Origin of the sequence: Pseudarthrobacter sp. SL88 (genome assembly GCF_026672455.1) — a bacterium.
GTDB lineage: Bacteria > Actinomycetota > Actinomycetes > Actinomycetales > Micrococcaceae > Arthrobacter.
Window position 1 is genome coordinate 2,564,898 of the sequence record NZ_JAPPRD010000001.1, and the last position, 57,671, is coordinate 2,622,568.

At 67.3% G+C, this 57,671-nt stretch carries 33 protein-coding genes and 1 pseudogene (2 of these 34 cut by a window edge); 13 read left to right on the plus strand and 21 right to left on the minus strand.

The window, feature by feature from the left end:
* From ligA to OVA06_RS11805, 18 genes and pseudogenes are all read right to left on the minus strand, one after another.
* Positions 1 to 1,630, minus strand: the 5' portion of a protein-coding gene (ligA, locus tag OVA06_RS11725; RefSeq protein ID WP_268158431.1) for an NAD-dependent DNA ligase LigA. The gene continues 683 nt to the left of window position 1, outside the view; only the first 1,630 of its 2,313 coding nucleotides appear in the window; the start codon lies at positions 1,628 to 1,630; the stop codon falls past the left edge of the window.
* A 38-nt stretch (positions 1,631 to 1,668) separates the two neighbouring features.
* The gene (locus OVA06_RS11730) at positions 1,669 to 2,304 is read right to left on the minus strand and encodes a hypothetical protein (RefSeq protein WP_268158433.1); all 636 of its coding nucleotides are present in this window, start codon (positions 2,302 to 2,304) and stop codon (positions 1,669 to 1,671) included.
* A 118-nt stretch (positions 2,305 to 2,422) separates the two neighbouring features.
* Positions 2,423 to 6,868, minus strand: coding sequence for an FtsK/SpoIIIE domain-containing protein (locus OVA06_RS11735; protein WP_268158435.1), 4,446 nt, complete (start codon positions 6,866 to 6,868; stop codon positions 2,423 to 2,425).
* Positions 6,865 to 7,569: a hypothetical protein gene (locus OVA06_RS11740; protein ID WP_015936552.1), complete on the minus strand. Its 705-nt coding sequence runs from the start codon at positions 7,567 to 7,569 to the stop codon at positions 6,865 to 6,867. The genes OVA06_RS11735 and OVA06_RS11740 overlap by 4 nt, the downstream gene beginning before the upstream one ends.
* 86 nt (positions 7,570 to 7,655) lie before the next feature.
* Positions 7,656 to 9,470, minus strand: a complete 1,815-nt coding sequence (locus OVA06_RS11745) for a serine/threonine-protein kinase (RefSeq protein WP_268158437.1) — start codon at positions 9,468 to 9,470, stop codon at positions 7,656 to 7,658.
* Positions 9,467 to 11,452, minus strand: a complete 1,986-nt coding sequence (locus tag OVA06_RS11750; RefSeq protein WP_268158439.1) for an FHA domain-containing protein — start codon at positions 11,450 to 11,452, stop codon at positions 9,467 to 9,469. The genes OVA06_RS11745 and OVA06_RS11750 overlap by 4 nt, the downstream gene beginning before the upstream one ends.
* Positions 11,449 to 12,420, minus strand: a complete 972-nt coding sequence (locus tag OVA06_RS11755; RefSeq protein ID WP_268158441.1) for a PP2C family protein-serine/threonine phosphatase — start codon at positions 12,418 to 12,420, stop codon at positions 11,449 to 11,451. The genes OVA06_RS11750 and OVA06_RS11755 overlap by 4 nt, the downstream gene beginning before the upstream one ends.
* The gene (locus OVA06_RS11760; RefSeq protein ID WP_268158443.1) at positions 12,417 to 13,730 is read right to left on the minus strand and encodes an RDD family protein; all 1,314 of its coding nucleotides are present in this window, start codon (positions 13,728 to 13,730) and stop codon (positions 12,417 to 12,419) included. The genes OVA06_RS11755 and OVA06_RS11760 overlap by 4 nt, the downstream gene beginning before the upstream one ends.
* 288 nt (positions 13,731 to 14,018) lie before the next feature.
* Positions 14,019 to 14,099, minus strand: a pseudogene (locus tag OVA06_RS19700) (zinc-ribbon domain-containing protein); the annotation flags it as partial.
* Complete coding sequence (locus tag OVA06_RS11765) at positions 14,096 to 16,675, minus strand: transglutaminase-like domain-containing protein (RefSeq protein ID WP_268158445.1); 2,580 nt, start codon at positions 16,673 to 16,675, stop codon at positions 14,096 to 14,098. The pseudogene OVA06_RS19700 and the gene OVA06_RS11765, both read right to left, overlap by 4 nt.
* Entirely contained in the window at positions 16,672 to 18,003 is a 1,332-nt protein-coding gene (locus OVA06_RS11770) for a DUF58 domain-containing protein (protein WP_268158447.1), read from the minus strand. The genes OVA06_RS11765 and OVA06_RS11770 overlap by 4 nt, the downstream gene beginning before the upstream one ends.
* Before the next feature lie 50 nt (positions 18,004 to 18,053).
* The gene (locus OVA06_RS11775; protein ID WP_268158449.1) at positions 18,054 to 19,025 is read right to left on the minus strand and encodes an AAA family ATPase; all 972 of its coding nucleotides are present in this window, start codon (positions 19,023 to 19,025) and stop codon (positions 18,054 to 18,056) included.
* Between the two features lie 96 nt (positions 19,026 to 19,121).
* Positions 19,122 to 25,244: an Ig-like domain-containing protein gene (locus tag OVA06_RS11780; RefSeq protein WP_268158451.1), complete on the minus strand. Its 6,123-nt coding sequence runs from the start codon at positions 25,242 to 25,244 to the stop codon at positions 19,122 to 19,124.
* Positions 25,245 to 25,407: 163 nt separating this feature from the next.
* Positions 25,408 to 31,578, minus strand: a complete 6,171-nt coding sequence (locus OVA06_RS11785; RefSeq protein ID WP_268158453.1) for an Ig-like domain-containing protein — start codon at positions 31,576 to 31,578, stop codon at positions 25,408 to 25,410.
* A gap of 130 nt (positions 31,579 to 31,708) precedes the next feature.
* Positions 31,709 to 32,833 carry an adenylate/guanylate cyclase domain-containing protein gene (locus tag OVA06_RS11790; protein WP_015936542.1) on the minus strand — a complete coding sequence of 375 codons (1,125 nt, stop codon included), beginning with the start codon at positions 32,831 to 32,833 and terminating at the stop codon, positions 31,709 to 31,711.
* The gene (locus tag OVA06_RS11795) at positions 32,823 to 33,419 is read right to left on the minus strand and encodes a PH domain-containing protein (RefSeq protein WP_268158456.1); all 597 of its coding nucleotides are present in this window, start codon (positions 33,417 to 33,419) and stop codon (positions 32,823 to 32,825) included. Before OVA06_RS11795 ends, OVA06_RS11790 begins: the two co-directional genes overlap by 11 nt.
* The gene (locus OVA06_RS11800) at positions 33,412 to 34,320 is read right to left on the minus strand and encodes a biotin--[acetyl-CoA-carboxylase] ligase (RefSeq protein ID WP_268158458.1); all 909 of its coding nucleotides are present in this window, start codon (positions 34,318 to 34,320) and stop codon (positions 33,412 to 33,414) included. Before OVA06_RS11800 ends, OVA06_RS11795 begins: the two co-directional genes overlap by 8 nt.
* Before the next feature lie 56 nt (positions 34,321 to 34,376).
* Positions 34,377 to 35,264 carry an SDR family oxidoreductase gene (locus tag OVA06_RS11805; RefSeq protein ID WP_268158461.1) on the minus strand — a complete coding sequence of 296 codons (888 nt, stop codon included), beginning with the start codon at positions 35,262 to 35,264 and terminating at the stop codon, positions 34,377 to 34,379.
* 224 nt (positions 35,265 to 35,488) lie between these two features.
* Between OVA06_RS11805 and OVA06_RS11810 the strand changes: the two genes are divergently transcribed.
* The 4 genes from OVA06_RS11810 to OVA06_RS11825 all read left to right on the plus strand — a co-directional run bounded on the left by OVA06_RS11810 (position 35,489) and on the right by OVA06_RS11825 (position 40,685).
* Positions 35,489 to 37,072, plus strand: coding sequence for an acyl-CoA carboxylase subunit beta (locus tag OVA06_RS11810; protein WP_268158463.1), 1,584 nt, complete (start codon positions 35,489 to 35,491; stop codon positions 37,070 to 37,072).
* Positions 37,069 to 37,305 carry an acyl-CoA carboxylase subunit epsilon gene (locus tag OVA06_RS11815; protein WP_268158465.1) on the plus strand — a complete coding sequence of 79 codons (237 nt, stop codon included), beginning with the start codon at positions 37,069 to 37,071 and terminating at the stop codon, positions 37,303 to 37,305. Before OVA06_RS11810 ends, OVA06_RS11815 begins: the two co-directional genes overlap by 4 nt.
* Positions 37,306 to 37,375: 70 nt before the next feature.
* On the plus strand, positions 37,376 to 39,061 hold the full coding sequence (locus tag OVA06_RS11820; RefSeq protein ID WP_268158467.1) for a DUF885 domain-containing protein: 1,686 nt from the start codon (positions 37,376 to 37,378) through the stop codon (positions 39,059 to 39,061).
* Between the two features lie 175 nt (positions 39,062 to 39,236).
* Entirely contained in the window at positions 39,237 to 40,685 is a 1,449-nt protein-coding gene (locus OVA06_RS11825; protein WP_268158469.1) for a dicarboxylate/amino acid:cation symporter, read from the plus strand.
* A 135-nt stretch (positions 40,686 to 40,820) separates the two neighbouring features.
* Here OVA06_RS11825 and OVA06_RS11830 read toward each other — a convergent pair whose 3' ends face one another.
* A complete protein-coding gene (locus OVA06_RS11830; protein WP_268158471.1) occupies positions 40,821 to 41,390 on the minus strand; it encodes a hypothetical protein in 570 nt (189 codons plus the stop codon).
* 162 nt (positions 41,391 to 41,552) lie between these two features.
* Here OVA06_RS11830 and OVA06_RS11835 point away from each other — a divergent pair, with 162 nt between their 5' ends.
* From OVA06_RS11835 to OVA06_RS11860, 6 genes are all read left to right on the plus strand, one after another.
* Positions 41,553 to 42,272 carry a TetR/AcrR family transcriptional regulator gene (locus OVA06_RS11835; protein WP_268158472.1) on the plus strand — a complete coding sequence of 240 codons (720 nt, stop codon included), beginning with the start codon at positions 41,553 to 41,555 and terminating at the stop codon, positions 42,270 to 42,272.
* 17 nt (positions 42,273 to 42,289) lie between these two features.
* Positions 42,290 to 44,812, plus strand: a complete 2,523-nt coding sequence (locus OVA06_RS11840) for an MMPL family transporter (protein ID WP_268158474.1) — start codon at positions 42,290 to 42,292, stop codon at positions 44,810 to 44,812.
* Between the two features lie 9 nt (positions 44,813 to 44,821).
* Positions 44,822 to 45,472, plus strand: coding sequence for a Maf family protein (locus OVA06_RS11845; RefSeq protein WP_268158476.1), 651 nt, complete (start codon positions 44,822 to 44,824; stop codon positions 45,470 to 45,472).
* 141 nt (positions 45,473 to 45,613) lie between these two features.
* Positions 45,614 to 47,410 carry an acetyl/propionyl/methylcrotonyl-CoA carboxylase subunit alpha gene (locus OVA06_RS11850; RefSeq protein ID WP_268160770.1) on the plus strand — a complete coding sequence of 599 codons (1,797 nt, stop codon included), beginning with the start codon at positions 45,614 to 45,616 and terminating at the stop codon, positions 47,408 to 47,410.
* 16 nt (positions 47,411 to 47,426) lie between these two features.
* Entirely contained in the window at positions 47,427 to 47,867 is a 441-nt protein-coding gene (locus OVA06_RS11855) for a YybH family protein (protein WP_268158478.1), read from the plus strand.
* A gap of 148 nt (positions 47,868 to 48,015) precedes the next feature.
* Positions 48,016 to 48,747 carry a glutamine amidotransferase gene (locus OVA06_RS11860; RefSeq protein WP_268158480.1) on the plus strand — a complete coding sequence of 244 codons (732 nt, stop codon included), beginning with the start codon at positions 48,016 to 48,018 and terminating at the stop codon, positions 48,745 to 48,747.
* A gap of 201 nt (positions 48,748 to 48,948) precedes the next feature.
* On the opposite strand, the gene OVA06_RS11865 is transcribed toward OVA06_RS11860, so the two are convergent.
* Positions 48,949 to 50,313, minus strand: a complete 1,365-nt coding sequence (locus OVA06_RS11865) for an HNH endonuclease (protein WP_442793543.1) — start codon at positions 50,311 to 50,313, stop codon at positions 48,949 to 48,951.
* A 530-nt stretch (positions 50,314 to 50,843) separates the two neighbouring features.
* The gene (locus OVA06_RS11870) at positions 50,844 to 52,256 is read right to left on the minus strand and encodes an MFS transporter (protein ID WP_056081763.1); all 1,413 of its coding nucleotides are present in this window, start codon (positions 52,254 to 52,256) and stop codon (positions 50,844 to 50,846) included.
* Positions 52,257 to 52,532: 276 nt separating this feature from the next.
* Between OVA06_RS11870 and OVA06_RS11875 the strand changes: the two genes are divergently transcribed.
* The 3 genes in view from OVA06_RS11875 to OVA06_RS11885 are tightly spaced (at most 2 nt apart) and all read left to right on the plus strand, a layout consistent with a single transcriptional unit that may run on beyond the window.
* Positions 52,533 to 54,008, plus strand: a complete 1,476-nt coding sequence (locus OVA06_RS11875) for an MFS transporter (RefSeq protein ID WP_268158484.1) — start codon at positions 52,533 to 52,535, stop codon at positions 54,006 to 54,008.
* A gap of 2 nt (positions 54,009 to 54,010) precedes the next feature.
* Positions 54,011 to 56,227 carry a molybdopterin oxidoreductase family protein gene (locus tag OVA06_RS11880; RefSeq protein ID WP_268158486.1) on the plus strand — a complete coding sequence of 739 codons (2,217 nt, stop codon included), beginning with the start codon at positions 54,011 to 54,013 and terminating at the stop codon, positions 56,225 to 56,227.
* Positions 56,224 to 57,671, plus strand: partial view of an FAD-dependent oxidoreductase gene (locus OVA06_RS11885; RefSeq protein ID WP_268158488.1) — the 5' portion only. 112 nt of this gene lie beyond the right edge of the window; 1,448 of the gene's 1,560 nt are visible here — the first part of the coding sequence; it begins with the start codon at positions 56,224 to 56,226; its stop codon lies beyond the right edge, outside the window. The genes OVA06_RS11880 and OVA06_RS11885 overlap by 4 nt, the downstream gene beginning before the upstream one ends.

Below are 57,671 nucleotides of genomic sequence, written 5' to 3' on the forward strand. Positions count from 1 at the left end.
AGTAGGGCACCAGCTCGTACTCGCCGGTGGGAATCCCCTTGGACCGCTTCTCGCGCCGGATCTTCACGTCGGCGAGGTCTTCCCGAGTGAGGTCAAACAGTGCGGCCTCCGATGTCAGCGGCGGCACGTCCGGCTCGGCGGGCTGCGTCAGCGCAATCGCGGCTTCCCAGCCCAGCGCCTCAATGTCGAACCCGCCCCGTCCGGCGAGGTGGAAGACCCGCTCGCGGAGCTGGGACGGGCAGGACTTCCCGTTGGGGCAGCGGATGTCCACGTCCCCTTCCTTGGCCGGTGCCAGCGGCGTGCCGCAGGCCGGGCACTCGGTGGGCATCACGAAGTCGCGTACGGGCGGATCCTGCTGGTCGCGCAGGGCCAGGACCGGCCCCACGATTTCGGGGATGACGTCGCCTGCCTTGCGGAGGACCACGATGTCGCCGATCTTCACGCCCTTGGCCTTGACCACGTCCTGGTTGTGCAGGGTGGCCATTTCCACCGTGGAGCCGGCCACCTTGACCGGTTCCATCATGCCGAAGGGGGTCACCCTGCCGGTGCGGCCCACGTTGACCTGGATGTCGAGGAGCTTGGTGTGCACTTCCTCCGGCGGGTATTTGTAGGCCACCGCCCAGCGCGGCACCCGGGTGGTGTAGCCCAGGGCACGCTGGGTGGCGAAGTCGTCCACCTTGATGACTATGCCGTCGATTTCGTGGAGGAGTTTGTGGCGCTGCTCACCGTACTTGCTGATGAACCCCAGCACGTCGGCGCGGGCCTCCAGTACTTCGAAGTAGGGGCTGACAGGCAGGCCCCATTCCTTGAGCAGGGCGTAGGTCCCGGACTGGCTGCGGGCCTCAAGTCCTTCACGGGCGCCGATGCCGTGGACGAACATCTTCAGCGGCCGCTTGGCGGTTTCCGCCGGGTCCTTCTGCCGGAGCGAGCCTGCCGCGGCGTTACGTGGGTTGGCCAGCGGGGCCTTGCCCGCTTCGATCAGTGCCTCGTTGAATTCTGCAAACGCCTTGGAGGGGATGAACACCTCGCCGCGGACTTCCACTTCGGCCGGATAGCCTTCCCCGCGCAGCTGCTGCGGGATTTCCTTGATGGTGAGGACGTTGTGGGTGATGTCCTCACCCGTGGTGCCGTCGCCGCGGGTGGCAGCGCGGACCAGTTTCCCGTCGCGGTAGAGCAGGTTGACTGCGAGCCCGTCGATCTTGAGTTCGGTCAGCCAGGCGGCCCTGGCGGTGCCGTCCCCCAGCTTGGCGATGCTGGCTTCGGCCCGGTTGAGCCAGGCCTCAAGCTCCTCGATCGAGAAGACGTCCTCGAGGCTGTACATCCGCTGCAGGTGTTCGACGGCGGCAAAGGCCGCGGAGGCTTCCCCGCCCACTTCCTGGGTGGGCGAGTCGTTGGCCACCAGCTCCGGATGCAGCGCCTCGATCTCTTCCAGGCGGCGGAACAGGGTGTCGAACTCGGCGTCGGACACCAGGGGTGCGTCGTCCTGGTAGTACGCGAACCGGTACTTCCTGATGAGGTCCGACAGCTTCTCGTATTCCTCCCGGATGGCATCGGACGGGGTGCTTTCACGTCCGTTCTGCGCGGCGGTCCCGGTGGCGGTCTGTTCTGCGGTGCCTTCTCCTGTGCTCACAGACCTATCTTGCCCTACCGGTACGACAGCCAGCCGTGTCAGTGCATGCGCGGGCGGTTCCTGATCCACCAGGCGAACGCACCGCCGCCGGTGCCCACCAGCAGGACGCCCGCGGCCACCGCGGGAAGGTCGGGGCCGCCGCGGCCGGACATCTCCGCACGGGACACGGCAGCGGCCTGGGTTGCCCTGGCGGAGGTGGTCACCGGCGTGTCCCAGCCGGAGTCCGACGACGGCGCCGCGGTTGTGGGGGCGGCGCCGCCCGGGCTGGGGGCTGCCACGGACGGGTCTGGCGATGTTTCCGGGTTCGTGCCGTGGGTTGCCGGGCCAACTGTTGCGGTGGGGCTGCTGGTTGCCGGCGGCACAGCGGGACCTGTGGACGTGGGGGCAGCCGACGTCGGCAGGACCGGCTGCGGCGCGGGAGAGGACGGTGTTGGTGGGCCCGGCCGGTCGGCCGGCTTCGTCCTGGTGGGCCTGACGGGCTCGGTGGCAGGGCTGGTTGGTTCCAGGCTGCATTCGTCCCCGCAGCCGGGTGCGGTGGTGGCAGTCGCCGATCCTGTGGGTTCAGGCGGGTCGGCCACGGGGGCGCCTCCGGCGGGGAGGCTTATCGAGGCGGCCAGGACAGCTGCGGACGCCGTGGCGAGGACAGCGCGGTGCGCCGGAGAAGAGGGGGGCATTGTTACCTTTCAGGGCCCGCAGTCCCCCGCTGCGGCTATCTGGTGCCTTTCCAGTCTTCTATAACGCGCCGAAGGGCCGCAAATCCATCGATTGTGCGGCCCTCCCGTGGTATGGGCTTCAGTCCCGGTTTTCCGGCGGCAGAGCCACCTGGATTTTCCGGGCCTTTCCGCGGCCCACAATGTACCCGCGGCCGGGGATGAATTCGGGGCTGACCCGCCCCAGCGACGTGTTCAGCAGGCTGTCGCCCTCAATGTCACCGGGGTTGAGCAGCAGGCCCCGGCGGCCGGACTTGAACGGCTGGGCGAGCTGCCAGGCCGAGGACCAGGTGGACGACTCGGACTCGCCGACCACCCACTGATCAGCCTTGATGGAGGCCGTGACCAGCTGCGCCATGCCGGATTCGGCCATGGTGTCGGTGAACTCCGTCAGGCCCTCGATGAAGATGGCCAGCCGTCCCGGGTTGCCGGAGGAATGCTCCACGAGGTCCTCCACCATTTCGGCGAGGTCGTCCGGACCCACCACCGAGCGGTTCCACAGCGGCAGTGAAGCAACCGCGGAACGGCGGGCGCCGATGTAGATCAGTTCCACCTGCGGGTTGGAGCGGCGGAGGGCGTAGGCAAGGGTGACCAACGCCACCGTCCGGCCGGCGCCCGGAGGGCCGCCCACCAGCAGCGGTCCGCGGGCCATGATCTCGGCGGGCTGGAGTGTTTCGTCATCGACGCCGATGACCGGCAGTTCCGGGCTGCCGGCGGGAAGGACGTCCAGGTCCACCTGGTCCGGGAGCTGCTCAATGCCGGGGGCAGTGTCCAGCCCCTGGCGGAGCATCGCTTCGCTGAGCTTGTGGACTTCGCGCGCCTGCAGCGCCAGGTTTGAGTTCCCGCCCAGCACGGCAAGCTGGACTTCCAGCCCGTCCAGCAGCCCGCGCCCCGGCGGAGACGTGGCGCCGAGGACGTCCCGGGGAACGTCCATCGAGATGTAATCGTCCTCGGAGGACATGCGCAGCACCAGGCGCCGCTGGATGGAGGCAAGCAGCGATGCCGGGACGGCGTTGGGACGGTCGCCGGAGACCACCAGGTGGATTCCGAGGGTGCGGCCGTCGGTGGCCAGCTGGAGGAAGATGTCCCACAGCCCGGACAGGCGGCTGTGTTCGTAGGCTTCGCGGAACGCGGACATGCCGTCCACCAGGACGAAGATCCGCTTTTCGTCCGGCCGGTTGGCCAGCCTGCGGTACTCGACAATGGTGGACGCCCGGACCTCGGCGAAGCGGGCGGAACGCTGTTCGGCGATGTCCCGCAGCAGGCGCAAAAGCCGCCCCACGCGTTCGACGTCGTCGCCGTTGATGACTTCACCCACGTGCGGCAGCTCTTCGAGCATCCGCAGGCCTGACGAGCCGCAGTCGATGCCGTACACGTGCACAGGGCCGCCGCGGGGCGTCACCGCCGCGGCGATGGCAATACCGCGCAGCGCGGCGGACTTGCCCGAGCCGCCCGTGCCGTAGATGGCCATGTTGCCGTCCCGGTCCGGTTCGTAGAACACGGTGGGCTGGTCCTGCCGGACGGGGTCGTCGGCCACACCAAGGAGCAGTTGCTCGTCCGCACGGGGGTTGGGCAGCTTGGAGAAATCGTAGGTCTTGGCAAGCTCGTCCAGCCACGGCTTGCGGGGCGGGTCGATGGCAAGGACGTCCGCCGCCCGCACAATGTTGGCTGTCATCCGGGCAATGTCGTTGGGCCCTGCGGGTTCGGCCGCTGCAGGCTTTTCCGGCGCGGGCGCCTCCCAGCTTGAGCCCGAGCCGAAGGCCATCTCCACAATGTCGATCTGCGGCCGCTGCGGTTTCTCCGTGGTCCAGCCGCCGGCGTAACCGGTCTGGAAACCCTGGATCCTGCCCGGGCCGGTCTTCGCGGCTCCGCGGCCCGGAATCCCCGGATCGAAATACGCCGCGTCCGGGACGCCCAGGATATCCGTGGCGTCATCCTCGTCTGCCATGCGCAGCGCCACGCGCAGGTTGGTATTGGCGCGCAGGCTGTCCTTGATGACGCCGGCCGGGCGCTGGGTGGCCAGGATGAGGTGCAGGCCCAGCGACCGTCCGCGGGCAGCCACATCCACCACGCCGTCCACGAACTCGGGAACTTCGTTGGCGAGCGCCGCGAATTCGTCCACGATGATGATGAGGTAGGGCGGCGCGTCGGGATCGGCTTCGCGCTGCAGGGCCAGCAGGTCCTTCGCTTTTTTCCGGTTCAGCAGCTGCTCGCGGTAGTGGAGTTCCGCGCGCAGCGATGTCAGTGCCCGCCGCACCAGGTGCGGGGACAGGTCGGTGACCAGGCCGACGGTGTGCGGCAGGTTGATGCAGTCGGCGAACGCAGCACCGCCCTTGTAGTCCACGAACAGGAAGCTGACCCGGTCCGGGCTGTAGGCGGATGCCATGCCCATCACCCAGGACTGCAGGAACTCTGACTTGCCGGCACCGGTGGTACCGCCCACCAGGGCGTGCGGCCCTTCGTTCTTCAGGTCCAGGTACAGCGGTTCGATGCCCTTGGACCCCACCAGCGCCCGGAGCGTGCCGTTGTCCTTGCGGTTGGCCACTGCAGAGGAGTGTACGGAGTTGTTCTCCGACCATCGCTCGGCCACGGCCTGCGGGTTGTCCAGGAAGTCTTTGCCGATCAGCGTGGCGTAGGAAACGGCGCGCGGCAGGTCGGAGTCATCGTTGACGGGCTTGCCCACGTCGACCACCGGCGCGAGCATGCGGGCCAGCTGGCCGGCCAGCTCGGCGTCGACGCTTTCGCAGCTCACCGGGTAGGTGTGCCGGCCCAGGCGGACCTGGCCGGTGGTGGTGCCGTGGTCGCCGTCCACCACCATGAAGTCCCGGCAGGCAGCCGGGAGTGCCTGGATGTCGGTGGCCACCCACATGACGTGTACGCCCGAGTCCGGTCCCCGTTCGGCGAGCCGGGTGAGGCGCCCGCGGTCCACCGGCGCGTCGTCCTCCACGATCAGCAGCACCGTGGGCAGCACGGGTGCTTCGAGTTCGTGCTTGGCGGGGTCCATCTCCTGGCGCAGCTCGGGTGCCTGCCGCTTTACTGCGGCCTCCCGCGCGTCGAGCAGGTCTTCAAGCCGGGCCAGCAGCGATGAGCCGCCGGCGGACCCTGCGGCGAGATGGTCTCCGGACAGTGGGCTGTGGCCGGAGCCGACGTGCGGCAGCCACTGCAGCCAGTCCCAGCGCTCCCGGGACTGTGCCGAGGTGATGGCCGTGAGGACCACTTCGGCGGGCGAGTGGAGGCCTACCAGCTGCAGGACGATTCCGCGGGCCACGTCATCCACCAGGCCGCGGGCGCCGGCGATGCCCAGGGACCCGGAGGTGCGCAGCTGCGAGACGATGGGGACGCCTTCGATCTCCCGGAACTGTTTCAGGCAGTCCTGGATTTCGCGGGCGTACTGCACCTCGGTGTCGTTGTTGGACGGTTCTTCGAGCCGGACCCGGGACGGTGCGGTGCCCAGCCCGAACCGCAGCCCCAGGAAGGTTTTGTGTTCGGGGCGGTGCGTCCACAGCAGCGGGCCGAGCTTATAGATCGCGTCCACGGTGTCGCTGACGGACGGTGCTTCCTGCAGCCGGACGGCACGCTCTACCTTCTGCAGTTCGGTGATGTCCTCCCGGAAGGCGGCCATCGACGCGCGGAAGTGCTTGTGGCCCTCCTTCTGCTGCTTCCTGTTGCGCATCTTCTGGTCCACGTAGTGGCCGATGATGAACAGCGGCATCATCATCATGAAGATCACCGAAAGCGGGTTGCGGGTGACCGCGAAGATGACCCCGCCCATCATCAGGGGCGCAATCAGCATGATGTAGGGGAACGGGTGGTCCTCCGGCCGCTTGGGCCCGGACGGGACCACGCGCTTGGGTTCCTCGAACCGCGGAACCACCCGGGGCGAACGGTTGAAGTCCACAAGGGGCGACGTCGGTGCTGCCGCCCGGTTGTGGCCCAGCGGCACCACCGTGACGGTGGTGTCGCCCAGGGTGACGGTGTCGGACGAGTTGAGCCGGGCCCGGGTCACCGGCAGGCCATCCATGAGCAGGCCGTTGGCGGAGTTGGTGTCAACGATTTCGATGCCCTCGGCCACCGTGATGCGGGCATGCCGCTTGGAGGTCAGGGGGTCGGTGAGCCGGATGTCCACGTCGCGGTCCCGGCCGATGTAGCTGGTGCCGGTGGGCAGCGAAAATTCCTTGCCGACGTCGGGCCCGGACAGCACGCGCAGGGTGGCGGCGGCGGGACCGCGTCCGGCGCCGGCCTCGTGGAACTGGTCGCTGACCTGGGCCAGCGAGACCACCGAGCCTGGCCGCAGGCCGGACTCCAGGAGGTTGTCTTCGCGTGCCAGGACGTTGCCGCTGATGCCGCCGCCAACGAAGGCTTCGTCGATGCGCAGGGACAGGTTGTCCGGTGCGGGGCGTCCCTTTCGGTCCGGGTCCGCAGCCCACAGGACGGTGGCAATGTCCGCCACGGTGGCCAGGCCGTCCACGGTGACTGCCAGGTCCTTGGTTTCCGCCGGGTCCCGGCGGAGTGTCAGCCGGATCCTCATCCTTCGTCCACGCCCCTCATCTTTTCCAGCAGGTACAGGTCATCCGGGGTCACCAGGTGGGAGGTAACGGCGTGCTCCACGAGGCGGGCGCGCCGGTTGGTGGCGAGCTTGCCGCCACCGCCGCGCAGGCCCACCACGCCCACGCGGTCGAGTTTGTCGCAGACGTTGTCGAGTTTGCGGTTGAACCTGGTCAACGCCCAGCCAAGGGTCTTCGCGGCGGCAGCCGACGACGGGATGGCGCTGAAGCCGGTTCCCTCGCGCCGCAGCATGGGCTCCGCCAGTGCCACGATCAGTGCTTTCTGGGAGTCGGTGAACACCACCGGGCCGATGGTGGTGTCGCCGCTGCTGTCACCGTCCCTGGCTTCCTGCCGGAAGGACGGGGTCTTCAGGTGGACGGCGAACTCGTAGGTGGTGGGCCCGGCCGTAAAAATGATGTTGGTGTGGCTGAAGACCAGCGGGATCCGGGCACCCGGCGCCAGCCAGGCCTGCATCCCGCCGGACGCGTCAGCGACCGTGGCGGACAGCATGCCGCCCACGTTGCTGAGCCACCAGATGCCGTCGTAGCGGGCAACCTGCAGGAACTGCCGGTGCAGGTACGGATTGTCGTCCACTTCAAGATCGCCCTCGCGGCCGATGTTGAAGACGTCCTCATCCGAGGGCTCGTACCATTCACCACAGAAATCTATTGCTAGATCCCCCATATTCTGTGCCTCCTCAAGAGCGAAAGTGTTAATGCGGCCGGCGTGCTTGCCGGCACAACGGACTGGCAGGCACGCGTGCCTGCCAGTCATGAGCCGGTGCAGGCGATGGAACCCTGTTCCAGCGGGGAGAACGCGCCGTCGGTGCGGACGATCATTACCTGGACGCAGGTCTGCCCCGAGGGGTTTGCCTTGACCTGGACCGGCGGCTGCGCCACTGACTGGAACTCGCCGCCGCCGCCGATGGTGTAGACGCGCCATTTGTAGCTGTCGCCGTCCTTGGGCTGCGGGTTCTTCCAGGTGAACGCCACGTTGCCGTCACTGCCGGCGGCCCCGGCCAGCCCTTCGACGTCGGGGACGGTTCCGTTATCCAGGGCGTCCGCGGGCGGCTTGGATACCTGCTGGGTTTCCACCGCCTTGGGCGTCCCGCCGCCGGCGTTGGCCGCCACGATGCCCACCACCGCAGCAAGGGCCAGGATGGTGCCGCCGGCGATGGCGAGCCACAGGTTCCGCTTGCCGTGGTCCTGCTCCGGCGCTTCCTCTGGCCCTTCGGCCGGCCGGTCACTTGCCGCGGGCCGGTGGACGGTGGCGTCGGCGGAGCTGGTGTGTGCGCCCTCGGCGCCGTGGACCGTCGCCCCGTAGTTGGGCCGGGTGCCGCCGCTGCCGCGCAGGACGGTGGACTGGGACCATTCGTGCGGGCCGTCGCCGTCCGTTGCCTCCTTGCCGAAGATGCTCCCGGGAACGCGGGCCTGCGTCGCCGCGTTGCGTCCTTCCGCCGTGGCGGGCGGCCAGGTTCCGGCGGCGGGGGCGGTAAAGCGCGACGGCGGCGCGCCGGTTTGGCTGCCCGGCCCCGCCGTGGTGTTTCCGGTGCCGGTGGTCGAGGCGCCTCCTGCCCCGGAGCCCGGAGCCTGGGGCCACGTGCGCGCCGGGAAGGTGGGGGCGCTGCCGGTCCGTTCCGGGTCGATCGACGCGATGCTCCGGACCCGGGTCTCCTCGGTGCCCTCGTCCGGGTGGTTCTCTTCCTGCTGCGGTTCCTCGAGGACCTCGAAGGGGGTGACGGAGAGGTTCAGTTCCGCCTGGATGCGCTGCAGGGCAAGGGCGAACGCGTGCGCGGAGGAATACCGTGACTGGGGCGACTTGGCCATGGCGGTGGCCAGGGCAAGCTCCAGGGATTCGGGCACATCCGCACGGCCCAGGCGCGGCAGCGCGGTGTTGCTGATGCGGTTGATCAGTTCGCGCTGGGAGTTGTCCGCACCAGGCATCACGAACGGCGAGCGGCCGGCCAGGAGTGTGTAGAGCGTGGCACCGAGAGCCCAGACGTCCACCATGATGCCGTCCACGCTTCCGTCGCGGAACTGTTCGGGCGGGGACCACGGGATGGACATGCCGGAGTCGTCGTCGCTGTCACCGGCGAGGGTGCCGGAAATGCCGAAGTCGGTCAGCGCCGGGCGGTTGTAGTCCGTCACCAGGATGTTGGCGGGCTTGATGTCGCGGTGGGCAATGCCTGCCCGGTGGGCCGTTTCGACGGCGGAGGCCACCTGGATGCCGACTGCGAGCACCTCGTCCACGCTGAACCGCTGGCGGCGGTAGCGCACGTCCAGGCTGGGCCGGGAGCAGTACTCCATCGCCAGGTACGAGTGCCCGTCATCCGTCACCTCCGCTTCGAAGATGGTGACGATGTAGGGGTGGGAGGACAGCTGGGCCATCAGGTTGGCCTCGGACTCGAAGCGGCGGCGGGCGCCCTCGGTCTTCAGGTCCGAGAGCAGCACCTTGACGGCCACTTTGCGGCGCGGCCTGTCCTGCTCGTAGAGGTAGACGTCCGAGAACCCGCCGGAACCGAGCAGGCTGATGTAAGTGAACCCCGGGATGCGGGGCGGCGGCGCTACGGGCCGTTTGGAACTCAAGGAATCTCCTCAAAACGCAGCGAGATGTTGTCGCCCAACTCGGCGATGTCACCGTCCAGGAGGATGGCCATCTCGTTCTGGGCCAGGCGCCGCGGGGGCTGCCCCTGCCGCACCAGGACTGTGCCGTTGGTTGCCTTGAGGTCGCACAGCATGACGTGCCAGCCTTCCAGCCGGACCTCCACGTGGGACCTCGAGATGTCGCCGCCGGGGCTGGGCACCTGGACCAGGCGCGGCATGCCGCCGCCCTGGACCCGGGAGACTGATGGCTGCCGGCCGATCACCAGGGACTGGTCAAGGTCCAGCAGTTCTCCGGTGGACAGGCGCATCCGGCCCAGGCGGGGGCGGCCCACCTGCACGGCGTCCTGGGGCAGGGACGCCCCGCACTCTGTGCAGGCCGAGCGGATGGGCGGGTTGGCATGGCCCTGCGGGCACACCCGGGCCAACACCAGCGGACCGCTGGCCGGAGCTGAGCCGTCCGTGTCCGGGCCGCCTGAAGGGGCAGGTGCCGGCTGCGCGGTGGGGAGGCTGCTTTTCATGACTGTCTGGCCGTCATGGTCATCGTCGAAGTCGGTGGCCGACGGCCCTGCCCCGGGTGCCGCCGGGTAGCTGTTCGGTTGTGCTGTTCCCACCTGCGGTGCCGGCGTGGGCGCTCCGAAAGCCGGTGGTTCTGCCGGCGGCGTCCCGTTCGAAACCGGTGCCGCGGTGAATGGCTCCGGGGCAGGTGCTTGCGCGTTCCCCGCTCCCCCGGTCCGCCAGGGCACTGACTCGATGAGCAGGCCGGAGGCTGGCTTGGGTGCCGCGGCTGGAGGAGGACCTGCTGCCTCCTGGCCTGCCGGTGCCTCGACTCCGTTGTGCGGCAGCGGAGGCTCCGGGGCCCGCTGGTCAGCAGCGTCCGCGTCGGCTTCGATGGCAGCCTGCGGGGCCTCGGCTTCGATGGCCGGCACGGACCCGTGGTCCTCTTCGGCCGGTTCCTCGCGGACCGCAGCGTCTTCGATGTTCCGCATGACCGTCCGCTCCCACAGGTGGTCATAGGAACTGGTCAGGTCGATGGCCGCAGGCAGGTCAGCTGCCCCGGGAACTGCCGCTTCGGCATCACGGTCCGCGCCGTCCATGTCCAGCCCGGTGGCTTCGGGTTCCGGGCCGCCGGTTTCACCGGAGGCGTTGTCCGCTGCGCCCTCTTCGACGGAGCCATTCGCGCCAGAATCGATGTCTGCGGGATCCTTTTCGGCAGGATCATTGTCAGCGGCACCGGCTTCGCCCGTACCGGCATGCTGCGCGCCACCGTGATCGGCGAATTCGCCGTCCTCGTCAAGGACGGCGTACACGGTCTCGACGGAAACCTCCGGGAGGACTTCAGCGGTCCCGGACGAATCGACGGCAACAGCTTCCGCCGGAGTGTCCGCAACGGCAGAATCGGCGGCAGTGTCCGCGTCGGTCTCAGGCGCCTGGACCGTTGCAGCACCGTCAGCACCAGCGGCGGGGACGCCTCCACCGTCCAGAAGGGCAGCGGCACTCGGAGCTTCCAACGCGCCCTGCCCGGCATCAGCGCCCAGGCGGATGGCCTGCAGCAGCACCATGCCCTCCCCCAGCCGGAGCTCTGGCTGGCCGGTTTCGCCTGCGCCCGGGATCATCAGGGTGCAGGCGCCCGGAACGGCAAAACTGCGCTCGCTCCAGGTGGTGACGTCGCGGCCGTTCAGCTCCGCAGGTCCGTCCGGTGTTTCGACAGAGAGTTCCAGGCCGCCCCGAAGGAACACCCGCAGCGGTCCGGTGAAGTCCAGGATGGCGAAGGGCGGAATGCGGGACAGGTTTCCGCCGGCGCTGCCGGTGATGGCCTGCAGGACTTCATAGACTTCGGTTTTCCCGGCAATGAGGTTCCACACGGAATCGGCGAGGGCCGGCGGCGTATCTGGTCCGAGGATGACCGCCGTGTGGGAGCGGACGATGCCCAGCCAGGTGCCGGGGATGTAGCTGGTGCCGGTCATCGCGGGACCTCCGTACCGTCGTCGGGATCCTGGCCTGCAGCGTGTTCCTGCCCCGCAGGGTCTTGCTGTGCTGCGTTGCCCTCCTGTTGGGGAAGAGGCTGGGTTGTGGCCTGCACGGCTTGTCCGCGGGGCAGCGTTACCTCGTCTTCAGCGGACGGATCACGCCGCGGAGCGGTGGTGGCTGCGCCGGCGTCGTTCAGGACGTTGCGGGCGTCCACCACTATCACGGTGATGTTGTCCCGGCCGCCGCTGCGCAGCGCGGCCTGGATCAGGGCGTCGACGGCGTCCTGGGGGTGGCCGGCAGTGCTGAGGATGCGGTGGATGTGCTCGTCGGTGAGTTCGGAGGTGAGGCCGTCAGAGCAGACCATCACCCGGTCCCCTTCCTCCACCGGAAGCAGCCAGTAGTCCGCCTCGGTTTCGTCCCCGGTGCCCAGCGCCCTGGTGACCACATGGCGGCGGGGATGCACCGTGGCCTGCTGGGGCGTGATTTCGCCGGCGTCCACGAGTTCCTGGACTTCCGAGTGGTCCACGCTGATCTGTTCGAACCGGCCCTGGCTGAGGCGGTAGGTACGGGAGTCGCCGATGTTCATGACCAGCCAGTACGGCATGCCCATCTGCTCCACCACCACCGCACCGGTCAGCGTGGTTCCCGCCCGGGCACCCGTGGCTTCCCTGATGGAGTTGTCGGCGCGCAGGAGGTACTGCTGCAGGACCGCGGCCGTGACGCTCCGGTCCCCCGTGGACAGCTGCGGAATCGCTGCCAGGGTCCTGACGCAGATGCCGCTGGCAATCTCGCCGGCCTCGTGGCCGCCCATGCCGTCGGCAACGGCGAAGACCGGATCCGACGCGATGAAGGAATCCTCATTCAGCTCGCGGCGGAGTCCCCGGTCCGTTCCGTAGCCGCAGTTGAGGCTCAGGCCCGGGCCCGGCTGCGTGGTGGAGGGAACACTGGCGGGCTGTTGGTTCATGCCTGTCCTAGGTAAAAGGTCCGGTCGCCAAAGTGGACGCTGGAACCGGGGGAAACGAAAGTCGGGACACCTGCTGCAAGAGGCGTACGGAGTCCGTCGGGCGTGGTCACGGCGCTGCCGTTGGTGGAGTTCCGGTCGGTCACCCAGATGCCCGCACCGTCAGTCAGGACGTGCAGGTGGGTCTTCGAGATGGACCGTCCGGGGTCGTCGACGGCGAGGAGCTGGGCATGCTGTTCGCCTGCGGAGCCCACGGGGTTGCGGCCCACCAGGACGCTGCGGTCAAGCTGGAAGTCGCGGCCGTCGTCGAGCCTGATCCGCAGCACGGCGACGGGCGCCGGGCCGGCAGTGCCGGGACGCACCTGGGTGCGTTCGACGTCGTCGTCCACGTGCGTCTGCCCCGGAGGCTGCTGGCCGGCGAACTGCTGTCCCGTGCCCTGCTGCCCGGCCCGCCATGCTGCCGATGGTGCAGGAGCGGCGTCCGGCGCCGGACTGCCCGGCGGTGCAAAGGACGCGGGCGAGGTGTAGGACACGGTCGGTGCGGGGACGGTCCGGCCGGCGGGCTGGATTGCCGGTGCCGGATGGGGCTGGACCGGCGCTGGGGCGACGGCAGGTGCTGCAGCCGGTGTTTGGGGGGCGATGACCTGGGGCGCGCGGGCCCCCGCGACGGGCGAGAGCACCTGCTGGACGGGCGGCAGGTCCAGCGGCGCGAAGCTGTACGGGCCCTGGATGCCGCCCGTGGTGATCGGATCACGGCCCGCCTTGACGTCGAAAACGAGCGTCTTGGCGGCATCGTCATGCCAGCCGCGCAGGCGCCCGCCTTTGTCCCAGGTATTGGAAACCACTACCAAAACGGCCCAAAAGGCCGCCACCAGGAGCAGCGGCCCCAGGATGAAGAAGGCGGCGTCGAACCATTTGAAGACCACCACCAGGACGGCTCCAATGAGTGTCAGCAGGACGCCGGCACCGGTCAGCAGGCCGCGCACGAACACCCCGCCGGCGCCAGGCGCGTAGCCGTCATTGTCGGTGCTGCGGATCCCCATCAGGAGGTTGCCGGGCGTTTTGCCCGTCCGCGCTTCCAGGCCTGTCAGCACGGCTGAGTAAACCAGGGTGATGCCCAGTCCAATGCCGCCGAACAGCACCAGGGACGCGGTGTCGTAAATAATGAAGCCGCCGCTGCGGGTGCGGGTGATCCCTGCGAAGCCAATGGCGAACGTCACCACCAAGACCGCCAGCGGGAACAGCCAGTCCACTACGGCAGCCCCGAGCCGCTTGCCCGCAGTTGCCGGGACAAGCTGAAGGTTTCCTGCCATTCCTGTTCCTCCCCCTGGCGCAGCGGCCGCCCCTGCCGGACCCGTCCTGCTCCCCTGTACCGCTGCCGCGTTCGCGATGCCCGCGGCAGAAAGTGCCTGGGGCATTTGTACTACCGGGATAGTACCGGGAATCGGCGGCCGGTGCGCGGCAACTGGCGCCGCCCGGACGTCTGTCCCCTGGTACGGCGCGGTGCCGGCGCCGGTCTGGGAGGCGGGGTTGGGGCCGGCGCCGGGTACGGGAGACTGCTCCTGGTTGCGGAGGCTCCGTGCCGACCGGTTGGGCAGCGGCGCCCCGCATGAGGTGCAGAAAGCGGCGCCCGTGCGGATGTTTTGCTGGCAGCGCGGGCATCGCTCGGCGTTGGGGGTCACTGCGGTTTGGGTCCTTGCGTTGGGGGTTCTTCAGGGGCAGGTGCGCTGGTGCCGGCTGATGGCGTGCCGGGTCCGTCCGTGGGCGGACCGGCAGGCGGACGACGGCGGCCCGCGGCTTTCCCGAACGGCAGTGCCGGAAGTTTGAACCGGCGTCCGCCGCTGCCGGCGCTGTCCTTCGTGTTCAGGGCGGTGCGTGCGTCGGACAGGAGCGACCGCGGTGAGAACCGGGCCTGCTGGCGGCGCCAGAAACCCACCGTGGCTGTCATTTCCTTCAGCGACCCGTCCACGATGGTCCAGTACTCACGCACCTCATCCTCGCTGGGTTGCCCGGCGCCGAAGATCGAGGCGTCGGCGCGCCGCGCCAAAGTCGTGGTGGCGGACTGGCTTCCCGGGAACGCCTCGGCCAGGACCGCGGCGCTCTCCCGGCGCGTGGCCCGCGTGTCGACGGCGGCACCCATGTCGGTGGCCAGGCTGACCACTTCACTCCATCCCCCGCCCACGCGCTGGGCAGGGTCACCCGCGCTGAAACGCGACTTCCGGCGTCGTGATTTCAACAACGCAACCAGCAGCAGCGGCAACGCGAGGATGGCCAGCGGGATCAGCGCCACACCGAGGGCGCTGAGCAGCGCACCCCAGAACAGCCAGGGGTTGTCCTTCTTCTGGTCAGCGTCCAGCGCATCCGGTGAGGAGTCCGGCGGAAGGTCCGCCGGCTCCTGCGGCGGGGGCGGCGGCTGCAGCACCTGCGGCTTGGGCTTGGACTTGTTCTCCGGGTCCGGCGGGATGGGAACATTGTCCTTGGGCGGGGTGGGATCGAAGCTGACCCAGCCAACGCGTTCAAACGCGACTTCCACCCAGGCGTGGACGTTCTTGCCGGTGATCCTGACCTCGCCGGCACCATTCTCGGGGCTCGTGGGGTCGGGGTAGAAGCCCATGACCACCCTGGACGGGATGCCCAGGTGGCGCAGCATCAGGGACATCGCCACGGCGTACTGTTCGTCGTCACCCAGCATCTGCTTGGCCGTCAGCAGGTTGCGGATGCGTGCCGAGCCGTGGCCGGAGACGCTGGGGAGCTGCCCTTCGCTGACCAGGCCGTTGCTGAACGCGCCGGTCTTCTGGAAGTGCGCCTCGATCTGGCGGACCCGATCGATGGCCGTCGGAGCGTCGGCGGACAGGTCGTTGGCCTGCGAACCGACCACCGGCGGAACTTCCAGCGGGTCGGGAAGCGAAACCTGCGCAAAGTCGTACTGCGTTAACTGCCCGTGCTCCAGTTTCACGGGATCTGACACCTGCACGCTGTAGGAGTCGCCCCGGTTCAGTCCGTTGGTGGTGACGGCGGTGTCTGTGCCGGAGTTGAAGTACAGGCCGGATGCCGCCGGGGAGCCGCCCTGGTCGAAGCTGATGCCGGTGGTCTTCCGGCCGCCGGGGACGAAGTATCCCTGGTAGTCCTCGATGCTGATGTCGATGGCGTAGTCGTTCGTGGGGACCACGCTTGAGGTGTCCGCCAAGGTGTTGATGGACTCGGCGTCGCCCACCTTGCTGAAGTTGCCCGAGCCGTTGGGGTCCATGTTGTAGTTGGTCCCGTTGAAGGCGTCCAGGGCTCCCAGCCTTACCCTGCCGTCACGGGGAAGCCCCTTGACGACGAACAGCGTGTCGTCTTTCTTGTCCTTGACGTAGGTGCGGAAGCTGGCCAGCGGGGTGACGTAGTCCTTGGGATCGAACGGCGGAACCACCACGTTGCGGAGGACCTTGCGTTCGTTTCCGGCAGTCACCAGCGGCGCGGACAGGGCGGTGACGCCCACGCTGACGGCGATCACGCCGGCGGCCATGCCCAGGCGGCGCAGCGATGCTTTCCGGGCCGTGGCGGTATCAGCCTGCGGATTGTTAACGGAGACCCGCCGGGTGGAGGACCTGCGGAGGGCGTCGCGGCGGAAGGTTGCCCAGGCGATGCCCAGCACCGTCAGGCCAATGCCGCGTTCAACCGTGAGGAAGGCGGCATTGGTGCTGAACGCGATGCCCGTGACGAAGAGGAGCAGGACCGGGATCAGCGGCAGGTAGGGGCTCCGCACGCGCCAGGTCAGCACGGCTGCCACGATGGCCATGATCATCGAGCTCAGGAACGGGACGATCAGCACGCCGTTGGCGGAGCCTACCGGCACGCCCACTGTGAGCATGTCCTTCCAGGCGAACACCACCCCCAGCAGGAGAGTGCGGAGCGAGTCCAGGGTGGGCACAAACCCGGCGATGGCGGCGTCCGGAACTGCCAGCAGGGTGCCGAACACAAGGTAGGCGCCCAGGGTGATGGCCGTGGTGACGAGCAGTCCGAGGCGCAGGTGCGCGTTGAGCACGCCGATGCCCAGGCCCAGGATGATGCCGCCGAAGCCGGACAGCAGGTAGTAGGGGTCGCCGCCGAAGCTCAGCCCGAAACCGAGCAGTCCCAGCCCCAGGAGGACGGTGAGGGCACCGGCGTCGAGGGCGAAATGCCAGGCCGGCTGCCCGTTGCCGAACGGGCTGCCTTGGCTGCTGAATGGTTTCCGGGCAGATCCGCTTCTGGGGCGGAGGCCAGGTGCGGAGGTCATGCTGCCGCCTTTCGGAGGACGATGCCGAGGTCGGCGAGGTCGCCAACAGTCAGCACGGTGAGGTCTGCGATGTTTGCCCTGCTGGATGCGGCCCCGGCCTCGATCCGTACGGCGAGGCTGCGGACGCCCGGCGGAACGGAGGCCGCGGAGGAGCGCAACTGGGTGGCTGTCACGTTGCTGCCCACCACGAAGAACACCACGGAGGCGTTGGGGACGGTGTCCGCCAAAGTGCGGGCGAGGTCGACGGCGGTGCGGCGCATCGGGGCGCCGACGATCCGGGTCATGTCATCGAGCATGTTGCGGCCCGTTTCGCAGCGCAGCGGCCCCTTTTGCGTCAGGACGTCCAGCTCGCGCTGCTCGCGGATGGCCTGGCGGCCGATCGAGGCGGCCGCCGAGATGGCCATCTCGAATTCGTCTTCGGAGGCGTATTCCTCGGTGTTGATGGACAGCGCGATGGCAAGGTGTGCCCGGCGGGTTTCCTCGAACTGGCGGACCATCAGCTTGTTGGTCCGCGCCGTGGTCTTCCAGTGGATGTGCCGCCGGTCATCGCCGGGGACGTAGTCGCGGAGGGCGTGGAAGGAGACGTCGGCACTGGACAGTTCGGTGGTGGGCATGCCTTCGAGGTCGCGGATGAACCCTGCGGCGGAACCTGCCAGGGGCACCGTGCGCGGGTGGACGAAGAGGTCCTCGGGCTCGGTCCACATGACCTGGCGGCGCAGCAGGTGCAGCGGGTCTGCCCGGACGGAACGGACAGGTCCCACCACGATCACGGCACGTCGGGCGGTGGGGATGGTGAAGAGGTCTTCGTGGACCTGCTGGGGCTTCATGCGGGGCAAGTGGAAGACGGCGGTGACACCGCCAACGGGCAGTTCGACCGATGCCGGCAGCAGCGGGCGGTTGGATGTGTTGGTGACGGCGATGCTTCCCACCGCGCTGTCCCCCACCGCCACGCGGGTCCGGGCCAGGTCCAGGACAACCCCGTAGGTGGAGCGGCCCAGGATGAAGCCAACGGCGATGAGGAACATAACGAAGGCCGCCACGGCGGCGGCCTTCGCTTCCTGCCAGCCATAGGCCGATCCCGCCCACCAGAGCAGGATGGTGGCTGCAAGGACGGACCACCCCAGCACGCTGACCACGGAAAGCACCGGCCAGACGTGGGTGAGCCACGCCTTCCGGACGGTGCGCCAGGCCGGTTCCAGGGCGAGGCCTGCGGTGGAGCTTGCCTCGGCCCATACCGCCGACGGGTGCAGGCGGGTGGGCCTGCCGTCCCGGTGGAAGGGTTGCTTGAGACGCTCCGTGAGCCGGGTCAGCGGGGTGCCGGTGGACATATGTGTGCCTTCGTTGTTGCTGGAAGTGGAGGACGTGCCGGGCCTGCGGGTCAGGCGTTGGTGCGCTGCTGCGGGGCGGCCACGTCGGCGAGGATCCGCGCGAGCACGGCCTCGGGCGTCGCTCCGGAGAACTCGGCTTCGGGGTCCATCACGAAGCGGTGGGTCCACACCACCGGGGCGAGTTCCTTGATGTCGTCCGGCAGGACGAAGTTGCGGCCCTGCGAAGCTGCCCAGACCTTCGCGGCGCGTACCATGGCGAGGGCGCCTCGGACCGAGACGCCCAGCCGGGTTTCCGGGGCGCTGCGGGTTTCCTCGCACAGCCGGGAGATGTACTCAAGCACTGCGGTGTCCACGTGTCCGGTGGCGGCAAGGTCGGCCATGTCCGCCACGGCCTGCGTGGTGATGACGGCGGAAAGATCCTGGGAACGGTCCTTGAGGTTGGAGCCGCCCAGCAGCCGGACCGTGGAGGCGTGGTCCGGGTAGCCGATGGACGTCTTGATCAGGAAGCGGTCAAGCTGTGCTTCCGGGAGGCGGTAGGTGCCGGCCTGTTCGATCGGGTTCTGCGTAGCCATGACCATGAACGGGCGGCCCGCCGAGTAGGTGACGCCGTCCACGGTGACCCTGGATTCTTCCATGACCTCGAGGAGCGCGGACTGGGTCTTCGGCGACGCACGGTTGATTTCGTCGGCGAGGACGATGTTGTTGAAGATTGGCCCCTTGTGGAACTCGAACTTCTGCGTCTTCTGGTCGTAGATGGTCACGCCGGTGACATCCGAGGGCAGGAGGTCCGGGGTGAACTGGATGCGGTTGTTGGAGCCCTGCACGGTGGCAGCCAGGGCGCGGGCCAGGGAGGTCTTACCCGTTCCGGGGGCGTCCTCGAACAGCACATGGCCCTCGGCCAGCATCGCGGTAAAGGTCAGCCGGATGACGTGTTCCTTGCCCAGCACCGCCTGCCCCACATTGGCAACGAGCTTTTCGAACGTATCGGCAAACCACGCGGCCTGCTCGCTGGTCATCGTCATGGGGTGGTTCTTCCTTCTTCTTGGTTCCACGGGTGGGTTTCAGTCTGTGGCGGGACCCGGATGTCCGGGTCCCGCCTGATGGGTTTTGCCGTTGGGCTAGCCGTTGGGCATCCCGGCGGGCGGGTTGCAGCCGCGGCTGGACGTATCGCAGCGGATCCAGTTTCCGGCGGCCATGCCGCTGGTGAGGTGATACCAGATGCCGCTCGGGTTGTTGGACGTCTTGTACCAGACCTGGTACCTGTCCGTGTCCGCCGGCGCGCCGGCGTCGAGCCATTTGCCTGCCCCGTTGCACTGCGACGGATTGCCGGCTACAAAGCTGTCCGTTCCCTTGCGCGGCTCGGTGCAGCTGCGGGTCGGGGTGGCCGTGATGCTCCACGAAGTGGGCACGGGGGGTGGCGGCTCCGCGCCGCTGCGTGACGTATCACTGCCGATCCGGCCCGGCTGGCCGCCGCTGATGGCCCGCACGCGAAGGGTGTGGGTTTCGCTGAAGCCGACAGTCTTCGAGAAGGAGCGCTGGTTGGTGTCCTGCCAGCCGCCGCCATCCAGGCTGTACTGGTATCCCGTGACAGCGCGGCCGTTGCCGTCCGGCTGGTTCCAGGTCCAGGACACCGTCTTGTCACCCTCGCCGCTGCTCTTGCTGCCGTTCACGTTCGGGGCAAAGGCCAGGCCGTAAGGATTCACCTGGTTGGACGGAGCGCTGGCGTCACCTGCGGTGGAACTGCGGGACGAGACCGCCCAGACCACCACCGAGGTAGGCGTGCCATTTGCGGCGGCAACTGTCCCTCCGCCGGCAGCGATGCTGCCGCTGCCGCCGCCTGAAGTCAGGCTGTACCTGTAGGTGATTTCCTGCGGGGTGGACCCGTTGCGCTGGGCATCGCCCAGCACAGGGAACCTCACGTCGATCTTGCCGCCGTTGCCGCCGGTGTCCACCAGCGTCGCCGTCGGAGTCCCAACGATGCCGGGCTTACCCACCGCCCGGATGGCCGCCGACTGTCCGCTGGTGGCGCTGGTTCCGGCCTTGTTGGTGGCGGAGACAGTGAAGGTGTAGTTGGCCTCGGAGTTGTCCACTGTCACGTTTTGCGACGTGCCGGCCACCTGCTGGGTGGCCACCACCGCACCGCCCCGGAGGGTGGTGAGCGTGTAGGCAGAGACGGCGTCACCGTTGTTGTTCGGCGCGGCCCAGCTGACCTTCAGCTGGCTCTGCGACCCCAGGGACGCCGCCTGGGCGGCCGTGGGTGCTGCCGGGGTGGCCGGCACGCCAGCCGGCACTTCAGCCGCGGAGTACGGGCTCCACTCGGACGGTTCCTTGGCGTCGTTCCGGGCCAGGACCCGTACCTTGTAGGACACGCCGTTCTGCAGGCCCTTCCAGACATAGCTGACAGCGGTCAGATTCTGGATCTGGGCGTTCTGCCCAGCGGGCGGCGGCGAGATCTCCAGGTCGTAGGACTTTACCGGCGAACCCTTGCTGGCCGGCGCAGTCCAGTTGATGGACAGTTCCTTGTCGCCAAACTTCAGCGATGGCGCCAGCGGGGTGTCCGGCTTGACGTCCGGCCGGACCTCGGCCGAAGCCGGCGAACGGTCCGAATCGCCGAACTCGTTGGTGGCGGTGACCTGGAAGTGGTACTTCGTGTTGTTGACCAGCCCGTTCAGCGTGCACGTGTTGGCCGGGCAGTCCTGCTTGAACCCGCCCTCGCCGTACACGGTGTACCTGGTGATGGGTGAACCGCGGTCCGCGGGAGCGGCCCAGGTCAGCAGCGCCGTCTGGTCCCCCACGCTTTGCGCCTGCGGCGTAGTGGGGGCCGCCGGCTTGTCCTTCACCGTAAGCCGGACGCGTGCCGTGGCGTGCCGCGATGCGTCCTGGGTCTTGTCTTCCACCGTGTAGGTGACCACCATGGTGCCGGTGAAGCCGGGGGCGGGTGTGACCGTCACCGAATCGCCGTTCACTTCAACGTTGCCGCTGCCGGTCTCGGTGGCGGCGGCAATGATCTTCAGCGCCGTCTCGGGGAACGGGTTGGCGTCGTTGGCCAGAACGTTGATGGTGACGGGCTTGCCGGCGGCGGCGTTGGGTTCAACGTCGTCGTTGGCTACCGGTTTGGGCCGGTTGGATGCCGTCACGGACAGCTGGAACGTGGCCGTGGCTTCCAGGCCGCGCGGGTCCTTGGCCTTGACCTGAACGGCACCGGCGGTGCCGGCCCGGCTGGAGTCCGCCGCGGAGACTTTGAGGTTCCTGCCGTCGACGCTCACGTTGAATCCGGCCGGCGTACCGTCCAGGAGTTCGTATTTCATCTTGTCGACGTCGTCCCCGTCGGGGTCCGAGGTCAGCCTTCCCAGGTCGATGCTCGCCGAGTCGCCCATGGGCACCTCGACATTCGCGCCCAGGAGTTCAGGCGGGTTGTTCTTGTTGGGGTCCGGAAGGACCTTGGTGCGGATGCTGAGCGTCGACTTCAGGCCGGCGGGATCGTCCGGTCCGGACCCGTCGGTGACTTCGAAGGTCAGCGAGCCCGGGCCAACGTAGTCAGTGCCTGCGGTGTACTTCAGCCCCGTGCCGTCACCGGTGACGGGGTCGCCGCCGTCGGCTCCGATGAGCTTGATCCGGTCCGCCTGCGTCAGCCGCGGCGAGCGGCCCTCACGGACCTTGACCCATTCGTCCAGGTCCACGTTGACGGACTGGCCGGCCACCACCTCCAGGACCTCGTCCTTTGCCAGAGTGGGAACCTGCTGGCCGAGGCCCGGCACCCAGATGATGGCGGTGGACTTCTGGCCGTCAACGTCCTCCACGGTGTACGGGATGAGCTGCGGCTGCTCGGTGAGGTCAACGATCATGTTGCCTTCGGTGCCGGGCCGGGCCGTGGTCGCCTCGGTGCTGATCTTCAGGTTCTCGCCAACGCCGTCGGGGTCTTCATCGTTTTTCAGGACAGGAACGTCCACGGCGGTCTTGCCCATGGTCTGGGCGGACGTGACCCGGTCGTCACGGGCGATGGGTGCCTGAAGCGGAACCTCCGGGTCAACCACCACGCGGATGGTGGCCTGGGCCCGGGCGTCCCGGTCATCGGCCACGGTATACCGGACGTTGACCGTCCCGGCCTCGTTGGGAGCGGTCAGGATGACCCGTCCGCTGGTCTTGCTGACGGTGGCCTGGAGGGCAGGATCAGCCTCGATGCCGTCGGTAAGGATGCGGATCTGGTCGCCGTCGGGATCTGTGTCGTTGCCGGTGGCGTCAACGGCGATCTGGCGGCCGGGGCGGACCCTCACCTCGTCATCCACTGGAGTGGGCTTCTGGTTGATTTCACCGCGCGGCGCAATGCCCACGGTGACGGTGCCGGTATTGACGGCACCCTGCCGGTCCACCACCTTGTACCGGAAGGTATCGGTCCCGGCGCCGTCTCCGGCAGCCGTGAAGTCGATGAAGTTGCTGCCCACCGTGGCCGTACCCATGGCGGGAGTGCTGTCGATGCCGGTGAGCTGGACCGAGTCGCCGTCAGGATCGATGCCGTCCAGCGGTACCGGAATGCGGACGGTGCCGGCTGCCACCACGCGGGCTGTGAGGTTGCGCGGCTGCGGGCGGGAATTCTCCGCGCCTTCCAGCGGCAGGATGTGGATGGTAACGGCGGCGGCGCTCTTTTGGCCCTGTGGGTCCACCGCGTTGTAGATGGCGCGGACCGTCTTTGGCTGGCTGCCGGCGATGAACCGGACGGTGTTCTCCGAGACGAAACTCTTGCCGTCAACCGGGTCCACGCCCTGCGGCAGGACCGGGTCTACGGTCAGTTCCTGGCCCTGCGGGTGCGTGTCGTTGTCCAGGACGGGAATGGTGACGACGTCGTTGACGCGGACGTTGACCTCGTCCGGCTTGGGCTGCGGTGCTTCCACGACGGCCGGTGCCGGGACGGGTACCACGGAGACGGAACCGGTGGCCGACTTCTTGCCGTTGGACATGGTGTATTCGAAGAGGATGGGGTCCTTGGTACCGAGGATGTCCGTGATGCGCAGGACGCTGTGGTTGATCACGCTGACTGAGACGGTGGCGTTTTCCGGAAGCTTCACGGATTGCAGCACCAGGACGCCGCCGGAGGGGTCGGAGTCGTTGGCCAGCGGGTCCAGCAGGACGCTGCCGCCGGTGGGCATCAGGGCGACATCGTGGACAGCGACGGGGTCGCCGGGGTCGTCACCGGATTCGACGTCCACGCGGATCAGGCCCTGGCTGCTCTGCGGGCCATTGCTGGCGATGTATGTGAGGTAGACGGGGCCGGGGGTGGTACTGCGGAACGTGAAGGTTCCGCCGTCGGTCACGGGGCCGAGATCCGCGGGCCCGTTCGCTTCCACCTGGGCGAGGCGGAGCGCGCCGCCGTTGGGGTCCACGTCATTCTTCAGCGGCGAGATCACCAGGTCCTGGCCCACTACGGCTGTGACATGGTCAGCGTTGACTACCGGTGCGAGGGCACCCGGCGGCTGCACGTTGATGACCACCTTGCCGGTGACGGTGTCGCGGCCATCCCAGATGGTCACCTCAACGTTCTTTTTGCCGGAGGTGGCGCCGGAGTCCTGGAAAGTGAGCAGGCCGTCACGGCGGACCTTCACCTGGTCCTGCTCGTTGTCGGCCTTGGCGTCGAGGAGCACCAGGTCATCGCCGTCGGGGTCCACCCAGTCCGTCAGGATGTTCTGGCTCACGGTCTTGCCCTGTTCCACCAGCATGGTGGTGTTCTCGCCGCGTTTGAACTGCGGTGGCTTGTTCTGGTCCGGGCCCACCACGTTGAGGGTGACCTGTCCGGTGGCGGAGAGGCCGCGGCCGTCGGACGCCGAGTAGCTGAAGGTCTCCGTGCCGGGCCTGGCGTCGGCCGGCACGGAAATCTGGAAGGCGGTGCCGCCGTAGATGTTCTCCAGCGTCCCTGCCTTCGGCGGGTTGCCCTGGAGCCCGGCGGTGAGGACGTCGCCGTCGGGATCGGAATCATTGTCCAGGACGCTCAGGATGGTGGTGCGGCCCGGACGGACGCCGACGACGTCGGGCTTGGTTTCCGGCGGACGGTTCGGTTTGGTGCGGTCCGGCAACACGTTGATGGTGTTGATATCCGCGGACTCCTGGTCCTGCTCGTCGGATTCGTTCTTCGGTGGAACAACGTCGTCCCAGTTGTTGACCAGCTGCATGTTCTGGTTCACCAGCCACACATTCCCGGAATTCACATCATTGAGGACCACCAGGTCCCGGTTCACCCGAAACACATACGACGGCGACGCACTCGCCTTCGGCACATCCACATTCTTATCATCAGCATCATTCACACAATCACGGACATACTTATTCGCCCCCGACCACGCAGCATGCACACACCCACCCAACTGCACCGGAGCCGCAGGAACACCCTCACCACCAAACGACACCGTCTTCGCCGTCCCACCATCCAACGGCTGCTTCAACAACGCCTTCTGCGTCGCAATCGCCACAAAATCACTGCCCGGACCACCCTGCTGCAACTTCGCATCCCGCGCATCAGCCAACTGCAACCGCTTACCACCAGGCAAAAACAAATTCCCCGCCGCAGCGTCCAACACCACCGGCCGGTCCCCCACCACCGTAATCTGCAGGTCCCCCGCACCCTTCAACTCAGACCACGACTCAGCATCCGAAGACACCACCACACCATTGGCATCAACACCGGTCACCGTCACCGTCCCGGCCTTCGGATCCGCCGAATAAATACGATCATCAGCACCCACCGCCGACACCGTACCCTCAGACCCCACCAACACCGGCTCCGACGCTTCCTCATCAAAACCATTCACCGTCGACGGCGACACCGCCCACACCTTGCCCGACGCCGCATCCGTCACCGACAACACCGACGACCCAAAACTCACATCCGCAGCCCCCGGCAACTGCTTATCCCCACCCAAACGCATATTCGCCGGCGACACCTGATTCAACGTCGAACCAGACTCATCATCAACAAACACCTCACCGGCATCCTGCAAAATATCAAACGTCGACGACGCCGGAGTCACCGCCCCATCCAACACACGCGACGGATAATTCAACCGCCCCACCGCATTCTTGGACTTCGACACCACCCACACACCACCGTCATTCAACTCCACCTCAGTGGTCTTAAACCCCGGATAGAGCACGGCGCCGGTAGCCACGACGGCCACGGCAGCGGCGAAGGCTGTACCGGTGACGATCTTCTTGTGGCGCCGTTTGAGCCCAAGTTTCCCCAGCAGACTTGTCACAGCGATTTGTTTCCCTCAGTTGTGCGGCGGCCCCCCGGCCGAAATCCCCAAAAACCCGGTACCGGGCTCTCTGTTCCCCGCGTTAGCCTACCCAACGGTGCAAGGGTCCGCGATGGGTAGAGGTGCCCCCGGCGCTGACCTGCGGCTTCATGATTTTGGCGGGTCAGCATGGGGGCGCTCCGAGCCCTGCGGGGTCCGGAAGGGTGGTGTGTCCGGCGATGACGTAGCGGCCCACGTTGCGTGCCGAACCGGATTCAACCCGCCACCAGCGAAGGATGCCGTTACCGGACCAATTGTCGTCCTGGTCGATGTAGCAGGCCACCATGATGCGGTCCTGGCTGGACTTGTAGAACCACGGCGGATTGTTGCCGCTGACCCCATCGCAGGTGAAGTAGGGATTGGGCCGGTAATTCGAGCCGCCCCTGGTGTAGGTGCAAGTCCGCTCGAAGTCGGGGTCCGAAGTCTTGATCCGGGTCTCCCACAATCCCTGCTTACCGGACGTCGCCCTGGCTGAGGCGATACCGCTTCCGGTCCCTACGGAGTTCAGGGTCTGGACCTCGATGGTGCGGCTCTGCTGCCACCCACCGGTATTGATAGTCCGGCTCCCTGAAGGGGCCACGTTCTCCCAGCCGCCGCCGTTGATCCTGATCCTGGTGCTCGCGACGTCGTTCGTTGCCGTGGATGGCGAGGACCAGCGAAGCGTAACGGACTGGTCGTTGACGCCGCCGTCCTGTCCTGACGCGGACGGTGTGCCCGGGGACCCGTACGGCGTTGCCGACGCCGGGGCGCTGGCATTGGAGCTCGGGGCCACAGAGGAATTGGCAATGACAGTGATGCTCACCTGGGCGCCGTTGGCGAAGCCGCCGATGGTCTGGCCCGGGCTGATGGGGCCGCTGGCACCATTGCTGGCGTTGTAACTGTAGCTGACCTCGTTCTCGGCTGAGCCGTTACGTTCAGCCGCCGTCAGCCGCCGGAAGTCGACCGTGACGGACCGGCCGGCACCGCCGGTGTTGGCCGGAGTGGCGTTGACGCCGGAAACCTGCCCAAGCTTTCCGGTGGCACGGCGGGGAGCTGACGGCGGGCTGACTGCGCCCTTGCCCGCTTTGTTCTCGGCCTGCACGGTGAAGGTGTACGCCGCTTCGGAGTTGTCCGCCGTGAAGTTTGCGGAGCGGACCGTTCCTGGGATGGTCTGCATCTGGTCCGCCCTGCCGCCGCCGGACATCGTGACGTAGTAGGCGCTGATGGCGTCACCGTTGGTGTTGGGTTCAGCCCAGTTCACCCGCAGCTGGTTCTGGGTTCCCACTGACGATGCCACGGAGGAGGTGGGGGCGGCGGGGGCCGCCGGTACGCCGGCCGGGTTGTCTTCGGCGGAATATGTACCCCAGTCGGAGGGGCCTAGTTCGTTGACGGCCTGCGCGCGCACCTTGTACTTCACGCCGTTGGTCAGCCCGGTCCACGTGTAGTTGAGGCCTGCCACCTCGTTCTTGACGGCAACACCGTTGGCGGGCGGAGGCGAGATCTCCAGGTTGTAGTGCTTGACCGGGGAGCCTTCCGTCCGCGCAGCGGGCCAGTTGATGACCATGTTCTTGTCGCCGGCTTTGACACTGGGTGCTTCCGGTGGCGAGGGCTTCTCGTCGGGCCGGATTTCGTTCGACTGCGGTGACGGCTGCGACTCCCCCACCTCGTTGGTTGCCTTGACGGTGAAGACGTACTTCACGTTGTTGCTCAGGCCGGAGAGGGTGCAGGTGGTGGTGGGGCACTTCTGCTGGAATCCATTGTTGGATTCCACCGTGTATTCGGTGATAGGTGCTCCATTATCCGACGGCGGCGCCCATTTGAGCACGGCAGTGCGGCTGCGGACGTCGGTCGCCGAGGGGGCGGACGGCGCATCGGGTTCACTGCGCACCGTGAGGCGGACCCGGCCGTCCACCTGGCGGGAAAGGTCACCGGTCTTGTCGGCGATGGTGTAGCGGACCACCATGACGCCCTTGAATCCGTCTGCAGGGGTGATGGTGATCGAGTCGCCGTCAATAGTGGGCTGGCCCTGGGCCGAACCTGTTTCGACGCTGGTGCCCACGATCTTCAGCGGGGTATCGCTGAAGGGGTTGACGTCGTTGGCCAGGACGTTGACCGTCTCGGCACGGCCAGCGTTGGCTTTCTCCACCACGTCGTCATTGGCGACCGGCATGGGCCGGTTGGAGGCCACATGCCGCACCTGGATGGTGGCCGTCACCGCGGGCGAGCGTCCGTCGGTCACGGTGGCCTGGATATTGCCCGTCACGCCGACTCCCACGGAGTTTTCCGCGCTGACGCTGAGTACCGTGCCGTCGAGCTTCGCGCTGAAGCCCGGGGGCGGCGAGCCCTCGAGGGCAAACGTGAGGTTACCCTGGTCCCGCTCGTCCACGTCGGCCGCGAGGGGACCAAGGTCCACGGTGGCAGTTTCCGTCTTGGGAATGTCAAGGGATGCGCCGCGGAACGTGGGCGGAGTGTTGGCCTCGTCAGGGTCCGGGATCACGTTGGTCATGATGACCAGGGTCGATTTCAGCCCGTCGGGATCGTCGGGCCCCGAGCCGTCGGTGACTTCGAAGGTGATGGAGCCCGGCCCCGCGTAGCCGGGCCGCGCCGCGTAGCGGAGGCCTTCGCCCTCTCCGACGATCACGTTGTCCGGGGCGGCGCCCAGGACCTTGACGGAGTCGGCGACGCTGATCTTGGGCCGGCGGCCGTCCCGCACCCTGACGTAGTCGTCAAGGTCCAGGGTGATTTCCTTGCCGGCCATGACCTCCACCGTTTCGGTATTGGACAGCGTGGGGTACTGCGCTCCCTGGCCCGGTACCCAGATCACGGCCGTTGCGGTGAGGCCATCGGTGTCGGTCACCGTATACGGGATGAGCTGGTCTTCGGGCGTGAGGTTGACTACCACGTTCCCTGAGCCGCCCACGCGGGCATTGGGGTTGCCGTCCGGAAGGCTGATCTGCAGCTCGGAGGCCACCCCGTCGGGGTCGGAGTCGTTCTTCAGGACCGGTACGTCGATGGCCGTCTTACCCAGGGTTTCGGCCAGGGTGACCCTGTCGTCCTTGGCAATGGGACGCTTCAGTTCCGCGTCCGCGCTGACCCGGACCCGGATGACGGCGCTGGCCTGCGCCTTCTTGTCGTCCTGGATGCGGTACCGGATGCTCTCGTTGCCTTCCACCGAGGGCGCGGTGAAGAGTACTTTGGCGCCGTCAGCCACTTCGACGTTCAGCTCGGGCCGGGCTTCGAAACCGTCGGTCAGCAGGGAGATGGGATCGCCGTCGGGGTCCGAATCATTGGCCAGGGCATCAACGGCGACGTTCCTGCCCGGCCTGACGTCCACGGCGTCGTCCACGGCAATCGGGTTCTGGTTGATGGCTTCCGGCGGTGCAACGCCCACAATCACGGTGCCGGTGTTTTCGGCGCCAATCCGGTCGCGGACGCGATACGAAAAGGTGTCGGTCCCGGCGGCGTCGCCCGCGGCGGTGTACTCGAGGTAACCGTCGCGGACGGTTGCCGTGCCCATGCCCGCCGCCTTGTCGATTCCCATCAGCTGCACCGAGTCGCCGTCGGCGTCGATGCCGTCCAAGGGGACGGGGATCTTGACGGTCATGCCCGCCACCACGCGGCCGGTGAGGTTGCGCGGTTCGGGGCGGCTGTTCCGCTCGTCGTCGCGCGCCAGGATGCGGATGGTCACCTGTTGGGAGTCCACCTGGCCGGACTCGTTGCGGACTTTGTAGATTGCGTAGACGGTTTTGGCCTCGGAGCCGGCGATGAACCGCAGCTGGTCCCCGGCCACGAAGGTCCGTCCGTCGGCTTCGTCCGGGACCTGGGCCAGCTCGGGCACCAGGGTCAGCTTGCCGCCGTTGGGATCGGTGTCGTTATCGAGCACTGGGATGGAGACCACGTCACCGGCCCGGACGGTTGCTTCGTCGGGCTTGGCCTGGGGTGCCTGCAGTTTTGTCGGCGCCGGGACCACCACGACGGCGATCTCGCCTGTCGCTGAAGACCGGCCGTTGGAGATGGTGTACTTCAGCGTCAGCTGGCCTTCGGCACGGAGGTCGGTGATCCGGACCACCGAGTGGTCCAGGACGGACACGCTGACCGGAAGGGAGCCGTCGGCGGTTACCGACTGGACCACCAGGACACCGCCGGAGGGGTCGGAGTCGTTGCCGAGCACATCGACAAGGACGCTGCCGCCCGTGGGCAGCAAAGCAATGTCGCGGACAGCGACGGGGGCTCCGGCGTCGTTGCCGGCCACCACGTCGACGCGGACCAGTTGAACTGCACTGGCGGGCCCGTTGGTCACCAGGTACTCCACGTAGTGCGGTCCAGGCACGTCGGACGTGAAGCTGAAGGTCTGCTGGTCGGCGCCGATGACCGCCCTGGACTGCTCGTCAGCGGTCACCTGGGCGAGGCGGAGCGCGCCGCCCTGGGGGTCGATGTCGTTCTTCAGTGGTGCGATCACCGTCGGAGCACCGGCCACTGCCACCACATGGTCTGCGTTGGCGATGGGCGGGAGGGCTCCTGCGGGGCGGACGTCGACAGTGATCCGGCCTTCGGTGGTGGCCTGGCCATCGGAGATGCCCACGGTGAGGACCTTGCGGCCCGGCGAGGTGCCGCTGTCCTGGAAGGAGAGCTGCCCGTCGGGGCGGATGCGGACCTGGTCAAGGGGGTCGGGACTGGAGACCGAGGTGGCGTAGAGGTCATCGCCGTCGGGGTCGATCCAGTCCGTAAGGATGTTCCGGGTGACCGATTTGCCCTGCTGGACCACCATGGTGGTGTCACGGTTCGGCTTTTGCGCCGGTGCCGTGTTTTCCGTCAGCGGGACAACGCGCAGCGAGACTTCGGCGGTGGCGGAGAGCCCACGGCCGTCGTCCACCGTGTATTTGAAGGTTTCCGTGCCGGTCTTGTCGGCGGGAACGGCCACTTGGAAGCCCGTGCTGCCGTAGATCGTCGATAAGGTGCCGAGGCGGATGGTGTCGGGCTGGCGCACTGTCAGGATGTCGCCGTCGGGGTCCGTGTCATTGTCCAGGACCGGGAGGATGGTGGTCTTGCCGGCGCGGACGCCGTAGCTGTCCGGCTGGGCGACGGGCGGGCTGTTGGGTTTGGTACGGTCCGGGAGGACTGTCTGCTGGACTTCGTCGGCGGAGTCCTTATCGGCGTCGTCCGAGGTTTCCTTGGGCGGGATGACGTCGTCCCAGTTGTTGACCAGCTGCATGTTCTGGTTCACCAGCCACACATTCCCGGAATTCACATCATTGAGGACCACCAGGTCCCGGTTCACCCGAAACACATACGACGGCGACGCACTCGCCTTCGGCACATCCACATTCTTATCATCAGCATCATTCACACAATCACGGACATACTTATTCGCCCCCGACCACGCAGCATGCACACACCCACCCAACTGCACCGGAGCCGCAGGAACACCCTCACCACCAAACGACACCGTCTTCGCCGTCCCACCATCCAACGGCTGCTTCAACAACGCCTTCTGCGTCGCAATCGCCACAAAATCACTGCCCGGACCACCCTGCTGCAACTTCGCATCCCGCGCATCAGCCAACTGCAACCGCTTACCACCAGGCAAAAACAAATTCCCCGCCGCAGCGTCCAACACCACCGGCCGGTCCCCCACCACCGTAATCTGCAGGTCCCCCGCACCCTTCAACTCAGACCACGACTCAGCATCCGAAGACACCACCACACCATTGGCATCAACACCGGTCACCGTCACCGTCCCGGCCTTCGGATCCGCCGAATAAATACGATCATCAGCACCCACCGCCGACACCGTACCCTCAGACCCCACCAACACCGGCTCCGACGCTTCCTCATCAAAACCATTCACCGTCGACGGCGACACCGCCCACACCTTGCCCGACGCCGCATCCGTCACCGACAACACCGACGACCCAAAACTCACATCCGCAGCCCCCGGCAACTGCTTATCCCCACCCAAACGCATATTCGCCGGCGACACCTGATTCAACGTCGAACCAGACTCATCATCAACAAACACCTCACCGGCATCCTGCAAAATATCAAACGTCGACGACGCCGGAGTCACCGCCCCATCCAACACACGCGACGGATAATTCAACCGCCCCACCGCATTCTTGGACTTCGACACCACCCACACACCACCGTCATTCAACTCCACCTCAGTGGTCTTAAACCCCGGATAGACGACGGCGCCAACAACGAGGGCGGCGAGGGCAAGCCCCATGGCGGAGGTGCTGAAGAGGGGGGACTGGACAAAGGGCCGGCGCCGGGGCGCAGCAGCAGCTTTTGCGCGCGCTCGTCCGCGAAACTTCATGGAACGGTTCCCCCCGCTAAGTCGGCGATGGCCGGAGTCCGGCCTCCAGCAGCCGGGCACAACAAATATAGCCCGTCTAGCTATCAAATGGACAAACCCTTTCCTGCCGACGGGGGCAGGTGAAAATGGATCAGTCGACGATCAGGCCCTTGCCCAGGCCCCGCGTCAGGCGGACCGGCCTGATTTCGCCAAAACCGCGGACGTTTTCCGGCGGTTGGGGAACCATGACGAACCGTTCGTCATGTTCGAGTGCTGACGCGGTCATGGAGTCCACCAGCACCGTTCCTGGGTCGGCCAGGGTGGTGAGCCGCGCGGCGAGGTTGACGGTGGGGCCGTAGATATCGCCAAGCCGGGACAGGATTCTGCCCCAGACCATGGCCACCCGGGCTTCCGGCAGGATCTCGTCTTCCGTGAAGGCCTGTGCCAAGGCCAGCGAGATCTCGGCGCCGGCCGCCGGGGTCTCGGCAATGTAGAGGACTTCGTCGCCCACGGTCTTGACCAGGCGGCCGCCGCCAACGGAAATAATCTCGGCGCATTTGTTCTCGAACCGCTGCACCAGGCGGGCCAGCGTCTTCTCGTTCATCCGGCGCGAAAGGCTGGTGTAGGACACCAGGTCGGCGAAGCCCACAGCCCGTGCCAGGGGCAACGGTGCATCGTCTTCGTCGCCTTCGCGGCCTTCTTCGCTGGCCTGGAGTCCGGCTTCGGCCCGGACGGCCAGCCGCTGGATGCCGGCATTGAGCTGGCGCCGCCACGAATAGACCAGTACTTCCTCGAGGGCATCCACCAGGGCCGGGAGTTCGTTGACCAGCCGCTTGCGGGCCACCGCATCGGTGACCCCCTGTTCGTGGACGAGGTCCTCCACCAGGGCTTCGATCTGCCACACCACCATCCGGTCCGTCATCTGGCCGATGGCGCGGGTGACGGAAATGGCCGCTTCCTCGGTCAGCTTTCCGCCGCGGACGAGGTCCACCACGGTTGACAGTGCCGCCTGGTCGCGTTCGGTGAAGGCAACGTCCTCGTCACCAAAGTTCGGGAACCCGAGCGCGCGCCAAAGTTTGCGCGCGGACAGCAGGGACAGGCCTGCGCCCGCCGCCACCTCGCGACGGCGGAGCTTGCGTTCGCCGCCGAGCAGCCGCGCTTCAAGGGCTTTCATGGCCAGGCGCTCAGCGGACATCGCTCCGGTGGGAGGGTGCGGGTCAGTGGCAGGGGACGGCGTGACGGGATCCACGAGCTCCTGCTGGTCCTCATCGTTCATTCCGTCCACCTTCTCTCATTTCCGTCGGCACTGCCCCGGAAGGGTAATCCCCTGCATCTCCGGGCGGGAGGCGCTCATCGGGCAGTTCCCCGATGGCGTCAAGGATGAAATCCCTGAACCTGGCGGCCTCCGGCACGTCCCGGAATGTCGTCACGCCCTCATACCCGGTTTCCAAGGATATATTCCCGGAGCGCAGGAGGCGTTGAAGCACGCCCTCGTGGACTGTGAGGTTGCGGACGGAGAGGAGGTTGACCTGCTCTTCGCGCCGCCTGACGATGCCGGACCTGGCCACCATCCGCCGGCTCGTGAGGGTATAGCGTGTCGCGTGCCAGCGCATCAGCCGCGGAAGGCAGTAGCCCAGCCACACCCACGCCGCAGCCAGCACGCAGGCCGTCACCAGCCAGGGGGTCCAGCGGGCCTCCAGAGCGGGAACCAGGCGCCGGGCTTCCCCGCGCACGATCCAGGCGGACGCGAAGGCCGCCACCGCGGGGGCGATGATGAAAGCAGCGGCGGGGCCGGCCAATTTCCTGGGTTGCGGGCGGGTGGTGACGATGACCTGTTCGCCGGGAACGAGGTCCTTACGCATAACCGCCTTGGCCGGCGTCTTCCGGTGCGGTCCAGGGCCGCAGGTGCACTACGTCCCCTGCGGTGACCACATGCTCGCGTGAATCCTTGTCCACCACCAGCAGTGAGCCATATTCGTCCAGGCGGGATGCATGGCCAATAATCTCGTGGTCGCCCGGCAGTTGTGCCCGTACCTGCCGGCCCAGCGTCACCATGACGGCCTCGACACGCTTATGCAGGGACGGGCCACCCGCCATGCCTGCCGTGGGGTCGCCGTCGGCGTTGCAGAAACTCCGGTAGAGCACCGCAAAGTGGGACAAATAGCTCTTCAGCAGCTGGGTCCTGTCGGTGGTCTGCGCCCCCTCGAGGAACACCGAGGTGGCCGTGGGGACCGGCAGTTCGTCCTCGTGGAGGGTGACGTTCAGGCCGGTGCCCAGCACCACCGGCGGGACGGTGCCGTCCGTCATGGGTCCCATCTGGGCCAGGATGCCGGCAATCTTCCGGCCGCGGACCAGGACGTCGTTGGGCCATTTGAGTTCGCCCGGGATGCCTGCCGTTTCCAGCAGGGTTTCGCGGAGCGCCAGGGCCGCGATGAGCGAGAGCCACGAGTAGCTCTGCGTGGGCAGCGGCCGGCCCTCGGCGTTCACGGGCCGCAGTACAACGGAAACGGCGACCGAACTGAGCGGCGGAGCTTCCCAGTGCCTTTCCAGGCGTCCCCGGGCAGCGGTCTGGTATTCGGCTGTCAGCACGGAAAGATCCGGCCAGGACGCGGGCTCCACGGTTACTGCACGGAGCAGGTCGGCGTTGGTGGAGCCAGTGGAGTCCACCACGTCGAGCCGGGAGATGCCGGCGGCAGACAGGAAGCGCTGATCGCCCAGCTCCGACCTGTCCAACGGGATACCGGGGATATGCGCTTCAGCCATAGCTAAATCCTACCGAGCCGGGGAATGTGGCCGCACCGGCGGCCTTCCCCTTGCGGCTACAGGAAGATGTCCGGAACCAGCCGGTCCTCCGGGGCTCCCAGGCTGTAGGGGCGGAAATCGATAACCCCTGCTGCCGCCAGCACCTGCTCGTCAGTGTAGAAATTGCCGGTTGCCTGCCCTCCTGCGGGCAGGTTGCTGCCGGTCAGGATGGCATGGGCGGCGTCGGCCATGATCTGTGGTCCGCGTGCGGCCTGGACGATGGCCTCACCCTGCGGCATGTTCCTGATCGCCGCGGTGTCGATCAGCGTGCAGGGCCACAGCGAGTTGACGCTGATCCGGTCGTCCTTCAGCTCCTCGGCGAGGCCAAGTGTAGTCAGGCTCATCCCGTATTTGGCCATGGTGTAGGCCAGGTGCCGGCCGGCCCAGTGTGGATCCAGGTTCAGGGGCGGCGACAGCGTGAGGATGTGCGCATTGCCGGACGCGCGCAGCGCCGGCAGCGCGAGCTTGGAGAGCAGGAAAGTCCCGCGGACATTGATGTCCTGCATGAGGTCGTACTTTTTCATGTCCACGGCATCGGTGGTGGAGAGGTCAATTGCGGAGGCGTTGTTCACTACGACGTCGATGCCGCCGAAGCGGTCCACGGCCTCGGCCACGGCGCGGGCCACGTCCTGGTCGTTGCGGACGTCCCCCACCAGCGGCAGCGCACCGCCGCCCGCCTCGGTCAGTTCCTGCGCGGCGGTGAACACCGTGCCGGCGAGTTTGGGGTGGGGTTCGCCGGTTTTGGCCATCAGGACGATATTGGCGCCGTCCGCCGCCGCCCGCCGCGCGATCGCGAGGCCGATGCCGCGGCTGCCCCCTGACATCAGGATGGTCCTCCCGCGAAGCGAACCGGAGGCCCGGTAGGGGCTGGCGGCAGCGGTCAAAGCGTCGTTGCTCGAAGTCATGGAAACACTGTAACCCAGATAAGTTACTGGCGAGTAACATGGTTGTCCGGGTGAGGTCATGGCAGAAAATTGTAGGTTCCCTACAGCTGCGGGCACTCAAACCGTCATTAGACTTGCCAGCAGGGTTCGTTTTTTGTGTGGAAGCTACTTAAGCGCCTCCAGAGCACAGCCCGTCAACAGACTCAGCGACACTGAACCAATCTGAACAGAGCCGGAGATACTTGATGAGCCACGATCTGACAACGACAGCGGGAAAGATTGCCGATTTCCGCGACCGCCAGGCACGTGCCGAACAGCCCTCCGGCCCCGAGGCCGTCGAAAAGCAGCATGCGCGCGGCAAGAACACCGCACGCGAGCGCATTGCCCTGTTGCTGGATGAGGACTCATTCGTTGAGTTCGACGCCCTCGCAGTGCACCGCTCCACCGCCTTCGGCATGGAAAAGAAGAAACCCCTCGGCGACGGCCTGGTCTCCGGCTACGGCACCGTGGATGGCCGTCCTGTAGCGGTCTATAGCCAGGACTTCAGCGTGTACGGCGGTTCGTTGAGCCAGGTCAACGGCGAGAAGATCGTCAAGGTGCAGGAATTCGCCCTGCGGAACGGCTGCCCGGTGGTTGGCATCCTCGACGGCGGCGGCGCCCGCATCCAGGAAGGCGTCGCCTCGCTGGCCATGTTCGCCGATATCTTCCGCAACAACGTGCACGCGTCCGGCGTCGTGCCCCAGATCTCCCTCATCATGGGCCCCTCCGCCGGCGGCGCAGCCTACTCCCCCGCCCTCACCGACTATGTGGTGATGGTGGACAAGACGTCCCACATGTTCATTACCGGCCCCGACGTCATCAAGACCGTCACGGGCGAGGACGTGGACATGGAAACGCTCGGCGGAGCGCGCCAGCACAACGCCACCACGGGCACGTCCACGTACCTCGCCTCGGATGAAGGGGACGCGATCGAGTTCGTCCGCGAACTCCTGGACTTCCTGCCCTCCAACAACCTGTCCGAGGCTCCGGTCCTGGAGCACGCCCAGGAAAACGCGGTCAACGACGACGACCTCGCGCTCGACACTCTGATCCCCGATTCGGCCAACCAGCCCTACGACATGCGCGCAGTCGTCGAGCAGATCGTCGACGACGGGCACTTCCTGGAAATGCAGGCCCTTTACGCACCGAACGTCATGATCGGCTACGGCCGGGTGGAAGGCCACACCGTGGGAATCGTGGCCAACCAGCCGCTGCAGTTCGCCGGAACCCTGGACATTGCCGCCTCCGAAAAAGCAGCCCGCTTCGTCCGGAACTGCGATGCCTTCAACATCCCCATCATCACCCTGGTGGACGTACCGGGCTTCCTGCCGGGCAAGGACCAGGAATTCCAGGGCATCATCCGCCGCGGCGCCAAGCTGCTGTACGCGTATGCCGAGGCCACCGTTCCGAAGCTGACGGTCATCACCCGCAAGGCCTACGGCGGCGCGTACATCGTGATGGGCTCCAAGAAGCTCGGGGCTGACCTCAACCTGGCATGGCCCACCGCACAGATCGGCGTGATGGGCGCACAGGGCGCCGTCAACATCCTCTACCGCCGGGACCTCGCGGCCGTGGCCGAAGAGGGCGGCGACGTCGAAGCCCGCCGCGCCGAGGTCATCCGGCAGTACGAGGAAGAACTCCTGAACCCCTACCAGGCAGCCGAGCTCGGTTACGTCGACGCCGTGATCGCACCGTCGGACACCCGGCTGCAGATAGTCCGGGGCCTGCGCGCCCTCCGCGACAAGCGCGCCAGCCTTCCGGCCAAGAAGCACGGGAACATCCCGCTGTGAGCGCCACCGGAACACCGGGCCCGGCCGAAGCCCCCGCGGCTCCCCTGCTCTCTGTGATCAAGGGGCAGCCGAACGCCGAGGAACTCGCTGCGCTCACCGCCGTCGTACTCTCCCTCGGCGGCCCCGAAGCGGCCAGGCCCGCCGCGCCGTCCGCACGGCATTGGGCGCGCCGGCAACGGCTGGGCCTGGCACCAACGCCCGGGCCGGGCGCCTGGAAGCGCAGCAAAGGCTGACCGTACGACGGAGGGGGCGCGCACCGGCGCGTTCCTCGCCCGGCGAGCGGGGCCGGGCTAGTCTCGGATAGTGACTACCGACACTTCGCCCGCCGCACGCCCGCACACCCGCATCGACGCCGTCGCGGACGACTACACCGATACCCTCGTCCGCCTGAATCCGTCCCTTGCCACCACCTTGGGACTGCCCGGCCGCGAAATCGAGTACCAGGATTTCTCCCCCGCAGGCATCGCCGAATTCGCGGAGGTGGCCCGCAAGGCCCTGGCCGACCTTGAAGGCCTCGAGCCCGAGGACGACGTGGACGCCGTCACGCTGGACGCCATGCGCGAACGGCTGGGCCTGCAGCTGCTGATCCACGCCTCCGGGTGGGAGTACGCGGACCTGAACAACATCGCCTCCCCCGCACAGGACATCCGTGCGATCTTCGACCTCATGCCCACCGCCACGGAACAGGACTGGGAACACATCGCAGGCCGCGCGCAAAACGTACCCGCCGCCGTCGAAGGCTACATCGAGTCCCTTCGCCTGGCCCGCGACGCCAGCCGGGTGGCCGCGGCCCGCCAGGTGAACATCGTCATCGAACAGGCCACAAAATACGCCGCCGCAGACGGATTCTTCGCCAAGCTCGCAGCCGGCGCCGCCACCGAAGCCGGACCGCTGGGCACGGCGCTGCAGGAAAAGCTCGACGCCGGTGCTGCCGCCGCCCGCCGCGCCTACACCGGGCTTGCCGACTTCCTCCGCACCGACCTGCTGCCCGCCGCCCCGGAGAAAGACGCGGTGGGTAAAGCCCGCTATGCACTGGCATCACGGTCCTTCCTCGGCGCCACCGTGGACCTGGAGGAAACCTACGCCTGGGGCGTCCAGGAACTCGACCGCCTGATCGCTGAACAGGAGGTGGTGGCCGGCACCATCAAGGCCGGCGCCTCCATCGCCGAAGCCAAGGAAATCCTGAACAACGATCCTGCCCGGCAGATCAAAGGCACCGACGCCCTCAAGGCCTGGATGCAGGAACTCTCCGACAAAGCCGTCGCGGAGCTGGCCGGGGTCCATTTCGATATTCCCGACGTCATGAAGAAACTGGAATGCCTCATCGCGCCCACCGATGAAGGCGGCATCTACTACACCGGCCCCTCCGACGACTTCACCCGGCCCGGACGCATGTGGTGGTCCGTGCCCGCCGGCGAGGACACCTTCACCACCTGGGCCGAAACCACCACCGTGTACCACGAAGGCGTTCCCGGCCACCATCTCCAGGTGGCCACCGCCACCTACCGGCGCGAACTGCTCAACAAGTGGCGGCGCAACATCTGCTGGACCTCCGGACATGGCGAAGGCTGGGCCCTCTACGCGGAAAAGCTCATGCAGGAACTGGGATACCTCGACGACGCGGGCGACCACATGGGCATGCTGGACATGCAAAGGATGCGCGCAGCCCGGGTGGTCTTCGACATCGGCGTCCACCTGGAATTGGAGGTGCCTGCACGCTGGGGCACTGGCACCTGGACCCCGGACAAGGGATACGACTTCCTCAAGGCCAACCTGCCCATCAGCGAAGGACAACTCAACTTCGAGTTCACCCGCTATCTGGGCTGGCCCGGCCAGGCACCCTCCTACAAAGTCGGCCAGCGCCTCTGGGAACAGATCCGCGCCGAACTCGAGACACGGCCAGGGTTCGACCTCAAGGAGTTCCACACCAAGGCCCTGAACATCGGCTCGGTTGGACTCGATACCCTGCGCCGGGCGCTGCTTTCATAGCCAGCCCCTGCGGCGGCAGGCGAGATGTTAAGCACACCGCCGCCGGGAATAAGTAACAAAACCCGCTGTCCGCCGCGGGTTTCTGGGCTTTTCTGTTTCTTCCGGCAACAGGGCGTGCGTAATATTTCTCAATGTTGTTTCGACGTGATAAGAGCTGCGGACCTAGCGTATTCGGGTGAGCACTCAGACAAGCACCCCCTCCCCCGCAGGGAAGACGGGCTTCCAGCTTCCCAAGTGGGCTGGATCGTTCGGCTTCCAAATCATCGCCGCACTCATCGTGGGCCTTGCCCTCGGCCTGCTGGCCAAGTACACCGGCAGCACCAAGACCAACCCCAACGGCCTGGGCGCAACGCTGCAGACCATCGGCTCCAGCTATGTGTCGCTGCTGCAGACCGCCGTCGTGCCCCTCATCTTCACGGCTGTGGTGAGCTCCATCTCCAACCTCCGCCAGGTATCCAACGCCGCCCGGCTGGCCTGGAACACGCTGCTGTGGTTCGCCATCACGTCCCTGATTGCGGTGCTGATCGGCATCGGCCTGGGCGTCCTGCTGCAGCCCGGCGCCAACACCGGCATCACCGACGAAGCGAAGTACTCCGGTAAGTCGGGCGACTGGTGGTCCTTCCTGATCGGCCTCTTCCCGAAGAACTTCCTCGGCCTGGGCGCCAGCTCGACGGTTGCCGAATCCGGCGCCGTGACCACTTCCGTCAGCTTCAACGTGCTGCAGATCCTGGTGATCGCCATCGCCGTCGGCGTTGCCGCCCTCAAGGTGGGCAAGGCGGCCGAGCCCTTCCTGAACCTCAACGCCTCCGCCCTCGCCGTGATCCAGAAGGTCCTGTGGTGGATCATCCGCATCGCACCGCTGGGCACCGTGGGCCTGATTGGTAACGCGGTCGCCGTCTACGGCTGGGACACCATCGGCTCCCTGGGCAAGTTCACGGTTGCCATCTACGCCGGTTTGGCCCTGGTGCTGTTTGTTGTGTACCCCATCCTGGTCCGCACCCACGGCCTGTCCGTGAAGCAGTACTTCTCCGGTGTCTGGCCGGCCGTCCAGCTGGCCTTCGTGTCCCGCTCCTCCGTGGGAACCCTGCCGCTCACCCAGCGCGTCACCGAGCGCAGCCTGGGCGTCCCCCGCGGCTACGCCTCCTTCGCCGTCCCGCTGGGCGCCACCACCAAGATGGACGGCTGCGCCGCGATCTACCCGGCCATCTCCGCGATCTTCGTGGCCCAGTTCTTCGGCATCCAGCTCGACTTCAGCCAGTACCTGCTGATCGCCCTGGTTTCCGTCCTGGGATCCGCTGCGACGGCCGGCACCACCGGCGCCGTCGTGATGCTGACGCTGACGCTCTCCACGCTGGGACTGCCGCTCGCCGGCGTCGGACTGCTCCTTGCCATCGATCCGATCCTGGACATGGGCCGTACCGCCGTCAACGTGGCAGGCCAGGCCCTGGTCCCCACCATCGTGGCCAAGCGCCAGGGCATCCTGGACGAAGCGCTGTACAACGCGCCCCGCAACGGCACCCCCTTCGTTGATGACGACGACGCCGCCGCCGCCGAGAACGGTGCAGCTACGGACGGCACTTCGGCCGCCACCGCTCCCCGCGAACTGCAGGACGCTAAGGCATAGTCAACACCGGTGCCGCCAGGCGCCTCGAATGTGCAATCACAGGAAGTCCCCGGGAATCCTCCCGGGGACTTCCTGTTGTCCCGCGCTGTTGCCCTGGGACGCTATCCCGGGCCTGCCGGGACCCTTGGCGCGCGGTCAGTGTCCGCCGCCGCCGATCACCCCGTTCTGGACCGCCTTGGTTGCGGCGTCCGCCTCCGCCTGGGTCAGCTTTCCATCCGTGACGGCCTGGTCCAGGCGGGTCTTGAGCGCTGCCGCCCGGTCTGCCTGTGCCGCGGTGCGGAGCTCGTCGAGCGCCGCCGTCACCTTGGCCTCGTCAATTCCGAGCGATGCTGCCAGGGACTTGGCCAGCGCAGCTTCGCGGGCGGCCATGTCAGGCTTCTCGCCCTCGGCCGGCGGTCCACTGGGCTTGTTGGCCTCGCGGAAAGCCTTCAATGCGTCAGTGACTTTTGCCTCGTCCACACCAAGCTTCTGCGCCAGTGCTGACGCCTGGACGCCGCCGCGTTCACCTCCGCGTCCGCCGTGGCGGCCCATGCCGTCATGGCCGGAGCCTGTGCCCGTGCCGGCATCGGCAGAGGCGCTGGAACTGGCGCTTGGCGAGGGGGTCGGCGTCGTCGTAGCTGAAGCCACTCCCGCCACTCCAATGCCGGCACCCACGGCGAGCGCCGCGGCCGACAGGCCGAGCGCCATCTTCTTCCTGCGTGACATTCTCTTCTCCTGCTCCGCCGTCACCAGACGGCTGCTGTGGCTTGACCCTTTCCGGGTCCTACCAAGCATCCGTGCGCAGGTTCGGTAAAGGCTGTTGGGAGCCTTTCATTCTCCTGTGAATATAACTTGCCCACTGTGCAAACTTGCACGTAGTGTAAGAGCGTGAATTCACCCTCGTCCCCGCCTGACGCGCCCCCGGCTCCCTCACGCCGCGAACTGAACAAGGCGGCCACCCGGCAGGCCATTACGGACGCCGCGCTGGCGCTGCTCCGGTCCAAGGGGCCCGGCGGCTTCACGGCCGAGGACATCGCCGAGGCTGCCGGCATCTCCCGGCGCACCTTCTTCAACTACTTCAACAGCACCGACGCTGCACTGGCGTCCGTGACCCACGGCTTCCTGGATATCGTCATCAGGCAACTGCAGCTGCGGCCCGCGGAGGAACCACTGCTGGAGGCGGCGCAGGCTGCCCTCATGGCCCTGGCTGACCCCAGGACGGTGGAGCCCCTGGCCGAGCTGTTCGCCCTGACGCAGCACAGCCAGCTGATGGCCCACACCGAACTCGAAGCTTGGGACCACTGCCGCGCCCAAGTCTTCACCGTGGCAAGGGACCGGGTGGCAGCAACACCGGACGGTTCGGACGACCTGTACGTCCACGCTCTGGCCGGCTCCGTCATCTCCTGCGGCAAGGCCGCCATGGAAGTCTGGTTCAGCCGCCGTGGACCCGACCTCTCGCCCGCCTCGCTCGCCGAACTCCGGCAGCTCCTTATCGACGCCATGGCCCTCCTGGGCTCCGGCTTCACCCCGCCGGCTGGCGCCGGCAAATCCACCGCGCCGGCCACCCCGGCCCGCACTACAGCCCCTTCAGCCGCCCACTCCTCCTGACCAGATCGGTTTCCCTCATGGCACTGCTGCTCTACCGCCTTGGCAAGTTCTCCTACCGCCGGCGCTGGCTGGTCCTTTCGTTGTGGCTCGTGGCGCTGGTTGCCGTCGGCGGTTCCGCCGCGGCTTTCCACGGCACCCTGTCCAACAACTTCCAAATCCCCGGAACGGAAACGCAACGGATTGCGGACAAGCTGAAGGAAGACCTCCCATCCGCGTCCGGCGGAACTGCGACGATCGTTTTCGAGGCACCCGACGGCGGCTTCACCGACGCCAGCCGGGCGGCGGTCACTGACGCCCTGAAGAAGCTCGAAACGCTGCCGGACGTCCGCGGCACCGTGGACCCGTTCGCCACCCAGGCCCAGGTGGACCAGGCCGGGCAGGCCATCACCGACGGTGAGCAGCAGCTGGCTGCCGGGCAGGCCACGCTGGATGCCTCCAAGGCGCAACTGGATGCCGGAAAGGCACAGCTGGAGGCTGCAGAACAGCAAATGGTGGCTGCCGGTGCTCCCGCAGCGGCCATCGAGGCGCAACTGGGCCAGCAGAAGGCCGCAGCGGCCGAAGGCCAGGCCAAATTCGACGCCGGAGCGAAGGAACTTGAGGCCAGCAAGGCCAAGCTGGAACTGGGCAAGCGGCAGGCCGAAGCATCCTCGGCCATCCGCTTCGTCTCCGAAGATGGCAAGGCTGCCGTAGCCCAGGTGCAGTTCAACGGCTCCATTAACGGGCTGAGCCCCGAAGTCCGCCAGCAGGTCCAGGACATCGCGCACGGGACCTCCTCCGCCGGCGTCACAGCCCTGGCCAGCAAGGAAATCACCGAGGACATCTCCGAGCTGTTCGGTATCGCGGAAATCATCGGCATCGCCGTCGCAGCCCTGGTGCTGATCATCATGCTCGGCACCCTGGTGGCGGCCGGCCTCCCGCTCCTGATGGCTGTCATGGGCGTCGGTGTGGGCGTGGGCATCACCTTCGCGCTCTCCGGCCTCTTCGACATGAGCTCCATCTCCCCCATGCTGGCGCTCATGCTGGGCCTCGCCGTCGGCATTGACTACTCACTGTTCATCGTCAACCGGCACCGCACCCAACTCCTGGCAGGCATGGATACCGAGGAATCCGTGGCCCGTGCCACTGGAACGTCCGGCAACGCTGTGGTGTTCGCCGGCCTGACGGTCATCATCGCCCTCGCCGCCCTGGTTGTTCCCGGCCTGCCGTTCCTGGCCGTGATGGGCCTGGCAGCCGCCGGCACGGTGGCCGTGGCGGTCCTCGTCGCCATCACCCTCACCCCGGCCATGCTGTCCCTCATCGGCCGCCGCATCATCTCCAAGCGGGCATGGGCCAAGGCCAACGCACACAACGCAGAGCCCGGCCACGAAGCGGAAGACGACGCCAAGGACCGTGAACGGAGCACCCATGGCTGGGGCGGCCTGGTCACCCGGCACCCCGTGCTTGCCATGGTGGCCGGCGTTATCCTGCTGGGCGTACTCGCCCTCCCAGCCACCCAGCTGCAGCTCGCCCTGCCCGACGGCGGCTCCGAACCGGTGGATTCCGAGGCCTACCAGGCTTACGACATCACTGCCCGCAGCTTCGGCGAAGGCGTCACCGGCCCCATCGTTGCCGTGGGCGAGTTCCCCGCCGGCCTGGACGAGGCAGCCGCCAGCACCTTGCAGTACGACATCGCGGACAAGCTCCGGTCAGTGGACAACGTAGTGGCAGCTGTTCCAGTGGCCATCAGCGAGGACCGCCGCACCGCTGTCTTCCAGGTCATTCCAGAGGAAGGCCCTGCCAGCGCCAGCACGGTCAAGGTCGTCTCGGAACTCCGCGGCCTGAACGGCGAAATCAAGGCCGACTACGACGTAGCCATGGGCCTGACCGGGCAGACCGCCGGCAATATCGACGTCTCCACCAAACTCGGCGACGCCCTGCCGCCCTACCTGGCCATCGTCGTCGGGCTCTCCCTGATCCTGCTGCTGCTGGTGTTCCGCTCCATCGTGGTGCCGCTGCTGGCCACCGGCGGCTTCCTCCTGTCACTGGCGGCCGCGTTCGGCGCCGTGGTGGCCGTCTACCAGTGGGGCTGGCTGGGCAACGTGTTCGACGTCGCCAACCCCGGCGCAGTCCTGAGCTTCCTGCCGATCATCCTGATCGGCGTGCTGTTCGGCCTCGCCATGGACTACCAGGTGTTCATCGCCTCCGGCATGCGCGAGGCGTACATGCACGGATCCACCGCGAAGGAGGCCGTGCGGGTGGGCTTCCGGCACGCCGCCGCCGTGGTGACCGCCGCCGCCATCATCATGGTCAGCGTGTTCGCGGGCTTCATCTTCAGCCACCTCACCATGGTCCGGCCGCTGGGCTTCGCGATGGCGTTCGGTGTGCTGCTGGATGCGTTCGTGGTCCGGATGACCATTGTCCCCGCCGTGATGTACCTGCTGGGCGAGAAGTCCTGGTGGCTCCCGCGCTGGCTGGACCGCATCCTGCCGGACGTGGACGTGGAAGGCGCCAAGCTCAGCCGGCCGGAGAACGCCAAGGCGTCCGCTGAGCTGGTCCACTAGGCTGATTCCGTGGTCCGCCTGATACTTGCCTCCCAGTCCCCCGCCCGCACCAAACTCCTGGCCGAAGCCGGCATCCGGCACACCGTGCTGGTCTCCGACGTGGACGAGGACGCCGTGCAGGCGCGCTACGGCGTGACCGATCCGCACGACACCGCCCTCCTGCTGGCCCGGGCCAAGGCCGAGGCCGTGGCGGCGCTGCCGGACTCCGAGGGCGCCCTGGTGCTGGGCTGCGACTCGGTGTTCGAGTTCGACGGCGAAGCACACGGCAAGCCCTACACGGCGGACGTCGCGCGGGAGCGGATGCTCCGGATGAGCGGCAGCTCAGGGGTGCTGCACACAGGGCATTGGCTGGTGGACTGCCGGGATACGGACACGGACGACGACGGCCGTGACGGTGCCGGATCGGGGGCCACCCTTGGCGCCGTTGCCTCAGCCGAGGTCGCCTTCCTGGACATGGACGCGGACGAAATCGACGCGTACATCGCCACCGGCGAGCCGCTGCACTGCGCCGGGTCTTTCACCATTGACGGCCTGGGCGGGGCCTTCATCCGGAAGGTCGACGGCGACCCGCATGCCGTCGTCGGCCTGTCCGTATCCACCCTCCGGGGACTGCTGGCCGCCGCAAACGTGCGCATCACCGATCTCTGGCCGCCGCGCTGAAAGGCGCCAATTGCCCCGGACTTGTAGCTTCCCTACAAAGCATTGCTGGTTTACACGCGGATTCCGCAAGTAATATCGGCGGAACCTCCAAAACCGCGCTAGGCTCCCTGAAGGAAAGAAGGAGACGCGTTGTCAGCAAATATGGAGCAGTCCGCCGGTACCACGCAGCAGAGCCTCACCAAGGTGCTGATCGCAAACCGCGGTGAAATCGCGGTGCGCATCATCCGCGCCGCCCGCGACGAGGGCATCGCCTCCGTAGCGATCTACGCCGACCCGGACCGCGACGCCCTGCACGTCCGGCTTGCTGACGAAGCCTATGCCCTGGGCGGCAACACCGCCGCCGAGTCGTACCTGGTGATGGACAAGATCATCGACGCCGCCCGGCAGTCGGGTGCGGATGCCATCCACCCCGGATACGGCTTCCTGGCCGAAAATGCAGAGTTTGCGGCCAAGGTCATCGCCGCCGGCATCACCTGGATCGGCCCGTCCCCCGAAGCAATTTCCGCCTTGGGCGACAAGGTCCAGGCCCGGCACATCGCCGAAAAGGTGGGTGCACCCCAGGTCCCCGGCACCGCCGATCCCGTACAGTCTGCCGAGGAAATCCTCGAGTTCGTGGACAAGTTCGGCCTGCCCGTGGCCATCAAGGCTGCTTTCGGCGGCGGCGGACGCGGCATCAAGGTGGCCCGCACCCGCGAAGAAATCCCCGAACTGTTCGAGTCCGCCGTCCGTGAGGCCACTGCGGCCTTCGGACGCGGCGAATGCTTCATCGAACGCTTCCTGGACGCTCCGCGGCACGTTGAAACCCAGTGCCTCGCTGACGCCCACGGCAACGTCGTGGTGGTCTCCACCCGCGACTGCTCGCTGCAGCGCCGCAACCAGAAGCTCGTCGAAGAAGCACCGGCCCCGTTCCTTACCCCCGAGCAGAACCAGCGGCTGTACGAATCCTCCAAGGCCATCCTGAAGGAAGCCGGCTACCTCGGTGCCGGTACCTGTGAATTCCTGGTGGGCCAGGACGGCACCATTTCCTTCCTTGAGGTCAATACCCGCCTGCAGGTGGAGCACTGCGTGTCCGAGGAAGTCACCGGCATCGACCTGGTCCGCGAACAGTTCCGCCTGGCCCGCGGCGAGGAACTGGGCTACGGCGACCCCGAGGTCCGTGGCCACTCCATCGAGTTCCGCATTACCGGTGAAGATCCCGGCCGGAACTTTATGCCTGCCCCCGGCACCATTGCCACGCTGAAGAACCCGACTGGCCCCGGCATCCGGATTGATTCCGGCGTGGAGCAGGGCGATGTGATCAGCGGCAACTTCGACTCCATGCTGTCCAAGCTGGTGGTCACCGGGGCTACCCGCACCCAGGCCCTGCAGCGCTCGCGCCGTGCCTTGGAGGAGATGGTGGTGGAAGGCATTCCCACCGTCATCCCGTTCGACCTCGCCGTGGTCAGCAACCCCGATTTCGCTCCGGCGGAGGGCCCTTTCAAGGTCCACACGCGGTGGATCGAAACAGAGTTCACCAACGACCTGCCAGCCTGGAACCCCCACGGCGCAGCCGAAACCGAGGACGTCGAAGAACGCCAGCGCGTGGTTGTCGAGGTAGGCGGCAAACGCCTCGAAGTGGTGCTCCCGGCATCCCTGGGTTCCCTGGGCGCAGGCGCCGCTCCTGCAGCGAAGTCCGGCAAGTCGAAGAAGCGCGCACGGTCCGGCGGCCCCGCTGCCGCCACCGGGAACGCCCTCACCTCCCCCATGCAGGGCACCATCGTGAAGGTGGCTGTGGCTGAAGGCGACGTTGTCGCCGAGGGTGACCTGGTAGTGGTGCTGGAGGCCATGAAGATGGAGCAGCCCCTCACGGCGCACCGTTCCGGAACCATCACGGGCCTGAAGGCTGTTGCAGGCGAGACTGTGTCCGCGGGCGCCGTGATCGCCACGATCGAAGACTGACGGACCGGAGGCACCCATGCTGGCACCCAGTTTCCAGGAAGAAGTGGCCCGCTACCACGAGGCGGTTCCGGAGATCACCCGGGGCAATACGGGTCCTGTCAAGGACCTCTACTCCCGGCTCGAGGACGTGACGCTGGCCAACCCCTTCGGCGGCATCGCCCGGGGCTGGGCCCAGGTTGAAGCCCGGCTGGACCAGGCCGCCCGGCAATTCCAGGACGGGCAGATGCTCGGCTTCGACACCATCACGTCGTACACGGCGCGCGACACCGCCTACCTGGTGGAAACCGAGCACTTCCGTGCCCGGCTGGACGGTGCCGCGGCCACCGAAGAGTTCGCCCTCCGGGTAACCAGCATTTTCCGCCGCGAGGAAGGCTACTGGAAGCTAGTGCACCGCCATGCCGATCCGGCTGCGCGGCCCCAGTCCCGTAGGTCGCTGGTCCAGGCAGCGGCCGGCTGAACCAGCCTGTCGCCCGCCGCCTCCTGGCTAAGCGGTCCTGCCCGACCAAGCAGTACTACAAGTTCAGCCGTCCACACTACCCAGCAGTCCGGAGCCATCGGCTTCGGGCTGCTGGCGTATAGCGGGCAAGTGCAGGCACACTTAGCAGGTGTTGCCTTTCCTGCTCCTGGCTTCCCGAGCCGAGGACGCCGCCGCCGATGATGAATTCGCCGCGTACCTGAGGTACGGCGGCCTGGAGGAGCGGGAGCTGCGACGGATCCGGCTTGAGTCGGCTCCCCTGCCAGAGCTGGACCTCTCCGAATACTCTGGCGTGATCGTGGGCGGCAGTCCATTCACCTCCAGCGATCCGCCGGAAGACAAGAGCCTGGTCCAGCACAGGGTGGAACAGGAACTGTCGGGCCTGCTGGACCAGCTGGTGGCCCGCGATTTCCCGTTCCTGGGGGCGTGTTACGGGGTCGGGACGCTGGGCAGGCACCAAGGCGCCGTGATCGACCGAACGTTCGGCGAACCCCTCGCGGCCGTGGAGATCGGCCTTACCGATGCCGGCCTCCGGGACCCATTGCTCCAAGGAATGCCACAGGCGTTCACCGCGTTTGCCGGCCACAAGGAAGCCTGCAGTTCGCTGCCCGCCCATGCGGTTCTGCTGGCAGGGTCCGCGGCCTGCCCCGTGCAGATGTTCCGGGTCCGGTCAAACCTCTACGCCACCCAGTTCCATCCCGAACTCGATGCGGAGGGCCTGGTAACGCGCATCGACATCTACCGCAACGCCGGCTACTTTCCTCCGGAGTCCGCCGAGGACCTGATGGCTGACGCCCGGAAGTTCACCGTGACGGAGCCGATGAAGATCCTGCGAAACTTCGTGACGAGTTACGCCGCCTGAGCTGCCGGGCAGCCGGGCAGCCGGGCTGCCGGGCTGCCGGGCTGCCGGGCTGCCGGGCTGCCGGGAGCGACCATTGGGGCAGGGGCGGACCACCGGCAATCGCATCCCATTCATATGGCTTGTTCAAACTCCTGCTGCCACCTGGGCTCTTGTGACGACATCCCTGGCTCGCCCTGGAAATTCAGTCAGTGTGTTCCTGTGTCAGGGAACGCCGGTTTGGATGACGCGGCCGAGGACTTGGACGGATGGTTGTGGGGGTGGCTGGTTGGCGGGTGCCCGCGTGGGGGCTCGTGCTGGCCCTGCGCGTTTGCCTGGGCTGCTGGCGTGGGTGAAGGGCGTCCCGGGGAGTGGTGGTGCGGTGGAGTGGTACGTGTGGCCGGTGGGGGTTCGGAGTTTTACGGTGTGGCGCGTGACGTGCCTGACCCGGGGTGGTCCGTCAGGGAAGCATGTGGGGTCCGGCAGCGGCAACGTTGAGGGTACTGGGACGGGTGTTGAACTCCAGCCGGGGCTTTCTTTGGTGTGGTTGCAGGCTTCGCAGAGTCCTTGGCCGTTGGAGGCTGTGGTGCCGCCGCCGTGGTGCCAGGGGGTGATGTGGTCGTGGTGGCGGATGGGTGCGTCGCAGTACGGGGTGCGGCAGGTGTCGTCGCGGATCTGGAGGAAGCGTTTGAGTCCTGCCGGGAAGAGCCTGGCCTTGGCGTCCAAGCCGACGAGCTCCCCGCTGCCGGGGGCGGTGTAGAGCCGCCGGACCCAGACCTGCATCCCGGACCCTGGCTGGTCTGCGGTGATCAGTTCGCGGGCCCATTGGGCGGGGACGATGCCGTAGCCGGTAAGTCTGGCGGGTTCGGTGTCGGCCTGGAGGAGGGTGCGGTCGGTCATGATGAGCTGGACCTGAATCCCGTTGATCCCGCCGGGGGTCCCGGTGGCCCGTTCGACGAGGGTGTCGGCGATGATGTGGCCCTTCGACCGGCCATCCCCGGAGGAGCGGAGGGTGTCGGCTTCTTTGGTGAGGCCGGCGTAGACGGCGACGCCCTGGGCGACGGGCAGCAGCGCGGTGAGGCGGGCCATGGTGTCCGGCGCCGGGCGCAGGCTGACCGTCCTTGCCCCCACGGCTGTGGCGGCCCGCTTGGCCACGGACGCAGGATCGCGCCGGTACGCGGCGGCCTTGACCGCGGAGATGATGGTCCGGTCCCCGGCACCATCGAAGACGCCGGTATCGGGTGCGAGTTCCGCATCCACCCCCGCCCGGTCCTCGGGTGAGAGGCAGATGGTTTCCTTCACGACCAGGGTGGTGCGCCACTCACTCAACCGCCCGGACCGGAACGCGGCGAAGGTGTGGGGCATCCCGGTCAGGGTTTTCGCCAGTCCCAGCAGCCGCCCGCCCCGGGCCGGGGATTCCCGCCGCGCCAGCGCCACCTGCGCCCCGACCCCGGCACCCTGCTCCCCGGCCGGGACAACGGCAGCAGCCTGCTCCCGCCGCTGCGAAGCATCAAAAGCCACGGTGATCTCGGCCTGCCTCGCCGCCGCAACAGCCTTCACATCCTCCAACTGCCGGAGCTGATCGATCATCCCCGCACCATCAACAGCAACCGGCACCACCGCCAACATCCTCAACACATCAGCAACACTCGGGGCACCACCACCCCCGGGACCGGCAAGGGAAGGACCACGGGCAATCGGGGCATGCGCGGCAGCCGCGCGGGGCCCCGCGGGCGAAGGAGCATGGGCAGCCGCGTTCCCCGTCTCCACTTCCGCCGAGCCAACCGTCTCCATGACCAAAGTCTTCCAGCACCCACCGACATTTCCGACGGCCCCAAAGCCCTATGTGGAAACCTCCCGACGATCTCAAGGCAGGCACGTGCAGCAGGGAAAGGGGCGGCTGATGACGAGGGCCAAGTACCTCCGCCACAGCAGAACGGCGGCGCCCAAGGAGGCGCCGCCGTCGTACGTCCATGTCCATGTCCATGTCCATGTCCATGTCCATGTCCAAAGGCGAGTCAACCTCGGAGCGGCGAATCGCCAGCGGAGAATACCCTGCTTAAAAGAGAATGCCCGGACAGTCCAGGGGACTGTCCGGGCATTCCTGCAAGGCTGGCGGGTCAGGCTACGTTGTTCTCGTAGTCAAGGTCGCGGGTTTCCTTGCTGACGAATAGGGCGATGAGGGTCAGCACGGCCATGGACGTCAGGTAGACACCCACGAGCACCGGGCTGCCGTCCGCCAGTTCCCACAGCGCCACGGCGATGAACGGCGCAACTGCAGCGCCCAGGATGCTGGAGAAGTTGTAGCTGATGGCCGATCCCGTGTAGCGGACGTTCGTGGGGAACAGCTCCGGCAAGAGCGCGCCCATCGGCCCGAAGGTCAGGCCCATGAGTGAAAAGCCCAGGATCAGCAGCGCCATGGTGCCCACGAACCCGCCGCTGAACAGTGGCACGAAGAGCAGGCCGAAGGCGAAGATCCCGGCGGTGACGCCGATCAGCATTTTCCGGCGGCCGTACTTCTCAGCAAGCGGACCGGAGACCAGCGTGAAGATGCCGAAGAACACGACGCCGGCAATCAGCATCCAGAGGAAATCGTTGCGGGTGTAGCCCAGGCCCGGGACGAACGCAGCTGCAGCGGCTTCGGTCATCGGCTTGCCGGCCTTCTCGGCGGCCGCCCTGGCCGCGTCGAGGCTGGAGGCCCGGGTGCCGTAGGTGAGAGTGAACGTGGTCATCAGGTAGAAGAGCACGTAGGTGGCGAGCATGATGAAGGTACCCAGGATCAGCTGGCGCCAGCTGGTCTTGAAGACGCGGCCCAGGGGCAGCTTGGCAACCTCGTTGGACTCGATCACCTTGGTGAATGCCGGGGTTTCGATCAGCTTCAGCCGCACGTAGAGGCCGATGATCACCATGACTGCGCTGAGCAGGAACGGAACACGCCAGCCCCAGGCCTGGAAGGCAGCGGGTGTAAGCGTGTAGCTGGCCACCAGGAAGATGACGTTGGCGATGATGAAGCCGATGGGAGCGCCGAGCTGCGGGAACGTGCCGTAGATGGCGCGCTTGTTGGCCGGTGCGTTCTCGGTGGCCAGCAGGGCCGCCCCGCTCCATTCGCCGCCAAGGGCCAGGCCCTGTGCAAAGCGCATGACTACCAGCAGCGCCGGTGCCCAGAATTCCCAGCCCGGTACCAGCGCAGTGGGCAGGCAGCCGATGAGGAAGGTGGCGATTCCCATGGTGAGCAGCGAGGCCACCAGGGTGCCCTTGCGGCCGAACTTGTCGCCGAAGTGCCCGAAGACGATGGACCCCAGCGGGCGGGCGACGAAAGCCACGCCGAAAACCGCGAAGGAGCTCAGGAGCTGGGTGGTCTCGTTCTGGCCGGGGAAGAACAGCTGCGGGAAGACGAGGACCGCCGCAGTTGCGTAGACATAGAAATCATAGAACTCGACCGTGGTGCCGATCAGGCTGGCGACGATCACACGGCCGCGGGAGTTCACCGGCTGGGGTGAACCGGGCACCGTGGAGGTGTCGGTGGAAGACATGTGTAAACGCTTTCGTGAGAAACCGGCCGGATACAACGGGTTGCCCCGGCGCGAAATAGTTAGAGTTCAATATTAGTTCCGCTGGTCCAGTCAATGGACGAAAGGTCCAGTATTTGGACCTGTGCTGTGCGTCTCACTTTTTGGGCACCTTCGCATCCTAACGGCGTCCGGCGGGCACAGATAGGCAAATGTCACAGCCCGTTAACATCCGGCGTCGGTCCGTGAAACGCGCCGTCCCTACCTTTGAGGAACAACATCCCCCAAAGGAGGTAACCCGTGACTGTTGACCGCACCGCAGATGCCGGCACCGGCAATTCCGTTGATCTTGATGACGCGTCGTCCCCGGAATCAGCCGCAGCATCCGCCAGCGCACAGCCCGGCACTACCCGCACCGCAACCGCTCCAGCCCTTGAATTCCGCCCCGGCCGTTGGATCGCCAACTGGGACGCCGAGAACAAGGAACAGTGGGAAACTGCCGGCCGCTCCATCGCCCGCCGCAACCTGAACTGGTCCATCTTCGCCGAGTTCCTCGGCTTCGTCGTCTGGCAGCTGTGGTCCATCGTGGTGGTCCAGCTCCCGGCCGCAGGATTCACCTTCACCACGTCCGAGATCTTCTGGCTGATCTCAATGCCCAGCCTGGTGGGCGCCACCCTTCGCATTCCCTACACCTTCATGGTTCCCCGTTTCGGCGGCCGGAACTGGACCATCGTCTCGGCCCTGCTGCTCCTGATCCCCTCCATCGGGCTCGCGCTGTGCGTTTCAAACCCGGAAACGCCGTTCGGTGGGATGCTCCTGGTGGCAGCCCTGGCCGGCTTCGGCGGCGGTAACTTCGCCAGCTCCATGGCCAACATCACCTTCTTCTACCCGGCACGCGAAAAGGGCTGGGCCCTGGGCCTGAACGCCGCGGGCGGAAACCTCGGTGCCGCCGTCGCGCAGCTCGCCGTCCCCATTGTGATCACCCTTCTGGCTGCGGGCACCGTCAACCTGCCCATGGCCGGCCTGATGTGGGTCCCGTTCATCCTGCTGGCCGCATTCGGTGCCTACAAGTACATGAACAACCTCACCAGCGCCAAGGGCGACGTGGCAGGATCCGTTGCCGCGCTGAAGGAACCGCACCTGTGGGTCATGGCGTTCCTGTACATCGGCACCTTTGGCTCGTTCATCGGCTTCGCCGGTGTGTTCCCCAAGCTGATCAAGGACTACTTCCCCGAGTTCTCCACCATCGGCGTGGGAACCGTAGCCCTCTCACTCGCCTTCCTGGGCCCCCTGGTGGGCTCGCTCGCCCGGCCTTACGGCGGACGCATGGCGGACCGCATGGGCGGCGCCCGGATGACCGTTTCAGCCTTCGCTTCCATGGCCGTGATCACCCTGACGATGATCTGGACGCTGCCGCTGAAGAACTTCTGGCTCTTCCTGGTCCTGTTCCTGATGCTCTTCACCGCCAGCGGCTTTGGCAACGGTGCAACCTACCGGATGATTCCGGTCATCTTCGCCACCAACAGCCGGGCAGCACGCAGCGGGGCCAGCTCCGTGGCTACACAGCGGCTGGCTTCCTCGGCCCTCGGCCTGATCTCCGCAATCGGTGCCTACGGCGGGTTCCTCATCCCGCAGGTACTGAACGCGTCCAACACCGCCAGCGGCTCCTACACCCCGGCCTTCTACGGCTTCGTGGGGGCCTACGCCCTGATGCTGGTGGTCTGCTGGGCCTGCTACATCCGCAACGCCAACCGAAACGCGATGGGACACGTCTAACCATGACCACAAGCGCCGACACGCACTGCCCCTACTGCGCCCTGCAGTGCGCCATGACGCTCACGTCCTCCACAGGACCGGCCCCGGCTGCACAGCCGGGGCCGGTCCCCGTGGCCCTCACCACGGCACCTGCTGCACCGCTCGAGGTCCAGGGGCGCGACTTCCCCACCAACCGTGGCGGCCTGTGCCGCAAGGGCTGGACCTCCGCAAACCTCCTGAACCATCCCGGACGCATCACCGAGCCCCTGCTCAAGGGCCCGGACGGCGTCCACCGGCCCATCTCCTGGGACCGGGCCCTGGACCTCGCCGCGGCAGCGGTGAAGGACGCCCGCGCCCGCTACGGTCCAGACGCCGTCGGCGTCTTTGGCGGCGGCGGCCTCACCAACGAAAAGGCGTACCAGCTGGGCAAGTTCGCCAGGCTGGCCCTGGGCACCTCGCGGATCGACTACAACGGCCGTTTCTGCATGTCCTCCGCGGCCGCCGCCGGAATGCGCGCCTTCGGCGTGGACCGCGGCCTGCCCTTCCCGCTCGAAGCGCTGGACACGGCCAGCACCATCCTGATGCTGGGATCCAACGTGGCGGAAACCATGCCGCCCTTCGTCCAGCACCTCAAGGGTGCCCGCGACGCCGGCGGCCTGATCGTGGTGGATCCGCGCCGTTCCGCCACAGCAGATTTCACGGCCGACGGTGGCGGCCTCCACCTCCAGCCCCTCCCGGGCACGGACCTCACCCTGCTGCTGGGCCTCTCCCACGTGGTCATCCACGAAAACCTGGCGGACACCGCCTATATCCGCGAGCGCACCTCGGGCTACAGCGCCGTAGCCCGCAGCGTCGCCTCCTTCTGGCCCGAACGGGTCCAATCCCTCACCGGTGTGCCGGCGGACCTCATCCGGGAAACAGCCCGCAGGCTTGCCGCCGGGGCCGGCAAGGGCGGCAGCTACATCCTCACCGGCCGCGGCGTGGAGCAGCACGTCGACGGCACCGACACCGCCACCGCCGCCATCAACCTCAGCCTCTTGCTCGGCCTGCCGGGTTCGGCCCGCAGCGGCTACGGCACCCTGACCGGCCAGGGCAACGGCCAGGGCGGCCGGGAACACGGGCAGAAAGCCGACCAGCTGCCCGGTTACCGCAAGATCACCGACCCCGCCGCCCGCGCCCACGTGGCCGGCGTCTGGGGCGTTCCCGAGGAGCTCATCCCCGGCCCGGGCCTTCCCGCGGTGCAACTGCTGAAGTCGCTGGGAAAGGCCGACGGCGTCCGTTGCCTCTTCGTCCACGCCTCCAACATTGCGGTCGCCTCGCCGGACGCCAACGCCGTTATCGAGGGTATCCGCAGCCTGGACTTCCTGATGGTCTGCGACTTCTTCATGTCCGAGACGGCAGCCATGGCAGACCTGGTCCTCCCCGTCCTCCAGTGGGCGGAGGAGGACGGTACGCTGACCAACCTCGAGGGCCGGGTCCTCCGCCGCCGCCGGGCCCTCACACCGCCTGCAGGAGCACGCAGCGAGCTGTGGATCATGGCCAGGCTCGCCGAACGGCTCGAAGCACCGTCCACGTACAGCGAGGACCCCGAAACCGTCTTCGAGGAACTGCGGCTGGCCTCCGCCGGCGGCCTGGCCGACTACTCCGGGATTGACTACGCCATGCTGGACCGCGGGGAAGCCGCCTACTGGCCCTACCCCGCCGGCAGCACCGGAACCCCCCGGCTCTTCCAAGAGCGCTTCGCCCACGCCGACGGCAAAGCCGTGATGACCCCGGTGCTGCCGCGCCGCCGTCGTACGCCTGCTGGCAACCCCCTTGCGGAAACTGGGAACGCTGCAGATGCCAAGCCCTTCACCCTCATCACCGGCCGCCTCCTGGAGCACTACCAGTCCGGCGCCCAGACGCGGCGGGTCGCGGCGCTCCTGGCCGCGCAGCCTGAGGCGAGGATGCAGATCCACCCGGCCGCGGCAGCCGCAATGGGTGTCACCGAAGGATCATTCGTGTCCGTGGCCAATGAACGCGGCGAGGTGGTGTGCCGGGCCGAACTCAGCACCGCCATCCGCAGCGAGACGGTCTTCCTGCCGTTCCACTTCCCCGAACTGGAAAGCGCCAACCGCCTCACCGAGGCGGCCACCGACCCCATCTCCGGGATGCCCGAATTCAAATTCAACAAGGTGTGGGTCCGGCCGGTGGCCGCGCCCGTATCCAGCAAAGTGCTTCAGACGATGGAGGCCTCATGAGCGAGCAGATTGTCATTGTGGGATTCGGGCCGGTGGCCGCCCGGCTGGTTGATGAGCTGCTGCCCGCCGTACGCGCAGGCCAGGTGGCACTGACCGTGGTGGGTGAAGAGACCGAAGCTGCCTACAACCGCGTCCTGGTGGCCGACCTCGGGGTTGGCCGCACCACTGCCGATGCCCTGGCTCTTTCGGACGCCGGCGCCCTCGCTGCCGACGGTGTGGAGGTACGGCTGGGCACCCGCGTCCGGCGCGTGGACCGCGCCCGCCAGCAGGTCCTGCTCTCGGACGGCACGCCCGTCCACTACGACCGGCTGGTGTTCGCCACCGGTTCCCGGCCCGTGATCCCCAACCTCACCGGAATCAATCCCGACCCCGCCTCACCGGTCCTGCCCGCCGGCGTCACCGCGCTGCGGGACCTCCGCGACGCCGGCGTCCTGCGGCAGGCCGTGGACGGCGGCAAGCGGGTTGTAGTCCTCGGCGGTGGCGTCCTGGGCCTGGAAACGGCGCTCGCAGCAGCTGAGGAAGGCGCCACCGTGACCGTGGTCCACAACGGATCGCACCCACTGGGCCGCACCATCGACCAGGGCGGCGGCGCGGTCCTGGCGGCAGGCCTGAGGCGGTGCGGCGTGCGGATGGCCGGCAACGCGCGCTCCACCGGCGTGGAACACAACGCGCCCGACGGCGGTTTTTCGGCTTTGCTGCTCGATGACGGTTCTGCGATCGACGGCGACCTCCTGGTCATCTCGTGCGGCGTGCGTCCCCGCACCGAGCTGGCGGAGGGGTGCGGCCTCTCCACGGCCACGGGCATCCTGGTGGACCACCGGCTGCGCGCCCACCACGAACCGCACATCTTCGCGATCGGCGACTGCGCCGAGGTGCGCTGCCCGGACCCCGGCTGCGCTGCCTGCCGCACCGCTTCTGGCCCGTCAGGGCTGGTGGGGCCGGGCTGGCGCCAGGCCGAGTGGCTGGCCGAATACCTGACGCTCCTGGCAGCGGGCCTGATCGAGGACGCCGAACTCCTGCCGGAACTGCCGGCCGAACAGCCGGGCATCATCGTGCTCAAGGCGCGGGGCCTGAACATGGCCGTTGCCGGGGACAACGGCGCCGACCCCTGGGACGAGGAAGCGCTCACCGCCGGTGCCGTCAACGGCCGGCCCCGCCTGCAGATCGCCCAGTGGGCGGATCCCGAGCATGGCCGCTACGTGAAGATGACCACGCGCGGCGGCGTGCTGGAAGGACTCGTGGCGGTGGGCATGCCCCGCACCGCGGCAGAGCTGGTGGGGCTCTTCGAACGGAATGCGGAACTGCCGGCGGACCGGTCGCTGCTGCTGCGGCTGGACGGCCCGGACCAGCTGCCGGGCAGCGGCCCAGCGGATCCTGCCGGAACCGTGTGCCGCTGCGCCGGGGTCAGCGGAGCGGTCATCCAGGGCGCCGTAGCTGAAGGCTG

Bases quoted from the DNA above. Each gene is read 5' to 3' on its own strand.
- OVA06_RS11755 (WP_268158441.1), bottom strand. From the start codon at position 12,420: ATGAACCAACAGCCCGCCAGTGTTCCCTCCACCACGCAGCCGGGCCCG.
- OVA06_RS11830 (WP_268158471.1), bottom strand. From the start codon at position 41,390: ATGTCACGCAGGAAGAAGATGGCGCTCGGCCTGTCGGCCGCGGCGCTC.
- OVA06_RS11880 (WP_268158486.1), top strand. From the start codon at position 54,011: ATGACCACAAGCGCCGACACGCACTGCCCCTACTGCGCCCTGCAGTGC.
- OVA06_RS11740 (WP_015936552.1), bottom strand. From the start codon at position 7,569: ATGGGGGATCTAGCAATAGATTTCTGTGGTGAATGGTACGAGCCCTCG.
- OVA06_RS11795 (WP_268158456.1), bottom strand. From the start codon at position 33,419: ATGCGTAAGGACCTCGTTCCCGGCGAACAGGTCATCGTCACCACCCGC.
- OVA06_RS11870 (WP_056081763.1), bottom strand. From the start codon at position 52,256: ATGTCTTCCACCGACACCTCCACGGTGCCCGGTTCACCCCAGCCGGTG.
- OVA06_RS11850 (WP_268160770.1), top strand. From the start codon at position 45,614: ATGGAGCAGTCCGCCGGTACCACGCAGCAGAGCCTCACCAAGGTGCTG.
- OVA06_RS11770 (WP_268158447.1), bottom strand. From the start codon at position 18,003: ATGTCCACCGGCACCCCGCTGACCCGGCTCACGGAGCGTCTCAAGCAA.
- OVA06_RS11775 (WP_268158449.1), bottom strand. From the start codon at position 19,025: ATGACGATGACCAGCGAGCAGGCCGCGTGGTTTGCCGATACGTTCGAA.
- OVA06_RS11765 (WP_268158445.1), bottom strand. From the start codon at position 16,675: ATGACCTCCGCACCTGGCCTCCGCCCCAGAAGCGGATCTGCCCGGAAA.
- OVA06_RS11750 (WP_268158439.1), bottom strand. From the start codon at position 11,452: ATGACCGGCACCAGCTACATCCCCGGCACCTGGCTGGGCATCGTCCGC.
- OVA06_RS11855 (WP_268158478.1), top strand. From the start codon at position 47,427: ATGCTGGCACCCAGTTTCCAGGAAGAAGTGGCCCGCTACCACGAGGCG.
- OVA06_RS11810 (WP_268158463.1), top strand. From the start codon at position 35,489: ATGAGCCACGATCTGACAACGACAGCGGGAAAGATTGCCGATTTCCGC.
- OVA06_RS11800 (WP_268158458.1), bottom strand. From the start codon at position 34,320: ATGGCTGAAGCGCATATCCCCGGTATCCCGTTGGACAGGTCGGAGCTG.
- OVA06_RS11840 (WP_268158474.1), top strand. From the start codon at position 42,290: ATGGCACTGCTGCTCTACCGCCTTGGCAAGTTCTCCTACCGCCGGCGC.
- OVA06_RS11805 (WP_268158461.1), bottom strand. From the start codon at position 35,264: ATGACTTCGAGCAACGACGCTTTGACCGCTGCCGCCAGCCCCTACCGG.
- OVA06_RS11785 (WP_268158453.1), bottom strand. From the start codon at position 31,578: ATGAAGTTTCGCGGACGAGCGCGCGCAAAAGCTGCTGCTGCGCCCCGG.
- OVA06_RS11735 (WP_268158435.1), bottom strand. From the start codon at position 6,868: ATGAGGATCCGGCTGACACTCCGCCGGGACCCGGCGGAAACCAAGGAC.
- OVA06_RS11790 (WP_015936542.1), bottom strand. From the start codon at position 32,833: ATGAACGATGAGGACCAGCAGGAGCTCGTGGATCCCGTCACGCCGTCC.
- OVA06_RS11760 (WP_268158443.1), bottom strand. From the start codon at position 13,730: ATGGCAGGAAACCTTCAGCTTGTCCCGGCAACTGCGGGCAAGCGGCTC.
- OVA06_RS11865 (WP_442793543.1), bottom strand. From the start codon at position 50,313: ATGATCGATCAGCTCCGGCAGTTGGAGGATGTGAAGGCTGTTGCGGCG.
- OVA06_RS11730 (WP_268158433.1), bottom strand. From the start codon at position 2,304: ATGCCCCCCTCTTCTCCGGCGCACCGCGCTGTCCTCGCCACGGCGTCC.